39 protein-coding genes (1 of these 39 running past the window's edge) are annotated in these 47,677 nt (G+C 46.9%); 16 read left to right on the top strand and 23 right to left on the bottom strand.

What is annotated here, in order from left to right:
- The 8 genes from OXH00_09525 to OXH00_09490 all read right to left on the bottom strand — a co-directional run.
- Positions 1–961 (bottom strand): metal ABC transporter permease (locus OXH00_09525; GenBank protein MCY3741246.1); only part of this gene is annotated, 961 nt, incomplete at its 3' end.
- Positions 962–987: 26 nt separating this feature from the next.
- Positions 988–1,905, bottom strand: coding sequence for a metal ABC transporter permease (locus tag OXH00_09520; protein MCY3741245.1), 918 nt, complete (start codon positions 1,903–1,905; stop codon positions 988–990).
- Between the two features lie 108 nt (positions 1,906–2,013).
- On the bottom strand, positions 2,014–2,751 hold the full coding sequence (locus OXH00_09515) for a metal ABC transporter ATP-binding protein (GenBank protein ID MCY3741244.1): 738 nt from the start codon (positions 2,749–2,751) through the stop codon (positions 2,014–2,016).
- A gap of 2 nt (positions 2,752–2,753) precedes the next feature.
- Positions 2,754–3,722 carry a zinc ABC transporter substrate-binding protein gene (locus OXH00_09510; GenBank protein MCY3741243.1) on the bottom strand — a complete coding sequence of 323 codons (969 nt, stop codon included), beginning with the start codon at positions 3,720–3,722 and terminating at the stop codon, positions 2,754–2,756.
- A gap of 4 nt (positions 3,723–3,726) precedes the next feature.
- A complete protein-coding gene (locus OXH00_09505; GenBank protein ID MCY3741242.1) occupies positions 3,727–4,866 on the bottom strand; it encodes a VIT1/CCC1 transporter family protein in 1,140 nt (379 codons plus the stop codon).
- A 45-nt stretch (positions 4,867–4,911) separates the two neighbouring features.
- Positions 4,912–5,583 carry a metal-dependent transcriptional regulator gene (locus OXH00_09500; GenBank protein MCY3741241.1) on the bottom strand — a complete coding sequence of 224 codons (672 nt, stop codon included), beginning with the start codon at positions 5,581–5,583 and terminating at the stop codon, positions 4,912–4,914.
- A 434-nt stretch (positions 5,584–6,017) separates the two neighbouring features.
- Complete coding sequence (locus OXH00_09495; GenBank protein MCY3741240.1) at positions 6,018–7,070, bottom strand: Gfo/Idh/MocA family oxidoreductase; 1,053 nt, start codon at positions 7,068–7,070, stop codon at positions 6,018–6,020.
- 73 nt (positions 7,071–7,143) lie between these two features.
- A complete protein-coding gene (locus OXH00_09490; protein ID MCY3741239.1) occupies positions 7,144–8,775 on the bottom strand; it encodes a tetratricopeptide repeat-containing serine protease family protein in 1,632 nt (543 codons plus the stop codon).
- Between the two features lie 194 nt (positions 8,776–8,969).
- Here OXH00_09490 and OXH00_09485 point away from each other — a divergent pair, with 194 nt between their 5' ends.
- Entirely contained in the window at positions 8,970–10,868 is a 1,899-nt protein-coding gene (locus OXH00_09485; GenBank protein ID MCY3741238.1) for a TRAP transporter fused permease subunit, read from the top strand.
- A gap of 10 nt (positions 10,869–10,878) precedes the next feature.
- Here OXH00_09485 and OXH00_09480 read toward each other — a convergent pair whose 3' ends face one another.
- From OXH00_09480 to OXH00_09470, 3 genes are all read right to left on the bottom strand, one after another.
- Entirely contained in the window at positions 10,879–11,736 is an 858-nt protein-coding gene (locus OXH00_09480; GenBank protein ID MCY3741237.1) for a tetratricopeptide repeat protein, read from the bottom strand.
- 184 nt (positions 11,737–11,920) lie between these two features.
- On the bottom strand, positions 11,921–12,577 hold the full coding sequence (locus OXH00_09475) for a hypothetical protein (protein ID MCY3741236.1): 657 nt from the start codon (positions 12,575–12,577) through the stop codon (positions 11,921–11,923).
- Between the two features lie 378 nt (positions 12,578–12,955).
- Complete coding sequence (locus OXH00_09470; GenBank protein MCY3741235.1) at positions 12,956–13,624, bottom strand: hypothetical protein; 669 nt, start codon at positions 13,622–13,624, stop codon at positions 12,956–12,958.
- A 290-nt stretch (positions 13,625–13,914) separates the two neighbouring features.
- Between OXH00_09470 and OXH00_09465 the strand changes: the two genes are divergently transcribed.
- The 4 genes from OXH00_09465 (at position 13,915) to OXH00_09450 (ending at position 19,455) form a co-directional block, all read left to right on the top strand.
- Positions 13,915–14,520 (top strand): chorismate pyruvate-lyase family protein, encoded by a 606-nt coding sequence (locus tag OXH00_09465; GenBank protein MCY3741234.1) that lies wholly within the window; start codon positions 13,915–13,917, stop codon positions 14,518–14,520.
- 152 nt (positions 14,521–14,672) lie between these two features.
- Complete coding sequence (locus tag OXH00_09460; protein MCY3741233.1) at positions 14,673–15,857, top strand: DUF3500 domain-containing protein; 1,185 nt, start codon at positions 14,673–14,675, stop codon at positions 15,855–15,857.
- Positions 15,858–15,913: 56 nt separating this feature from the next.
- The gene (locus OXH00_09455; protein ID MCY3741232.1) at positions 15,914–18,253 is read left to right on the top strand and encodes a DUF5916 domain-containing protein; all 2,340 of its coding nucleotides are present in this window, start codon (positions 15,914–15,916) and stop codon (positions 18,251–18,253) included.
- Between the two features lie 293 nt (positions 18,254–18,546).
- Positions 18,547–19,455 carry a hypothetical protein gene (locus OXH00_09450; GenBank protein MCY3741231.1) on the top strand — a complete coding sequence of 303 codons (909 nt, stop codon included), beginning with the start codon at positions 18,547–18,549 and terminating at the stop codon, positions 19,453–19,455.
- Between the two features lie 58 nt (positions 19,456–19,513).
- On the opposite strand, the gene OXH00_09445 is transcribed toward OXH00_09450, so the two are convergent.
- The 3 genes from OXH00_09445 to OXH00_09435 all read right to left on the bottom strand — a co-directional run bounded on the left by OXH00_09445 (position 19,514) and on the right by OXH00_09435 (position 25,006).
- The gene (locus tag OXH00_09445) at positions 19,514–21,664 is read right to left on the bottom strand and encodes a hypothetical protein (GenBank protein ID MCY3741230.1); all 2,151 of its coding nucleotides are present in this window, start codon (positions 21,662–21,664) and stop codon (positions 19,514–19,516) included.
- Between the two features lie 490 nt (positions 21,665–22,154).
- Positions 22,155–22,922 (bottom strand): LamG domain-containing protein, encoded by a 768-nt coding sequence (locus OXH00_09440; GenBank protein MCY3741229.1) that lies wholly within the window; start codon positions 22,920–22,922, stop codon positions 22,155–22,157.
- A gap of 32 nt (positions 22,923–22,954) precedes the next feature.
- Complete coding sequence (locus OXH00_09435; GenBank protein MCY3741228.1) at positions 22,955–25,006, bottom strand: alpha-galactosidase; 2,052 nt, start codon at positions 25,004–25,006, stop codon at positions 22,955–22,957.
- Between the two features lie 175 nt (positions 25,007–25,181).
- Here OXH00_09435 and OXH00_09430 point away from each other — a divergent pair, with 175 nt between their 5' ends.
- Both OXH00_09430 and OXH00_09425 read left to right on the top strand, forming a co-directional pair.
- Entirely contained in the window at positions 25,182–25,964 is a 783-nt protein-coding gene (locus OXH00_09430) for a LamG domain-containing protein (protein ID MCY3741227.1), read from the top strand.
- A gap of 14 nt (positions 25,965–25,978) precedes the next feature.
- Entirely contained in the window at positions 25,979–27,346 is a 1,368-nt protein-coding gene (locus tag OXH00_09425) for a putative glycoside hydrolase (GenBank protein ID MCY3741226.1), read from the top strand.
- Positions 27,347–27,359: 13 nt separating this feature from the next.
- On the opposite strand, the gene OXH00_09420 is transcribed toward OXH00_09425, so the two are convergent.
- The 9 genes from OXH00_09420 to OXH00_09380 form a co-directional block, all read right to left on the bottom strand.
- Positions 27,360–28,214, bottom strand: a complete 855-nt coding sequence (locus OXH00_09420; protein ID MCY3741225.1) for a tetratricopeptide repeat protein — start codon at positions 28,212–28,214, stop codon at positions 27,360–27,362.
- Positions 28,215–28,233: 19 nt separating this feature from the next.
- Positions 28,234–28,668 carry a membrane protein insertion efficiency factor YidD gene (gene yidD / locus OXH00_09415; protein MCY3741224.1) on the bottom strand — a complete coding sequence of 145 codons (435 nt, stop codon included), beginning with the start codon at positions 28,666–28,668 and terminating at the stop codon, positions 28,234–28,236.
- Positions 28,662–29,381, bottom strand: a complete 720-nt coding sequence (locus OXH00_09410; protein ID MCY3741223.1) for a hypothetical protein — start codon at positions 29,379–29,381, stop codon at positions 28,662–28,664. Before OXH00_09410 ends, yidD begins: the two co-directional genes overlap by 7 nt.
- Positions 29,382–29,590: 209 nt before the next feature.
- Positions 29,591–30,064, bottom strand: coding sequence for a hypothetical protein (locus tag OXH00_09405; protein ID MCY3741222.1), 474 nt, complete (start codon positions 30,062–30,064; stop codon positions 29,591–29,593).
- 90 nt (positions 30,065–30,154) lie between these two features.
- On the bottom strand, positions 30,155–30,601 hold the full coding sequence (locus OXH00_09400; GenBank protein MCY3741221.1) for a hypothetical protein: 447 nt from the start codon (positions 30,599–30,601) through the stop codon (positions 30,155–30,157).
- Between the two features lie 52 nt (positions 30,602–30,653).
- Entirely contained in the window at positions 30,654–31,424 is a 771-nt protein-coding gene (locus tag OXH00_09395; protein ID MCY3741220.1) for a HEPN domain-containing protein, read from the bottom strand.
- Positions 31,425–31,528: 104 nt separating this feature from the next.
- Positions 31,529–32,131 (bottom strand): hypothetical protein, encoded by a 603-nt coding sequence (locus OXH00_09390; GenBank protein ID MCY3741219.1) that lies wholly within the window; start codon positions 32,129–32,131, stop codon positions 31,529–31,531.
- Positions 32,132–32,473: 342 nt separating this feature from the next.
- The gene (locus tag OXH00_09385) at positions 32,474–33,997 is read right to left on the bottom strand and encodes an energy-coupling factor transporter ATPase (protein MCY3741218.1); all 1,524 of its coding nucleotides are present in this window, start codon (positions 33,995–33,997) and stop codon (positions 32,474–32,476) included.
- 7 nt (positions 33,998–34,004) lie between these two features.
- Positions 34,005–36,008, bottom strand: coding sequence for a B12-binding domain-containing radical SAM protein (locus OXH00_09380; GenBank protein ID MCY3741217.1), 2,004 nt, complete (start codon positions 36,006–36,008; stop codon positions 34,005–34,007).
- A 232-nt stretch (positions 36,009–36,240) separates the two neighbouring features.
- Between OXH00_09380 and OXH00_09375 the strand changes: the two genes are divergently transcribed.
- The 9 genes from OXH00_09375 to OXH00_09335 all read left to right on the top strand — a co-directional run.
- Positions 36,241–38,169, top strand: a complete 1,929-nt coding sequence (locus OXH00_09375) for a BamA/TamA family outer membrane protein (GenBank protein ID MCY3741216.1) — start codon at positions 36,241–36,243, stop codon at positions 38,167–38,169.
- A gap of 184 nt (positions 38,170–38,353) precedes the next feature.
- A complete protein-coding gene (locus OXH00_09370; protein MCY3741215.1) occupies positions 38,354–40,147 on the top strand; it encodes a phosphoenolpyruvate carboxykinase (GTP) in 1,794 nt (597 codons plus the stop codon).
- Between the two features lie 153 nt (positions 40,148–40,300).
- Positions 40,301–41,827, top strand: a complete 1,527-nt coding sequence (locus OXH00_09365) for a hypothetical protein (protein ID MCY3741214.1) — start codon at positions 40,301–40,303, stop codon at positions 41,825–41,827.
- Positions 41,722–43,260, top strand: a complete 1,539-nt coding sequence (locus tag OXH00_09360) for a T9SS type A sorting domain-containing protein (protein ID MCY3741213.1) — start codon at positions 41,722–41,724, stop codon at positions 43,258–43,260. The genes OXH00_09365 and OXH00_09360 overlap by 106 nt, the downstream gene beginning before the upstream one ends.
- A gap of 251 nt (positions 43,261–43,511) precedes the next feature.
- A complete protein-coding gene (locus OXH00_09355; GenBank protein ID MCY3741212.1) occupies positions 43,512–44,696 on the top strand; it encodes an acyl-CoA desaturase in 1,185 nt (394 codons plus the stop codon).
- 116 nt (positions 44,697–44,812) lie between these two features.
- Positions 44,813–44,953: a hypothetical protein gene (locus OXH00_09350; protein ID MCY3741211.1), complete on the top strand. Its 141-nt coding sequence runs from the start codon at positions 44,813–44,815 to the stop codon at positions 44,951–44,953.
- Between the two features lie 23 nt (positions 44,954–44,976).
- A complete protein-coding gene (locus OXH00_09345) occupies positions 44,977–45,873 on the top strand; it encodes a phytanoyl-CoA dioxygenase family protein (protein ID MCY3741210.1) in 897 nt (298 codons plus the stop codon).
- A gap of 106 nt (positions 45,874–45,979) precedes the next feature.
- The gene (locus OXH00_09340; protein ID MCY3741209.1) at positions 45,980–47,110 is read left to right on the top strand and encodes an ABC transporter permease; all 1,131 of its coding nucleotides are present in this window, start codon (positions 45,980–45,982) and stop codon (positions 47,108–47,110) included.
- Positions 47,111–47,677 carry the 5' portion of an ABC transporter ATP-binding protein gene (locus OXH00_09335; GenBank protein ID MCY3741208.1) on the top strand. Its footprint extends 108 nt past the window's final position, so the window shows 567 of its 675 coding nt (coding positions 1–567); it begins with the start codon at positions 47,111–47,113; its stop codon lies off the right edge, out of view.

The raw sequence follows: 47,677 nt of genomic DNA, 5'->3' as shown, positions 1-47,677 counted from the left end.
CTGCAATCGCCGATTCCGTTTCTGCTTCAGGAAGTCCTTCGTGATTAAAGAGGTGGATAGCCAACATCGTCTGGGCAAACTCCCATTTCTGGCGCGCCTGCCGACGCGCAATAGCGATAATCCCACGATTCGGAATCAACACGAAAACCAACCCGAAAATGAGGAGCGTCGTCGTCGCAATCGCGCCTGCAATAGAGACATCAAACAGAGAGGCGAGCCAATAGCCACTGACAGCATTCACGCTACCGATAATCGCGCTGAGGATAAGCATACGCGAGAGTCTATCTGTCATGAGATAAGCGGTAGCAGGCGGTCCGGCGATGAGAGCAACGACTAAAATCGAACCGACCGCGTCAAACGCACCGACTGTGGTTATTGATACCAACGTCATCAATCCGTAGTGGATAAGGGCCGGGGCAAATCCCAGTGTAGCGGCTAAACTCGCGTCAAACGTCGCCAACTTCAATTCTTTGTAAAATAGGAGGATAAAGACAAGGTTCAATACAAGAATCGCGCCCATCACATATAGGGAAACAGGGCCGAGATCGTATCCGAAAGCCTTCAGTTCGTTGAGCGGTGCATACGCGAGTTCACCGAGCAGAACGGCATCCATATCCAAGTGAACATTCCCCGCAAACCGGGAGATCAAGATCACACCGACGCTGAAAAGAGCCGGGAATGTCAACCCGATCGCGGCATCCTCTTTTACCAGTTTTGTCCGTTGTAGCAGTTCAACGAGAAAGACGGTGAGGACCCCCATTCCCGCAGCAGCAAGAATCAGAAGTGGCGATGATAGGCTCTCCGTGAGAAAAAAGGCGAGTACGATACCCGGAAGGATTGCGTGGCTAATCGCGTCGCTCATCAAGGTCATCCGCCGTAGCACCAAAAATGCACCGGGCAAGGCGCACGCTACCGCCGTGACAATCGCAATGAGTTGGATATCAAAATGACCTTGGAACATGCGCTGTATACGCTCCCCTACTGCGGTTATTTCAATAACCTATCTGCTGCCGTTTTCAGACCGCGCTTGTTGCGTTGATGCCGTATCCGGCCCCATACAAGTCCACGATTCGGGGCAAAAGCGATTGAGAATCCCACCACAACCGTTGCACATAGCACAATCGTCGGACCTGTGGGGATGCGAGACGCTGTACTACTAATGATAGTCCCGCTTACACCCGCGAGTGCTCCAAAGCATCCAGCGAGAAACACCATCAGACGGAGTCGGTTTGTCCACTGTCTCGCGGCAACTGCCGGGGCCACAAGCATCGCGCTCATTAGCACCGCGCCAACCGCCTGTAATCCAAGAACAATCGCTATGACAAGAAGGCTCGTCAGCAAAATATCAAGTGTACGGGTTGGGAGTCCGATAGATGCAGCGAAACCTTCATCGAAAACAAGCAGTTTCAACTCTTTCCAAAAAACTAACATAATCATGAGTGCAACGCCACCGAGTATAGCGATTGTTAGGACATCGCGCTCCAGAATTGTCGCGGCTTGTCCAAAGAGGAACGTATCTAACCCCGCCTGATTCGCATTGCCGGTGCGCTGGATAAGCGTGTGTAGCACCAACCCAAAACCGAAAAACGTAGATAGCACGAGACCGAGCGCGCTATCGTATTTGATACGTGTGAGTCGCACAATACTCAAAATGAGGAGTGTGCCTAACCACCCTGCAATCGCTGCACCGAGTACCAGAATCAGCGGTGCCTTGCTACCTGTGAGTAAAAAAGCGATTGCGATGCCGGGCAACGCCGCATGCGAAATCGCATCGCCGAGGAGGCTTTGTCTACGCAAAACAGCATAAGTACCAAGCGCACCACTCACAGTACCGAGTAACGCTGCGCCGATGGCAACAACCATGAGGGTATAATCAAGGTGGGTTAGAACGCTTAAATTTTCCATTTTTTATGAGTCATCAGTTATCGGTTCAGAGGCGTATTGTGGTCTTTACAGATAAAAGCACTGCCACAAAATGTTAATCGAAGACTGAGAACTGACGACTGATGACTGCTATTTCATGAACGCGATGCGTCCACCGTAAGTCTCGCGTAAATTGTCTGATGTGAACGTTTCCTCAACGGGCCCACTGGCAATACGGCGAATATTCAATAGCATCACCCAGTCGAAATAATCGGTTACTGTCTGCAGGTCGTGATGGACTACAACGACTGTTTTACCATTCGCTCGGAGTTCCTGCAGGAGTGTCACAATTGCCCGCTCCGTGGTGGCATCTACACCTTGGAAGGGTTCATCCATCAAATAGACGGTAGCATCTTGAACGAGTGCGCGTGCAAGAAAAACGCGTTGCTGTTGTCCACCGGAGAGTTGGCTGATTTGGCGGGTGGTATATGCCTCCATACCGACCTTCTCAAGTGCTTGCATCGCCAGTTCGCGTTCGTTCTTTCCCGGTCGCCGGACCCATCCGAGTGCACCGTAACGTCCCATCATAACAACATCCAAAACGTTTGTCGGAAAATCCCAATCCACGCTGCCCCGTTGCGGGACATAACCGACGATCCGCCGTTGTGCCTCATAAGGTTTGTCGTAAATCAAGACATTGCCTGCCGCAGGACGTACCAACCCTAAAATTGCCTTAATCAACGTCGTTTTACCGGCACCGTTCGGACCGACGATTGACAAAAGCACCCCAGGGGGCACATCAAGGTCGATATCCCACAAGACAGGTTTATCCTGATAGGCGACCGTCAGATCGGTTACCTCAATGGCTTTCGGTTCGGACGCTTGCATGCCTAATTCTCCGCTGTAGAAGAGGTTTGGGTCCCCGATTCTCGGGTCAGCGCGCTCACAATTGTATCAATATTATGGCGAACCATACCGATATAGGTGCCTTCAGGTGTTCCGTCGTTACCCATCGCATCAGAAAAAAGTTCTCCACCAATTTCGACATCAAACCCTTTTGATTTCACAGCGGCCCTCACTGCTTCAAGACTCCTTGAAGAGACAGATGATTCCACAAAAATTGCCGGAATACGCCGTTCTGCGATAAAAGTAGCCAATTCTTGCACATCGGCGATGCCTGCCTCCGTCGCGGTGCTAATCCCTTGTAATCCGCGAACCTCAAACCCATAAGCCTTTCCGAAGTAGTTAAACGCGTCGTGTGCTGTCACAAGCACCCGCTGCTGAGGTGGTACACGTTCCGTTTCGGATTTTACGTACTTGTGCAGTTCCGCGAGTTTTGCGAGATAGCGTTCAGCATTGCTCCAGTACATGACTGTACCATCGGGATCAAATTCACTCAGAACATCGCGAACCTTTCCCACGACTTTCATCCAAAGTGTTACATCGAACCACAAATGCGGGTCATATTGTCCCTCAAATTCCGGTGGTGTTAATAGTAGACTTTGGTCAACAGCACCTGTTAGAGCAACGGTCTTGGTATCTCCTGACATCTTGGCGAGAATATCACTCATTTTCGATTCAAGATGCAGCCCGTTGTAAAAAATGAGGTTTGCTGAATCGAGTTTCTCAACATCACCGGCACTTGCCTTATAAAGATGCGGATCTACACCAGGTCCCATCAAGCCTACGACTTCAACCCGATCTCCACCAACGTTTTTGGTAATATCGGTAATCATCCCTATTGTCGTGACGATGCGAAACTTTGTCCCTACAGAAGCATCAGGCGGTGCTTTTGGATCACATCCAGTACTTGTGGCAAGTATAACTATTAAACATAATGCTATATATATTCTGTACATAATTTTAATTCCCAAAGAAAAAGTGTTCTAATAATTCGCCGACGAGGTAGCCAACGCCGGCAACACCGAGTCCTACAATAAACATATCGATGCCACTCCGAAACAGCCCGCGTCCTGTGAAGAAACTCCGTGCGGCACCGACGGCAAAGTGTGACATCATGGCAAGTGTGAACGAGATCCAAATAGCGAGCATACCCTCAGTAAATAGGAACGGCGCGACAGGAATGAAAGCACCGATAGCAGTCGCGAGCCCTGTAATCCATCCCTCTTTGATCGGTGTCGCATAGACCTCCCCGATTTTAAGTTCAGTTTGGATTTTCTCCGCCAGTGCTCTCTCTGGATCCTCCATTACCTCCTGGGCGAGTTCGCGCGCCTGTTCTTTTGGAAGACCGCGCGCTTCGTAGATGAGGGCGAGTTCATCTTCCTCAATGTCGGGCATGAGGCGAATTTCCTCTCTTTCAACCTCGATTTCGTGTTCATAGACCTCTTGTTCACTCTTCGCCGCAAGGTACCCGGAAGCACCCATAGAGAGCGAGTCCGCGACCGTTCCGACGATACCTGTCACAAGGATTGTCGAGATATCCGATGTCGCAGCAATAACGCCAGCAACTAACCCGAAATTCGCCGTTAAACCGTCGTTAAACCCATAAACAATATTGCCGACCATGCCTCCAGATTCGGTTTTGTGCCAAGGTTCACCAATCGTTCCGGTAAGTTCCTGCAAACTCTCTGTATGTTGCGCGGATTCCTTGGCTAAAATAAGCGCCGTTTCCCTGGCATCTGCGAGTGTGCTGTTTCTATGAAGCGTTAGATAGTCTTTGACTTCACTCGCTTCCTCCCCCAGCATCTGCGAGAGCGGAAACGCATTCCCAAATCGGCGAGCATACCACGCCATCAACCGTGCTTTCAATGTTGGCTGTTGCCTTTTGATTTTTACGTCGTATGCCGTCAGCATCTCCTGCCAACGGACTACATGTTGATTTTCTACCTCCGCAAGCTCGCTTAATATCTCTTTTCGCTTGTCATCTGATTCAAGGCTCGCGAAAACGCCATAAAGGAAACTGGCATCGATTTCATCTTGCAAATGGTGTTTCCACACCTTAATCGTTTTAGCATCAGGTCGAGTCCGGTCTTGTTGTTCCATTTTTCGATTCCTTTCAGCGATAATATACGCGCTTTCAAAGCGCGCCTATACATTATCTGGATCTTGCACCTGATCCACGAAAATATGTTTCGCAACTTCACGTCCAATAACCACCTGTTGTCCCGCAATATCAATAGTAAATGGACCTTCAAAGGGGGCAACCTCAATCACCCGAAACGCCGTACCCGGATAAAGGTTAAAGCTTCCGAGATGTCGGAGCAACGCCGAATCGTTGTCACTCACTTCAGCAACGACACAACTTTGTCCGTTCTGCAGGTCTGTCATCGGAATGGATGCTGTCTGTGTCACAACACCGTTTTTATCCGGTATCGGCGCACCATGCGGGTCGGCAGTCGGATAACCGAGAAACTCGTCCATCCGTGCCTCTACGTCTTCCGAAATGACGTGCTCCAATTTTTCGGCTTCCTCGTGAACGCCATCCCATGGAACGCCGAGGGCTTTGAATAGGTAAAGTTCCAATAAGCGATGATGCCTGATGATTTCAAGCGCAATTGCTTTTCCGGCAGCCGTTAGCGTCACACCTCTATAGCGTTCATAACGCACCAGTTTCATCGTCTTCAATTTTTTGATCATCCCGGTAGCGGAAGCGGGTTTCACTTCAAGGTATTCTGCTAAAATGCCAGTCGAAACCTTACCGCCTTTCTCTTGTAACTTGTAAATCGACTTGAGATAATCCTCTGCAGCATGTGTAAGCATGGGTCTTTCCAATCCGCACCTGACCTACGCAAAGCATATCGTCATCACGATGCGGTTATATGTAGGTGTCCTACCTACTTAGTTTTAGGCACTATGTGCCATAATTATTAGAAATGCCAAGAAATTAATTTAGGCATGCCTAAATTATATATTATGCAAAGAAAATTGTCAATAAAAAATTATTTTCACTCATGATCCCCGGTCTGGTAAGTATCAATTTAGAGATACTGAACAGGATTATGGAATCCGTTCAACCTGGGGGAAATCCGCAGAAACACCCTATAAAAGACCCCAAGCAAAAACACCTACGATGTTAACTATTTAGGGGTTTTTCGGTCATCGGCGGAATGGTCATGGGTTAGACTTTGTGGCGGTAACAAGAACAGGAACCGCCACAGGAACCTCTTTAACTGACAACTGATAACTGACAACTATTAAAACTCGTTGAATACTTTTACAGGTCGCCCTGATTCAATAGATTCCCACGCCGCTACACCGACAGCGATAGACTTTGCACCATCAATGACGTTCGGAGACGGTTCTAAATCCTCTTCAAGACACTGCTGAAAATGTCGCATGTATCGGATAACCGTTTGTCCGTGTCCGTAAACGCTTGTGTCTATCTCAGGAGGACAGGTCACTTCAAAGGGTTCTCTGGTGGCCATTTTATCGAGCATCAACTTGACGTGTCCCTCTTTGTTGTCCGTAAAGTCCCCAATTACCGTCCCTTTACTTCCGAAAATGGAGATCTGCTGCATCGGCATCGGCGGGTGGACGATATCGTAAAGCCCCATCGCTCTCGCAATCTGCCCGCTCTTAAACTTCAGGTTGAGAAAGAAATTATTCTTTATAGGGTATTCTGGTGTGAGTAAGCCTTTCGTCCCATAGGCGTGCACCTCATCTACATCACCGAGGAGACAGCGCAATAGGTCAACAGGATGCACAATACCGCCGAACATCAAATCTTGCGGTTCATGGAGCCGCCACGGCGTGAAATCATAGACTTCGCGCATGTCGTGGACATAATAGGCATCTGCTAACATAATCTCGCCTAAATCGCCATCGTCAAGGAACTGTTTCATTGTCAAAAACTGAAGGTCAAACCGCATTGATTGCCCCACAAGGAATTTAGTCTTGTGTTCGCGCACCAGATCCACCAGTTGCTGTGCATCTGCTAATTGGGTCACCATCGGTTTCGTGCAGATGACATGTTTCCCGGCTTCAATCGCAGCGACGCAGTGTTCGGCATGCAAGTGGTCGGGAGAATAGATCGCGACAACAGAAATATCGTCACGCTCCACTAATTCTCGATAATCCGTTGTCCAGAAATCCACGCCAATTTGGTTAGCGTAGTTCTCAAGCACATCTGCCCGCTTCGCACAGATACCGCGGAGTTCATATTTCAAGTCCGGTACATCTTTTAACAGGGTCGCAGTTGAACCCATATTCGTGGGATTCATCCCAATAACGCCTAATCCTATTGCCATTTCATGTCTCCTCTCTGAATCAGTTGACGTGCTGCCATTCTATCATAATTCACTTTTACTGGCAAATAGGAGATTATTTTCGTATATTCGCGTCAAGTTCTTTCGCCTTTTTGAAATCCGCCTTCGCTTCTCTTTTTTCCCCAAGCAACATCTTCGCGACAGCACGATTGTAGTAGGCTCTGGCAAAATCTGACTTATGGCTGACGGTTTTATCGAAATCATCAATCGCCTGAACGTAATCATCAAGAGCAGCCTTCGCAACACCGCGCGTGTGGTAGCCGTAAGGATTCTCCATATCAAATTTGATAGCCGAATCACAATCAGTTATTGCTGCTTCGTATAGGCTGCGAGCATCTTCCATATTCCCTTTATCAGATTCAAAATCCGCCAAGCAAATTCTCGTATATCCCCGAATGATATAGGCATAAGTATCATACCGGTCATAATCAGTCGCTTTATCAAAGTCTTCAATCGCCGCGTAATAGGACTGCTGTGCTTCTGTCGTATGTCCTTGGTTGGTTTCAGAAATGCCCAGGGCGACCTTCACCGCTCCACGCTCCGCGTATGACGGAAACTTTGGGTGGATACCAATGGCTTTATCAAAGTCTTCAATCGCTGCACGATAGTACTGTTGCGCTTCTGCTACGTGATCCCTGATAAATTCAGAATGACCAAAGAGTGTTTTCGCAGAGCCGCGCTTGGCATACGCGGAAGTATCCTCCGGGTTAATGCCGATGGCTTTATCGAGGTCTTCAATCGCTGCACGATAGTACCGTTGCGCTACGCCTGGGGCATCTTTGTCAAATTTAGCCTGCCCAAGGAGGGCTTTCGCGTACCCACGAATTTCATACTGCATGTGTATTCCTGGGGATGTTGGGTTTAAGGCAATAAATTTATCAACTGCCCCTATCGCACTGGCATAGTCAGCAGCATAGAATTTATCGGATGCCTCACCGAGGTAGGTAAAGGCACGTACGGGGTCCCTTTTCTGCCATTGTGCTAAAGGTTCTGCAGGTCCGAACTGTTTTAGGAGCCCTTTGAGGGCATTTGACTCAATGATATAACCGACAGGGCCGCTACCAGCCACATTAATTCCAATGACTTCTCCCATGGTATTCAGCACAGGCCCACCGCTGTTCCCTGGAAAGATGTCGGGTGTCACCCGAAGCCACACACTGCCAAGCCGCCCCGAAAGGACAGTGTTCTCCATGATATTGAATCTATCAGCAGGATAACCTATATAGCCTGTACAGAAAACAGTCTCACCGTGTCTAACTGCATCGCTGTTGCCGATAACAAATGGGACACCGGTGCCAGATATTTGTAGAATGACGAGATCGTTTTTGGTATCAAATGCTGTGACACCTTGAATTGTACAGTCCCCGTTATCGGTTCTCACGTGTAACGACGCAAGATCAGCAGTTGCAACAACATGAACGTTCGTGGCAATCTTGTCATCTGCCACGAAAAAGCCACTACTAATCATCGTTGAATCCCCTTTTCCGTAAACCACACGAACCGTAGAGGCTTTGACTTTTTCTGTATCTAAACCTTCGGCTGTAACGAGAGGTTTCCCCGGTCCTTCTGGAGTGCCGCGCGGCACAGCATATACTGGGTGCAATTCAATACGCTGCGGTGTTTGCGCGCATGAAAGAATTACGCCTAAAGTGAGAAAACTAAATAAAAATCTGCTGATATGTTTCACAATTGTTCCTTTCGATAGTTAGGATTTTAGTCGAAAATTCAGAGGTTGCCGATTGTTCCCTAATGTCATATTAGTTGCAAATCGGCTTAGTTTTCTTGACAAAATGCGAAAATACCATTTGATCTGAAAACCGCTTGCTTTCTGTGCCAATTTGATGTAACATTGTTAATAGAAATACCTATGGTGGGAGAACAATGACACAAACTGAAACCGAAGATGTCGCAAGTTTTGAAACCCTACAGAGGCCCGAATTAGAAAAGGGATATAAATGGATTTTTGAACTCGGGGCAGCCGGTCTCGTTTTTTTCTATATCTATAGCGCAGGCTTCGGCAGTGCCAGTGAGCAGTATCATCTCGGTCTTTACCTCCTTCTGACCTTCGCGCTCATCGGTATCCTCTACCGATTTCGGAAAAACTCCATAGTATCCCGACCCTCTATACTTGATTTTCTACTCATCGCAGGCAGCATTTTTACAATCGGTTATTGGATTGTGGAATATCCGAACCTCGCCAATCGGGCGGGTAATTATAACCAACTCGATATTTTTGTCGGGGCGGTTGCGATTATCATCAGTTTCGATGTGAGTCGTCGGACAGTCGGTTGGGCTTTACCAATCATTGCTATTGTCGGTATCTTATATGCACTTTTTGGGAGAGCTATGCCGGATGCCATCGCCCACAAAGGTTTTCCACTCCGCCGGATCATCGAATACTGCTTTTTCAGTCAAGCCGGTGTCTTCGGTATCATGGCAAACGTGATGGCGACGTATGTGATTCTTTTTATTTTTTTCGGGGCATTTCTGGAGAAATCTGGGGTCGGACAATTCTTTATTAATCTACCCATGGCTATAGCAGGGCGTTCGACAGGCGGTGCCGCGAAAGTTTCAGTGATGACATCGGGCTTTTTCGGTTCTGTAGCAGGCAGTGCCATCGCAAACACTGTCGCCACTGGCACATTCACCATACCGTTGATGAAACGGACAGGGTTCCGTCCACACGTCGCCGGAGCAGTTGAGGCTTCTGCCTCCGTAGGTGGACAATTCTTACCACCTGTGATGGGTGCCGGTGCCTTCCTAATGGCAGAACGGACGGGCTTGCCGTACAGCCAAATCGCACTTTTATCCATTGTACCAGCAATTCTCTATTTCTTATCCGTCTGGGTGATGGTGCATTGTGAAGCAAAAAAGCAGGGACTTGAACGGATACCAGCCGCAGAAACCCCGAAATTCATACCGCTCCTTAAAAGCGGGTGGTACTATCTACTCCCGTTAGTGACTCTCGTTGGCATCTTGATCGCTGGTTACACCGCCTATAAAGCAGCGTTTTTCTCTATTCTCGTCACGATTGCGGTGAGTTATTTCCGTCCAGAGACACGGCTAACGCCGAAACGTATCTGGGAAGCCATGGTAAGTGGGGCAAAAAACTCACTCGCTATTGGGGGGGCTGTTGGGACCATCGGCATCATTGTCGCTGTTATTGATTTGACGGGGTTAGGACGGATATTTCCGGATTTAGTCCTGTCGGTTGCTGGTGATAACAGGGCTATTGCTATCCTGCTTCTCGCTGCTGCCTCTTTAGTACTCGGAATGGGAATTCCAGTCACCGCCGCTTACCTGATTACCTCCGAACTCGCCGTGCCGATTCTGACAACACCTGAGATGGGTATCCCGATCATCGCTGCGCATCTGATTATCTTCTGGCTCAGCCAAGATTCCAATATCACACCGCCAGTCGCATTAGGGGCTTATGCGGGGGCTGCGATTGCGCGGGCTGATCCGTGGAAGACGGGCTGGGCATGCTTCAAGTTCGCGAAGCTCCTCTACATCATGCCGCTGTTGTTTGCGTACACGCACATCCTATTTACAGAAGGCACACCCGAGCAATATGTACTATCTGTGGTGACGGCTATCGTCGGGACTATTATTTTCTCAATCGTGACGATGGGGTACTTTGTGCGTAAGACACATTGGTATGAGTGGATACTGCTCGCGCTTGCTGCGTTTCTTGCATACATCTATAACATCTGGACGTTCATTGTTGCGATAGTTTTGGTCATCATCGTCTACATCATCCAGAAACGATCAGAAACATAACGGGCATTTTTCATGGGGTATTGACAATCTCTTGGAGGCGTTGGAGGAGTGCTTCGGCGGCTCGTTGAGACTGACGTAAGTTGAACTGTGCCACCGCTGCTTCCGCGCGGAATGTGTTCCCGCGGTAGTAGCGTAAGAAAACGGCACCTACCCACAAGACAGCGTCTGTATAGTGTCCATCTAACACTGCATCAACAGCGAGGAAGCCGAATGCACCGTTTAGAAAGAGCGCATTTAACCCATCGCGCCAATCGCCTGTGTAAGCGTGCCCCGCACCGGGAAGGATTTTAGACAATACTCTCGCAACTTTGACAGATTTCTGTGGTACATTCATAGCAGAGTCAAAGAGTACGCCAAGTTTTTCATCAGTGGTATAGTCTTGTAGAACGCTACGCGCCTCTTCCCATCGAAATTGATAAATATAGGCAACCGCCTGCAAGAAAAGGGTGCGTCTGTGAAGTTGGGCGGGTGGGTTTCGCAGCGTCACCTTAATCAATTCTAACTGCGCGAGATCGTAGTTCTTTGTGGCAATTAGCGTCACAGCGAGTTCTAATTGATATTCCGATTTTATCTCGCTATCTGCAGCGAGATACGTCGCGGTCCGTAGAGCGGTAACTGCTTCCGTCCATAAACCTTGCGTCCTATAGGTGAGTCCGATGTTGTAATAGACCTCACCGACACGCGGATCATCTGGATGGAAAAAGAGGAAACGTTTGTATTCGGTGATAGCAGCATCGTGGTTACCCTGCGCGGCGAGATGTCTACCGAGGGATAACGGGAGTTCTTCTGCGATTGTGGTGAAACTACTGAAAAGCAAAGAAACACCGATTAACAAGAACAGGATAGTGTTGTTTAAAACCTTGGTCACTCAGAACAGTCCTCCAAAAAGGTGAGGCTCACAAGTTGTACCAGCAGAAATGAAGTTTTTCAAAGAGGGTTTTCGGTAAATTCCAGAACAAATGCAGCACTCTTTGAATGCCAGACGAGTTCACCGACGGCGTTTTGACTCTCAAAATCCGCCGCACGGCTTTTGCCTTAGAGACCCGCGCCGGCTACTGTGAGGGTGTTTTCCAGAGGTAAAGCGTGCCATCGGAACTTTCACTCACAAACGTCTTGCCATCGGGAGAAAAGCGAAGCCTTGTGACCGTAACGGGGTGTTCCTTGTGTTCGGTAATGCGTTCTGCCTTCTCTACGTCCCAAGTCTCTGTGTCATAGAGATACACATTGCCGCCCGACCCGCCCGTGGCAAGCATGCGCCCATCGGGGGAATACGCAAGCCCCCAGATGCGCTGGTGTGCTGCACTGATTTTTGTTGTCTCCCGGGTGATCCGCACGCCGCCGATTTTGGTGATGAGTTTTGCGGTCTTTGCGTCGTAGAGATGAACCGAGCCATCAGAACTTCCACAGGCAATCGTCTTACCATCGGGAGAATACGCAAGACTTCTGGGGGGATTGAGGGTACGTTCGCGGAGCTGTGCGATTTCTTGACCGTTTTGGGTATCATAGACCGCAATACTGCCGTTCGTCCTTCCACAGACAAGCGTCTTACCATCGGGAGAATATACAAAACTCCAGACGGGTCGGAGTCGCTCGGACAGCTGCGCAATAAAGGGGTTCGCGGTATCGGCTGCCTCTTCGGTGAAATTTTGCGCTAAACAGATCATCAGGATTGAGAACATCAAGAGTGTAACGAATATTTTATACAACATGAGGATATCTCCTTCAGGAAAGTCAATAAATTACCCTCCTAATTTAACAGAACAAAAACAACCGTTAAGTTCTCTCCTCATGTCTGAGACTTCCAGTTTTTACCAATGACTCTAACCTGTTAAGCTTTTGATTTATCTCATCAAGTATGGCGTTGTTGAGATTTTGTTCGGGCTTTTCGGTTTCTCCGGTAATAGTCTTTCGTAGGTCACGGAGTTCATCTAAAATCATTTGTTCTATGCTGGAGAGTTGATTAATGTCAAGCACTTTTCACCTCATCAAAAACCTTAGTTAATATAAAATAAAATTCTTAGCAATTTCACTCATACATATTTAGAGTTATTGCTCATAATTAACCGTTGAAAAACACAAACGGTTTTTCATTCAATCCCTTTTTTGTCAGGCTCCAGTTGTGTGAGAAGCCATTTCGCACACCACGCATGACCGTCTACCAGATCGTCGTTTGCGGTATTATCGGGTTTTGTGCCAGCGGCTTTTTCTTCGAGAGGATCGTCGGTTGTGGGATCGCGGAAGGATTTATCCGGTCTTGCACCAGCGGCTTTTTCTTTTAGGGCGGCGCGTTCTGCGTCTGTGAGTTTAACAACCTCCGCCACGGGTGCCTGTGCGATGCCCTGTATCGCCCAAATATAGATACAATGGTATGGATACTGATTCTCCCACATAAACGGTTCTTCGGTGCTATAGTCGGGCCCCTCCCAACCGTAGGTGCTTCCCAGGGTCAGCAACTTCTTACGCAACACCGGGATCGCCGTCTCAAGGCGTAAATACACCGACATTTGAATCGCAAGCGTTGAGCCCCCTCGTATTTCCGTATTGATAGCATCCGAGAGCTGGTGTCGGTGCACCTGCAACCATGCGAGTTGTTTGAGACTGAAAACATCGTGTAGCGGTGTCAAAATAAAATCTGCTGTGACATCAGCCATCTGCTCAACGAGGTCTGACCGAAACGGTATCTGTGGCGGCGGCTCTTGCCGCGGTTGACACCCCATGAAACAAACGACACTGAAAAACAAAACAAGCCACTTCATTTTCTGATGCCCCCTATTCTTTGCCAAACATTGACAGCAGGATTGCCTCGGTGGCTGCGTTATATTATCTCCCGCTACTGCTTTTCGGCGTAAACATCATCAGAGATCATAACGTTTACCTTGTTAAGATGTAATGTTGTCTATAGTATATACCTTCGCGGTTGATTTGTCAAATGCATATCCACGAACCTTTTTTACCCTTACATGTCTAAAATGTATAACAAACCCAGATGTTGCATGTCGCCTCTGAGTGAATATGCATCCACGAGAAAAGAAAGAGAATTCTGACCATGAAAACAAACACACCTGACCAACCGGAAACCTTTGTTAACACACGCATGAAATCACTCTTCGTCGCACAAGACAAGAAACCTGCAACTTTAAGAAAAATCAATCTGGCACGCCTCACACCATTCCAACGAGGGTTACTGGTTATGGACGGGACGGTTACGCGATTTATTGAAGCGTATACGTTCGCACCGGTGAAGGTTGTGCTGCTACAGCAAAAGAAACAGATACTCTCCACTGAACATCCTTGGCTTCAACTACCTGCCGGTGAAGAAGTTATCTCACGACAGGTAATACTCCAAACCCCCGTACAAAAGAAATTAGCTCCGATAATTCATACCTATGCAGACTCGCTAATTGTATCGAAACGTCTGCCAAGATCCATTTTGGATGGCTTGGAATCCAATACACAAGGGTTAGGGACGCTTTTGCAGCACAGCGGTTTAGAAACTCGGCGTGAACTGCTCTGGTGTGGTATTGAGACTTTAATCGATTTACCACCTGCTATCGCACACCTTGAGGGTGACTCCTTTATCAGTCGTACCTACTTGGTGCTCACGAATCAAGAACCGCTCATACTGATTAATGAGAAATTCCCATTTGAATAGTTATGAATAGCAGCCATCAGTTAAAAAAGTAAATTCGGTAGGATTTACACATTCTATCTTAAAGTCCCTTGATAAGGGGATTTAGGGGGTTAAATATAACTTCTGCTCAATATGCGTAAGCCTTGAGTATAACAAAAACTTGGAAGGATCCCATGTTCCGTAAAATTTTACTCACTTTGATTGTGATGTCAGCGGCGGGTATCGTAGCACTTACAATCACTATCCTCGATGCACAAACCGTTGAAAAAGAAAAAACGACAGAAGGGATTGCCGAGATCTCTACAAAACCTTCTATTGTCGCTTTGGCAAATGCGATGAAAAATTTTCGGGCATCGTTAGACAGCGCACTCCTTGCGGATGCATCTTTCCCACTCGGGCATAAAGAATCTTATTCGTGGACGAATACACCACCCGGTAGGAACGATGATCGCGGTGGTATTCGCTTCGATGCGTTATCCATAGATCAGTTGACGCGCTTCTATGAAGTTTTGAGTGTATTCTTGAGTGACGATGGTTATACCAAAGTCTCTCTCATTACAAAAGAGACTGAAGCGCATATCAGCAACATCAGCCCCAGTTTCTGGGCATCAAACCCTTATTACATCGCTCTATTTGGAAATCCAGAGACTGACGGTTCATGGGGATTTCAGTTGGACGGTCATCACTTGGCACTCAATTTTTTGGTACACGGCGATGCCGTCTTGATTGTCCCTGCCTTCATCGGCACTCGACCCGCAACTGTCAACGGTACCCAAGTCCTCGGAAATGAAAGAGGAAACGCCTTCGCTTTACTCAACAGTCTCGACGAGAACCAGAGAACGAAAGCAATTCAAACCGGTCGTCGAGGACTTCAAGTCGGGCCTGGCAGATCAACCGATCCATTCCTGAATCACGATTATTCCGAATTTGTGGAAGACGGCTTGAAGGCATCAGAGATGAACGCGCCCCAAAAAGAGCACCTTCGGAATCTTATCAAGACTTACGTCTACAATCTTGAAACCGAGTTTGCAGACATCTGGATGGCGGATATCGATGCCGGACTTGACGATACCTATTTCGTCTGGATCGGCGGCACCGCCATCAATGATCCAATCTACTACCGTGTTTTCAACCCTGCCGTCTGGATTGAATTTAACCATGAGAGCGGTTTAGACCATATCCATACGATTACCCGCGCCCCTAATGGGAACGACTACGGCATTTTCGCCTTAAATCGTGGTCCCAAGACACTATTGGAGCACTACGCTTCCGCCGATCATCACAAAACGATGCTTCAGTTGTTCGATTATCACATTGGTAGTCTACAAGACGCGAATAATAAGGAGACACCATATTGATGGCGGCGTTTATAGTCCCGCCTCACAGAAGCTGGTAAAAAAGGAGGCACTTGTCTATGATGTCACACTTTACCATTGATTTTGAGTTTCAACAATATTGGCGAAAGGTGGGAATTTTAACGCTACTGTGGATGAGCATGCTGTCCATTCCTATCAGGGTGGATGCACAGACACAGACAGAACGAGAGTTACCACGTATGTCAGCGCAGCGTATTTCTGACCAAATTAAGATTGATGGTGTGCTTGATGAACCTATCTGGCAAAACGTGGAACCGATCCGTCAGTTATACCAAATCCAACCCGATCAAGGTGATCCAGCAACAGAACAATCCGAGATACGCATTCTTTATGATGACAAAAAGTTGTACTTCGGGTTTATCTTTTTCGATTCAGAGATGGACAAGATCGTCGCTAACGACATGCGGCGGGATTCTTCAGGTTTGCGTTCCAACGATTACGGGTTCCTGCTGTTAGATACCTACAATGACCGCCGCAACGCCGTTTTTTTTCGATTTACTCCGGTCGGTGGAATGGAAGACACAGCGGTCTCTAACAGTGGTGGTAGCCTCAATACAAGTTGGGATATTGTTTGGGAGTGCCGTTGTAGAATCAATAACGACAATTGGACAGTGGAAATCGCGATTCCGTTCAGCCAACTCCGCTTTGAAAAAAGTGAAGTCATGAGCTGGGGATTAAATTTCGGGCGTGAAATTGCACGAAAACGAGAAATTGCGGCATGGAATGAAGCACCCAAAACCTACGGCGGACTGGCAAAGTATCGCACTGCCTATTTCGGCACACTTGAAGGGTTAGAGGGAATTTCTCCATCAAGGCATCTGGAATTGCTATCGTATCTACTGCCCGGAGCAAGTTATACATCGGGAGTTGAGGGAAGTGAAGGTGGCTTGAACCTGGATATTAAGTACGGCGAAGCTCAGATCCATCGTGGCAGCGCGTTCGCGTTTCTTAAGGGGGGCTTGGATCTTAAATACGGGGTAACTCCGAACTTGACTGCTGATTTGACTATTAACACCGATTTCGCTCAAGTAGAAGCGGATCAGGAACAAGTAAACCTCACCCGTTTTAGTCTCTTCTTCCCTGAGCAGCGTCCGTTCTTTTTAGAAGGTGCCAGTATCTTTGATGTCGGGATTCCACGTCCAAGTTTCCGTAGACCACCACCTTTACTGCTCTTTTACAGCCGCCGTATTGGACTCGCAAAAGGACACGCAATCCCGATTCTCGGCGGCGGCAAAATGACTGGAAAAATCGGACCCTACGGTATAGGGATTCTGAATGTATTGACGAACAAGTTTAAGGATGATGAATTTCAGATAGGTCAACCCCCTGCCGATGAACCACGGACAAATTACTCGGTGATACGGGTGAAGCGGGACATCTTAGAGGGTTCAACTGTTGGCGGTATCTTTATCAATAAGCAGGACGTTGATGCATATAATCGCACAGCAGGACTTGACTTTTCCTATCGTCCGACGCGAGAAATTAATATCGATGGGTTGTGGTCACTCACCGCTGGAAATAGCAATGCTTCCTTTACAGATGATGATTGGCTGACCAACCTGTTTCACTCCTCTGCTTTCTTCTTTGGAGGCGATTGGCGCACGAATCTTTTTAGAGTCAACGGTTCATACACAGACATCGGCGAGGATTTCAATCCGGAAGTCGGTTATATTCAACGTAGAGATGTCCGTCGCTTTCGCGGTGGTGGGAGTTATACACCTTGGCCCGGCAAATTTGGCATTCGTGAGATTCAGATTGGACCGGAGATCGATCTCGTGCTGACCCAAGAGAATGAGTTGGAAACCCAAGAAATAACCTTTGACACGCAATTTGAGTTTGAAACGGGGGACGATATCGGGTTTGAAGTCAAGAATACAACCGAACATTTGGATGTAGGGTTTTACCTGCAAGGAGAGAGAATTCCAGCCGACGATTACAGTTTTACATCGTTTCAAATCTCAATACGAACGAGCAGCAGTCGGATGATTGGTGCACGAATGCAAGTGGAACTCGGTGAGTTTTATAGCGGTACAAGACGCGGATTTTCAATAGACGCAACTGCTAGACCGAATGCTAAGCTGAGTATAGAACCGTTTATCGAGTTTAATCGAATTACACTACCCGATGAAGAATTCGATGCCAACGCCTTCGGGGGTCGTATTAGTTATTCCTTTTCAACGACACTCTTCACGAAGTTGTTTACGCAATGGAGCACCGATAGGGATGTGTTCTCCGCCAACTTTTTGGTGAATTACATCTATCGTCCCGGCAGCGATTTCTATCTCGTCTTTGACCAAAATTATGATACCCGTGATGGCGGCATCAAACTTCTCGGTTGGACTGTCGTTGGGAAAATGACGTATTGGTGGCATCCGTAAACGCTTCTTCTTTCGTTTACTTTTTATCGAGCGTCCGTAAATTTTAGAAATATCTAAACATCTTGTAGGGCATCCGTTGTGGGTGTCCACAAACAGGGCATCCGCTGTGGGTGTCTACGAACCAATGAATTCCCTTCAGGAATTCGTAAATTTTAAGGATTTTAATGAAAAAAGAATTTATGATAAGATCAAACAAATCTTCATTTTTTAATTTTAGTTGGCTGCTAGCTATCCTATTTACTTTCATTTTAATACATAGGGGCAGTGCTGAAAACTGGATTAAAAAGGCGGATATGCCGATTCCGAGACTTTTCTTCTCGGTGACCGCCGTTGGTGGCGAGGTCTATACTATCGGCGGTATGCTCGCTGAACCCGTGGATTTTGTTGATGCTTACGACCCAAGTAGGGACGAGTGGATTCAGAAAGCGGCACTGCCATCGGCACGCGCGGGGGTTGTCAGCTGCGTAGTCGATGGGAAAATTTACGCTATTGGTGGATGGAGCGGGCAATCGCCTGCCCTCGGAACAGTTGAAGAATATGACCCTGGGACAGATACGTGGACCCAGAAGGCAGATATGCCGACACCCCGTTCTTTTTTTATCGCGACTCCTGTAGACGGTAAAATCTATGCCATTGGGGGTGTCGCACAAAATGTTGGACCGGTATTGCCGACCGTTGAAGAATATGATCCAGCAACGGATACATGGACTCAAAAGGCAGATATGCCAACACCGGTTTCAGGAATGGCCGCCGCGAGTCTTGATGAAAAAATATATCTCATGGGTGGAACACCTGCTGTGCAAGGACCTGTACTCGAAACGGTTCAAGAATATGACCCGAGTTCAAATACATGGTTGGAGAAAACAGATATGCCGACACCCCGAACGGCTTTGGCTGTGGGGGTTGTAGGTTCAAAAATTTACGCCATCGGCGGTACATCTGTTGTGCAAGGACCCGGGCTGGCAACTGTCGAAGTATATGAACCCGCCACTGATACATGGATGGAAAGTCCAGAAATGCCAACGGCGAGAGTTTTCTTAGGCGTTGGTACTGTGGACGATAAACTCTATGCCGTTGGTGGGGTTGCTGAAGGCTTGGGGCCCGCGATTCTGCCAACCGTTGAGGAATTCGCACCGAGTCTCAGCGTAGCAGCCTTGGATAAATTGATCACGTTCTGGGGAAAAATAAAACAAGCGGATTAGAACCTTATCAATAGGTGCGGTTTCCTAACCGCACCTACAAGGGGTACGGAAACTAAACTCACTGCGCCCAAGGTCTCGCTTGCTTGATTGAGAGTTTGCCCTCGCGCGTAATCTTGAACTCAATTTCCATAGCGAAATCTTTTGTCCGCCCAACCGGACCGTAGAGCTGGCTGAACTTGTGATGTATCGTGCCAAGATAGCCATTCAGTTCACGTAAGTAGGCATCCGTCAATATCCGTTTGGCATCCGTCGTCCGATTGGAAGTCGTTACCACCCGATAGCTATTACTATCCCACCAATCCAATAAAATCTCCTCTGGAACAGATTGCTCATCAGGGTTCGTCACGAGATCCTCACCGACCTGTGTGTTGAGGTAATAATTCCCGATCGTCTGATAGACAACATCGTCGGTGACGGCAACGCCATTCGCCAATTCGCTTGCGAAATTAGGATGGACAAGCACCGCCATAGCTGTAGCGAGGTGGTCAATACGATAGAACTCACGCGCCTCAAACGCCCGGAAATTCCAGAGACTGGCAAACACCTGTTTAATCGATTCAGAGAGGTGCCCCTCGTCTGAGTGATGTGTAAAAGAATCGTATAAACCTGCGCCGCTGAAACCGGGTAAGTCTTCGTTGTTCGTACTGGAACGGCACCGTAGGGATGTACCTTCAGGAAAGGTACTGTGTAGTTTGGAGAGCACGTCCATCATCCAGTGTGGCATTTCACCTTTCTTAATTTCGTCCCTAAACTTTTTCAGGTCATCTGCCCTTGTGTCATAATTGCTCTGAAACGCTTGGTTCTTGAGTAATGCCTCGATTTTCTCATAGAAACCGTTATGCTTCATGAATTCGTCATAAAAGTAAAAAGGGATGCCAAACCCGTTTGGTACCGTGCCTTCAGGAAATCCGAATATGCGGAGTGTTGCCATATTTGCTGTTTTGACACCGAAACCTACCGAGTCTGTGAACTTGATGTCGTCAAGGGGCAAAATCTTTGTGACAGAAAGATCGCGTTCAGGTTTCTGGGTTTTCGGTGGACGCAAATCGGCAAAATGACGTTCCACTTCCTTGAGCGTTGCCTCCCGAATTTCAAAACCGTCTGCGTTCACCTTATAGTAGACATACTTGCCGATGAGCGGCGCGATTTTCTCGCTTTTCCATGCCTCAGCGATGAAGGCGTTAGGAACTTTGTCTTGAATAGCCCGAAGATTGACGTGTGAAAGCGGCGTTTGCCGAACACCCGTGATAACTCCTGCGACTCTCGGCATTTCGTTCGGTAAGGTTTTGCAGATAACGATATCCCGAGGTGTAGGACGCTCATCCAACTCCAACACACGTAACCGACCAAACGATGCCGCCTGATTCAGCGGGAGGTAACCGATATTCTCGTACAGATCATCTTCAAAATAGACTGGGAACTCCGCTGCGGCGTAGAGTGCCTTTTCTCGGTTATAAATACCAATTGCACCCCATAGCGGACAATAACCGAGTCGATTTTTCAGGATCGGCATTTTCGCCACGAGCAGATCGTGAGCAAGCTTAATTTCTTCGAAAGGGAAGGCATCGTTCGGATTAAATTCAAAGGTATAAACACCGGGTTCACCATTTGGAGCGGCAGAGAGTGGACGATAACTCAGCACACCCCGCATCTGCCCCTGACCTCGTCCCAGACCAGCAGCATTCATGAAACTACCATGTGAGCGATGGGTTTCTGTGTTCATAAAATAAAGTTGTGGATTTTGCGTATGTGTATTCTCGATCTGAAATTTTACAAATTCAATTCCAATCAACTGGGTGTCGATACGGACTTCTGTGCCTTGATACGATAGTTTTTTGAAGGTCTCGCGGTCAGGAATTGTGGCTGCGCCATCCTTGAATTCGATCTGCTCTGGATCGAGACGTGGGCCTGAAGGTGCTCGGGAGCCGCGTCTGCCACCGCCACCGCCTCTTCGGCGAAATCTATCCCCTTCTCCACTTTGCATCTGACGGATCTCGCTCTCGCTGAATTTGTTTCCCCTTGCAGCTTCAAGTCTCATCGCTCTAAACATGAGTTGCTTTTCAGCGTCACTGAGTTCATCATTCTTGTCGAGGTCAAACCGTTTTTCATCTTGGGACAATTTATCTTGTGTCCAAGTATTTAGTACGACTATCGCTGAAAACATTAGCACGCAAACGAAAAGTGCTACGATAAAATATTGCCGTTTCATGGATTTCCTCACCAACGGTTAGAAGTTTTGATATATTTCGCTCTAATTTCGCTCTATTAGATTAGGCAGATAAGGGCTGAATTTGTTCAAAAAAAATAGAGCCCTTTCGCGACGCAAATTTTCTTCTATAGGGGATATCATAAAACTTCAAAATCTATTTAACGTGAGTTCGATATATAATACTATGTCTAAATGTTTATCTCACATTACCAGTTTTCATGGAATGTTCAGTGATGCGGAACAAACTAACAGTTTATTCTACATAAAGAGGGATTTATTAACAGAAATGGTATAAGAATCTGGTTTTTGTAGGTTGGGTTGAACGGGGAAGACGAGGCACATCCGTATGAAAAAACCGGTATTTTTGAGAAGCTGTCATGTAAGGCGTTTGTAGGGAAACCCAACACTTTCACCAACGGGGTGCGATGAGGCGTTGGGTTTCATTTGGATAGTTGATTTACTATATACCGAAGTTAATACCCTTAGTGAATTACCGTTCTATTTTTAAATTCGCCCAAGTCGTGGTCAATTTTGCTTGAGCAGAAACCGCTGCAAAGCCAAGGGCAATAGATAACCCACTGTCTGCAATCGCTTTCACATCATTTTCTGAGAGTGCAACATTGAAAAATGCGATCTCATCAATAAGCCCCGTGAAAGCCTCCTGCTTGTCATCTCTGGAGCCGATATACTTAGCTCCCGTTTTAAATGGACCCGCGGCAGCATTAGATGCTTCTAACTCACCATCGACATAGACATTCACTTTTTTACCGTCGTAAGTCCCTGCAATCTGATGCCATTTATCATCGTTCAACAAGGTTTTAGACCACGTATTATGTGGGATCGGTTGTGCACATTGTCCAGCGAAATTTAATTTGTGATCCCTTAAGGTCAAGATAACATCGCCGCAGGGCCCCACGATAATGTCAGACCATGCAGGGGCTGCAGGCGTTTTAATCAAAGCGATGATCGACACTTTATCCTCATAGTCAGAAAAATCGCCGACAGCAACATGACCGCCTCCGTCAAACTTTAGGGCTTTGCCGAACTCACCATCAACCCATTGGGCATCAACGATCTCGCCGTCATTGCCATTTTTGGAAGAATCTTTTGCTGTACCACCTTTACCTTCATCAAAAAACCATATTCCTAAAGCTGCGTCCGGATCAATTTTGGCGAAACTTAGACATGGAATCATGAAACTGATACAGATCAATGTTCCATATATCCACATTGCTTTTGCTGATTGGATGACTTTCATTTGTTACCCCCATTTGAAAAATTAGAGCGAAATTATGTTTCAGACTCAATAACGAGATAACTAACGCTTTTTGCTTCCATCTTAATTGGGATTTCAACGTTGTAATTACGGTCGATTTTGTATGCTTTGGGTTCTCCTTCTTCTTTACGAATCTTGGCGATTTCAGACAATCCAGTATAATAGAGCGGTAGTTTCAAAGTCATCTGCTGCCCCGTCCGTGTAGGATTATAGAGCATCGCGAGCCCACACGGGTTGATTTGCGCGTTCGCGTGTAGCACACAATCAATGGAGCGTCCATCTGGACGACGCACGTGAATCAGATCAGACTCCAATATTGGACGATATTTTTTGAAGAAGTCAACCCATTTCTTAACAACTGCTTTTGTTTGTTCTGTATCATATAATCTGGGACCACGATAGCACGCAATCACACCGCTGCCGAAGTTCTGTGATAGATGTGCTTCGTAGTCGTCAAGATGGTCGCACAATGGTTCAAATGTCGCGGCTTGTCCCCCACCGTGGTACTCCACCAAGGGGACGAACATCCATCCCATACTCGGTGTCTTTTCATAAGTACCATCGTAGATATTCTGCCGGGCAATGAGAATTTGACGCTCGCGTGGCAAACTGAAATTTGTTTCGCGATAGCCCATACCGCATTTGTTTGAACCATTGAGGTAATAATTATCTGGTGAATTGATATAGATACCACGTTTTCGGCATTCGTGATAAAAATGAACGCACGCTTCCCACTGGCGTAACTGCGAATCCTCCAAGCCATTATGGTGTTCGTGCGTCGTTGCAGCACAGACATCACCATGATAAGGACCATCTGTCTCTATGATATCCATTCTGGTAGCATCCATGAAATTGAGCACACGCTTGACATAGCCGTCTGCCCAGCTGCTCGCAAGACAGGCACTCTGTCCGAACTTACTTCCGGGTTTTCCAGTGTCTGGGTCAATACAGTTGAAGTCTTCACTCACATCCCGAGAAGCACACATCAGCGTATAACCACCGATTTGAATACCTTTGCTATGTGCATAATCTGCTAATTCCTTCATTATGGCGATGTATTCTGGGTCTTCACTCTCGACATTGAATCCACTCCCAAAGGTCATAATCACCATTTCAAACCCGACTTCGGCGCACTGATCAATCGCCAATCGGACTGCGTGCGGTTCGGCACTCCGAACGTGCATTAGGATTGGATTCTCCGTGACCTGTGGCGCGACCGTCCGATACATCTTGCGGCGTGCGAGTCCCTTTCGCTCGCGGTCATCACTATCATGTAGAATCTCGAAGGTGCGAAAACTTCTGAAAGTCTCTCCTGGTTGAAGAAGCACTCCCGGACCGAGTGGATAATGACTTGTCATCAACAGTGGCATCTGATAGCGATAATCGACTTGCGTCTTGTAATCCGCATCGGGACCCCACTCTGTCGTTTCCATGCCACTGAAGGCGTAATCGCTTTCAACATGTAGCCGATGTTTCTCTTGTTCATTGACCGCAAGGATTTCACAGCTTAAGGCATCCAATTGAATCGGTTTTTGACTTTCATTGTGAATCGTGACCCACTTGGACAGGACTGGAATGCCTTGGTATAGTTCATAATGCACACAAACCTTCAGGGAGTCAACGGATGGTGGTGGTGAGAACTCAATCGTCAATGTCACGCCCTTTGGAGGATATGCTGATGGTGTCGTAGTACGCCTCTTTACCCACGGATAGCGGGTTTCAGGTTCACCGACACGGTATTCGCGAAATTGAAATGCGTTCTCGTCACGCGTCAAGTCCCCAATCCAATCCGAATCGAGATAGGCGTAGTCGGGCTGTCCTTTCAGGCCGCCTACCTCAAATGGGTGTCCATCAATCGTGAGCACCATCTCTGATTTGATGCCCCGAAGCAGACTACTACCGGTCATTTGATTGGTATAATCAACCGTTGCGAAATTAGGTGAAGTGACGAATATACGCTGAATGAGACCATTATCAAGAATCAGTTGATTATCCCTTTCTTCTACTGAAGCAGGTTGGCAAAAGGGCTGAACCAACCAATCATTTTGTTGTGATGTGTACTGCATGTAAAGTCTCAATTTCGTTGGGTTTCAAAGTATAGTTTCAGTATAACATTTGAAAAAAATAACGCAAGAACAATTGTGTTAATTCAGCGTTGGGATTTTTTAAATTGCACATTCGGGGCTTCTGTGGTAAAATGTTAAACTAACAATAACACACGCGAAAGGAGAAGATTTTGTCATGTCCAGTATTATGAATGGTCCGCGTTGGCTAATGATGATTCTCCTGTTAATATCTGGGGGAAGTTTAGCCGGTTTTGCGCAAGATGAACACACCGTCCTCCTCTACACTTTTGAATCAGGTGCCGGGAAAACCGTCAAAGACCTCTCAGGCAACAAGAACGATGGGGAACTCATGGGACCGAAATGGGGTGAAGGCAAACCCGGTGGTGGACTTACTTTTGGAGGAAATGCCCCCAGAGATTTTGTGGAAATTCCTGATAGTAAGAGTTTAGATTTGGTTGAAGGACTTACGGTGGAAATGTGGCTCTATCTTGAAGCGTGGTCAACCGCTGGTGGCACCGGTGCTACTAAGGAAACGACCTACAAAGTGGGACCTCGGAGCGACAAGAAGGTGCTAATCCGGATGACCACCGATAAGCACGCTTGGGGTGCTGCAGTTGCTGCCGGTAAAACGGATATGCCACTGAAGAAATGGACGCATGTCGCTGGAACTTACGATGCCAAGTCCGGCGATGCCAAGATTTACATCGACGGTGTCTTAGACGGCGAAGGCAAAATCGGCGGTAATATCACGCCGAATGGCGATGTCTTGTGGCTCGGACGCGGTGCTGGTCCGTTCCTACAAGGACGGATGGACGAAGTGCGAATCTCCAATATCGCGCGTTCTGAGCAGGAAATCCAAGAACTAATGAACAAAGGCATTGAAGGTGTATTAGCAGTACAACCCCAAGATAAGTTAGCAACAACGTGGGGAAAACTGAAGGCAGACTTTGATAAATAGAAAGAGATGCCACAATGCTAAAAACAATTACAATTCAATCTCTGATGCTCCTCTTCGTTTTCGGCGTTATAAAGGCAAATGCAGCCGATGCGAGGAGGAGTTACCCATCCATTTTTCAAGCATGGAGCGGCATCGAAAATAGACCCGACACAGACGAACTTCATCGACTTGCGCAACACGATCTCGCTTTTGCCCACCCTTACGCCCTGTTAAGGGTCGCTTGGGATATATCAGAAGAACAGCCTTATTCAGGGTTAGCAACAGCACTAAGTCCCAGCCAATTAGATACCGCACGGCAAAGAAAACAACAGCTGCTATCCTTAAATCCGAATCTTTTGCTGCTTGTGGAAATCCGATGCAGAGACGCAAGATATGTGTCTCGTCAGAATGAAGCAGATGTAGAAAACTGGTGGGAGGTCGGCTATTTCCCGCCCGATTCTCCGTATTGGCTCAAAGATAGCAACGGCAAACCCGTTGTCGGTTGGGGAGAAGATACGAACGGTAATGGAGAAATTGATGAAAACGATAAAGTTCTCAGTTACCTCATAGACTTCACGAATCCAGAGATGCAGAATCTGATGGTCAATCAAGCTGTGGCATTGGACAAGTCTGGTCTTTTTGATGGGATCATGTTGGATTGGTGGAACGAAGATTATGCGACCAGTTCTGTTGGTGTTGATGACTGGTCAGCGACAATTCTCACACGGGAGGCTGAATTAGAGGCGAGATTAGTTATCTTGCGCAAGACACGGGAGCAAGTGGATGACGATTTCCTAATCCTTGTTAACGCGAATATGCGTCAGATTCCAAAATCCGCGCCGTACGTCAACGGTATCTTCATGGAGTGTTATAAGCCGGAACATAACAAAGGGTATAGCCTTGATCAGGTTTTACAGATAGAAAAGACATTGCTATGGGCTGAACAGCACTTGAGAGAGCCACGAATCAACTGCTTAGAAGGGTGGCGCGTCGTAACGGAGTATATGGGAGATTTAAATACACGCGTTGCGGAGCGGAACAGTTCAGAAAATCAACAGTGGATGCGCATGATTACCACGTTGAGCCTAACACACTCAGACGGTTATGTACTGTTTGGTGACGACAATGCTATACCCGTCCCCGATCATTTACACAATTGGTATGATTTTTGGGATGCTGACCTCGGTCAACCGCTCCAGGAGCAAGCAGTCCAATACCGAGATGTCCCTGGACTCTTTATCCGCGAGTTTGAAAATGGGTGGGCAATATACAACCGTAGCGGTTCTGAACAAACGGTCACTTTCGATGACCGTGTTGTCGGAGTCAATGGTGGTAAAACCCAGTCGCTTCATAAGATCCCAGACTTTGATGGCGAGATTTTCCTTAAAATTGGAGCAGACTAAGGGGCTGTCTCAACTAATACGGCAATTCTACCAACAATGTTGCCAAGAACTCGTCCGTCACGTGGTGATTGTAAACGCGGGCTGAAATTACAGATCCGTAGATGTTACCCACATAGAAGATACCGCAGAGTGTGCCGAGTGTCCAGCCTTTTGCCGATGAAAGCCCGTCTCTACGAAAGCCATCATAAGCCTGCCAACCTGTTAAACCAACTGTGAAAAGGGTGGTTAGTGCGTCTCCAAAGCGACCGGTATAGAGTCGTCCGGCTCCGGGTACAATTGTAGAGAGAGTTCCTGCTAAAAATGGGCTGCGGGTCGGTAAAGCTGCACCCTTCTCCGCGTAAATGTGATACACTTCTGCTTTTTCTCTGATCTGCATTACATCTGATTTCTGCAACGCCTTAAAAAACTTACCTGCTTCAGACCACCGTTTTTGCCTCAGATAAGAGAGTCCAATCAGCTGCTCCGCTTCGGCGTGTTGGCGTGCATCCGTTATGCGTGGTAGTGCTTCATGGAGAAATTGCGCGGACTGTTCATACCGATCCATCAGGAAATAGGTGGCACCGATCTGATAGTAGGCACGGCTGGCAAATTGACCTTCGGGGTCGGTTCGCAAAAGTGCCTCAAAACCTTGAATCGCTTGCTCGGTTTTACCACCGAAGCGATAACAGACTGCAATTTTATAATGGATTTGCGCGCTTTCTTGGGGCTGATAGAAAAGGTAGCGCTGGTACTCACCTGCAGCACGAAGGTAATCGCCTTGGGCATACAGAGAATCGGCGAATTTAAGGATATTTTCGGGACTGTAATATGCAAACGGTTCCTCGGAGTCCGCAAAGGATAACAACGCTGTATTGAGGAGTATTATCACTAACAATCCCCATATCTGTTTACTTGGCATAATCTGAAATTGGATCTATGTACTTTCCTGTTCTTGGGTCTTTATGGTAGTGTCTTGATTGTGAACCGTTGCATCGGATAAGTCTATCAGCAGCGAGTAGCACACCGCGCAGGACACCGTATTCCTGTATACAAGCCATACCGAAGCGTGAACAACTCGGAGAGAAGCCGCAAGTTGGACTGTCTTGACTTGAGATGAATTTTTGATACAACCGTATCAACCCCGTAGCGACAAGTTTTAACTCCGAGGTTTCCAGCGGATTAAAACGGACAACTTCCTGCGGTTCCGGCGTTGTGATAGGGTTGATTTCACGGATAAACGCCAGGTCAGCTGCTTCACCGGCAAACGTAGGTGAAGCAATAATAACGAACGAACAAAACACACAAAAAGTGACAAATATACGACGAACAAAATAATTTACCATTTAATCTCTTTAACCTCGACAGATTCAGGAATAGTAAAATTTAAAATTGGATTTGGTGTTTCTACATTTACCTGTGGGCTGCTATAAACAATTTTTTCATGTTGAAGGACTTCAGATTTTGCATCGTACGTACTGGAGGTAACCTCCATCGGGATATAGTTAATACCGATTTTGCTGTGGTTCTGATAGCGCGATCTACCGATAATATATCCTTCCGGATTTTTGACTTCTGCTGAGATGAGCCGATCATTACGCATGCCGAGGATAACGACACCGAGTGAATCTTTCGCCTTTTCAGGGGGTTTCCAATGAGTGTAGAGGACTTTCTCAACGACATCATGTTTATCTAAAGTATATCCGATTGCGGTTAACCCGTATTCCGCTTGTGTGGTTTGGATGATGGATTCCACAAACGGAAGCGGAATCCGTCCTTCGGAGATAAAACGGAACGCCTGTTTCTCTACCGGATAATAGATTTCCAAGGCTTTCCCTTTCACAACCATTATCTGTTTGACCGGTTTGGTAACCTCAACAACAACCCGCGCAGCCTTTACGTCGTAATGGAGTGTGCCAGCGATGTGCTCGGTTTTGTCCTTTTCGGTTAATTCGCGCGTAAAGTCTAAAGAGAGCGTTTTTAACGGTGCTGCATCAAGGACTTGCGTAAAAAAAAGTATGAGTAAAAGTATAACAAGAAATTGGAGGTTTTTGAACATTTATTTTTTATGTTTTTTTCCCAGCGACATAGGGGGACAATTATACTGGTCCCTATGCCAATTTCAGAAAAAATATAGTTCGCGAGGTTATCGTCTTAAATCAAGAAACAACAATACTCATGCTGAATGTCTTCGGTTAGGGTGCCACGTTTCAGTTTTCGTTTTTCTCATAGTTCCAGATATAGGCTACACAACGTTAACCTTGCGGCTTAAAAGTCAAAATCTGAACCCCCTTCCAAAATTATAATTCCACCTGTTACAAGTCCAGTGCTAATATATCCCACTATTCCCCATAAAGCCTGAATTTTTCTTGTTTCTGATTTATAGGCAGCTGTGTAAGAGGTAATATATTCTGGTGATTTTCCGAGGAGACGCGAAGGCGATGGTGGAGGCGAATAAACAAAAGTACCAGCAAGGGCAACTCCGTGGAGAAGGCAGGCGGCTCCGCACATTTCAGATGTAGGTTCATCGATAATTCTAAAAGCAAGTAGTGTGCTGCCTGAGATAAGACTACCCGCTCCGAACCACATGATTTTGTTAACATCGCTTTCGGCATCTTGTTCAGCCATGGCTCTGGCTTCAAGGATCACCGAATTCTGTTGGGAAAAACTAACAAAAGGCATACAGAAGGTCAGGACTACCATCGGAAAAACCGATACATGAAATGTTGAATTTATTTTCAATGTATTTCTCCTTGATGGATTACAAGTTTGAATTATAACCTGCCTGCTATGTGAGAGGTCAATTTTTTCTTTTTACGTTGATTTTCAAGTTCACTCTTGTGCAGCCACCACTCCGAGTCTAACCCCAACAGCCAAACTCCCAGCTACAACACAACCACTGAGGCAGCCTGCTGATGTCCATTGTGCCTGAATAGTCCCTCTTTTTGATTCATAGGCCGATGTGTAAGTAGCTATATATTCAGGCGATTTTCCAATCAACCGAGAAGGTGGCGGGGACGGTCGATAGGAATATGATCCAATTATGCCAGTTGGCGGAAAAAAATAACCATACGGACTCGGTAAAAAAAAGAGGGCAGAAAGCACACAACCGGCACTGAAGCATAATAACTTGTTGACATCTTTATTCGCATCTGCTTCAGCAGCGGTCACAGCTTCGGTTTGCACAAAAATCTGTTGCGCGATGGTAACAAAAGGTGCGCTGAAAGTCAGTCCTGTCATCACAAGCACTAAAGCATGAAACGTTGAACATATTTTCACCTTATTTTTCCTTACTGAATGGTTCTGACAACATGAAGCGGTCATTTTTAGGTCAATCAACAGGCATCGCGAGTTTTAGCTGCGTCCGAACGGCTTGGCGCACCTCATCACAGATATGCATTGCATGCTGTGTATTATCAGATGTGGCTGAATCTCCCGGATAGAGGGGATCCACCGCGTATGCAGTTATTATCTTAAAATCAGGTTGCCAATCGGACCAAGTAGGTAGCGTAGGTGTAATCAACACCAGCAATTCTTCAAGGTTATGTGTCCGTTGAACAGGAATGTTTGCCTCTTGCAACCACGCCTTAAGATATTTTTCTATACACTGTTGTGCGTGGAAGCAGATAGAATCATGCACGGGATCCGGGGCTTGCTGCAGCCACTTCGCTGCTCTATAATCACCTTCAGCCTTCTCTATCCACTCCAGTGTCAATGGGTTCATGCAGTCCTTCTCCTTTTTGACACGGCTCGGCGCGTCTAACGCGCTTTCTATATTGTAGTGTCCGCGGGAACCATGGAGCAGCTCGCCTTTTTCAGTGATCTCACGAAGAAACCAATCGTTATATGAGACACGATACGTGATCTCTTCCGGAGAACGCACCAACAGGTCCAGACCGAATCGATATGAAATGCGTTGCCGGATCTCTATAGCCTTGCGAGTAAACTCTGATTTCGGAATATCCATCACAACCAGCAGATCGACATCCGAATCCTCTGTCGGCGTGCCATAAGCATGGGAACCAAAGAGAATAACTTGTAGTGGCGCAAATTCGCGCACGATGTCATCACATGTAGCCTGAATTTCCTGTCGGGTAACCATATACGAGCCTTCCTTTTACTTGAAGTATAACATATTTCGCTGTCGCTATCAAGTTTAGTTCTCGAATGACTGTAGGAGCTCTCGCTTAACTCTTGACATCATCTTCAATGAAAATTCAATCCGATGCTAAAGCTCCCATCAAACTCTTCAAAAGAGACGCCGAAAGACCCTCTCACGCTTATCGCTGGTGACAATTCAATTTCCAATCCTACTCGTCCTCCATAGCCAGACCGGACCCGATTGAGTATTATTTCTGGTGCTTCTGTACGACTTACACGTGCCCAAGACCGTGAACAGGATACCCCACAGAAGGGGTTTAGGACCCAACCGAAGTTAGTTTCCAGACGTTTTGAAATACCGCCGCCACCGGAGAGTCCATTCGTTCGGACACTGAGAAATGTAGCATCTGCAGGAGCATCAAGCGGTCGAGAAATTCCGCTGGAAAATCCCCGATAAAAAGCACCCGTTAAAAAATAATCTAAGCCTGTCTGTCCTAAAGGGCGCGTATGTACAGGCCGAATACCTATCATGAAAGAAGGGGGAACATCAAATTCTGAACCGTAGCGGTTTCTACCAAGAGAGCCTATATTCGATATAAGCGCAATCCTTGTGTGGTTACTCATACTGTAACTGAAACTCCCTCCTATCCCAATAGCATCTTGACTGCTACTAAAGTCAAGTCCGGTAAAACTAAGTCCAGCAGCCATTCCTCCCTGCCGTAATTTGTATAGACCCGTTTGAGAATACGCGGTAACAGGGAGTAATAGGCATAAGAAGACGATGCAAGTCTATTTCATATTTAACTTCACTTTCATTTTCCTTTTTGAAATTGAATTATCACTGTGTTCTCGCAGCCTTGTGTAAAATATAACACGGCTGTGAGAACACCAATTGGTTAACTCTCAGTTCAAGGAAAGTAATTTATTACAACGTTTCTCCAAAAGATTCTGTTTACATTACATGACAATGAACTAAATCCATCAAATTTGAATAATAGGAGAATAAGGTCAACACAGATTGAAACTTATTAGCGAGTAGGAAGGAAATAATTATAGCGATGCTTGCTGTAGAAGGTCTTGATCCGCAAAGGCTGTAGCAGGTTCGCCATCGTAAATCACTGTCCCATCGCGTAATAGGAGAATACGGTTGGCATATTTTAAGGTGAGGTCGGTGTCGTGCGTAGCAAAAACGAGAGTCTTGTTTTTTTGTTGAATCTCATCGCAGAGTTCAGCCATCAATCGATGGAGGTGCTGCGCGTCTTGGCCAGTCGTAGGTTCATCAAGTAGAAAAAGATCAGGATGTAGTGAGAAGGTAGCTGCAACAGCCGTTCGCTGGCGTTGCCCCCGAGACAGGGCGTATGGTGCCTCTGAACCGAGATCTTGTAAGTCAAAGCGCGTGAGTGTCCTGTCAACCCGTTCTTCAAGGGTTTTTCTAAGAAATTTAAGATTCTTGGGACCGAACGCCACCTCATCAAGAACGGTCTCCGCCTGTAACAATAGATCTGGGTCCTGAAAAACGATGCCTACTTTACCTGCTAACTGATGGAGTTTCACGCGACCGTATGATTTTCCATCAATAACTACCTCACCAGATGACGGACGTAGCAAACCCGCAATGAGATGTATCAGTGTTGTTTTGCCTGACCCGTTTGCTCCCATGATAGTGAGTACTTCGCCACGCGGTACCTCGCAAGAGATATCACAAACAGCATCTTTATCGGTGTTTGGGTAACGAAAATGGAGATGTTGGATGTTGAGAAATGGATCTTGTCGCGTTGCATTAGAAGGATGCTTAAGAGACGAAGTAGTGGGCTTTACCACAATGTTTTCTGCCTGGGGCACTTGTACCCCTAAACGTTGATAGGGGGTTGCATCTTGAAATGCATCTATCTTCGGCAAATCCAGACAGAGTCGTCCATCTTCCATCAGCCAGACATGATTGCACAACGGCGCAACTTCTCTGGTCCGATGAGTCGCTAAAACAACTGTTATACCTATTTCGCTATTTAGATGCTTGACAATACCGAGGATGTCACGTGCCCCTTGCGGGTCAAGATGGCTCGTGGGTTCGTCAAGGAGTAAAATTTCTGGGCGCATTGCCCAAACAGCGGCAAGGGCAACCCGTTGTTTTTCACCGCCAGAAAGTGATGAAATCTGTCGAGATTCAAATCCGGGCAACCCTACCTGTTCCAAGGCGAAAGTGATCCGTTCCTGAATCTCTTCGGGCGGGAAACCGAGATTCTCAAGCCCGAAGGCAATTTCATCTTCAACCTGTGTGCAAAAGAGTTGATCGTCCGGGTTTTGGAAAAGAAGTGAGACCTGTTGGCATGTGGTAGCGAGCGGTTGGGTGGCAATGTCTTGACCGTCGAGGTACACTGTCCCTGTGAGCGTTCCTGCCGAGGCATGCGGAATTAAGCCGTTCAATGTGCGCAGCAGAGTAGATTTACCGCACCCCGTTGGACCCGTCAATAAAACAAATGCCCCACGACGCACGCGAGTCGTAATGCCGTGAAGTGTTGGAATCTCTCGACTCGGATAAGTAAAGCAGAGATTTTCTATTTCAATACATGCCATCGTCCCGCTAACTCAGACCATCAATTTGGACAGGGACAGAACCGAAGAGTTGCTCTAAATGCCGCGTGACGGATTCATGGAAAGCATCAAAAGTTTCTTGGGCATTCTGCTTGAAATCGTCGGTGTGGTGCTTGAAAACCTTGTGGAGTTGTGCCTGCTGGGCATGGACACGAGCAAAGAGGCTATGGACGTATGCTTGGAGTTCACCGAGCCGCTCAGTCTGTGCTTTTGCGAAAGTGCCAACTGCGTCTTTGAAAGCAGCGAATTCCGCCTCTAAGTACGTCTTGAACATCGACTGCTGAAAACCGGTGAGTGCACCATGTGCAGCGTATTGAAAATCCTTATGGATTGCATTGTACTTTGTCTTAATGCGTGCAAAAAGTTGTCGCGAATAGTTCTGGATCTCACTCGTCCGGCCACCTTGAGCATCCACAAACTGTGGGACCTTCTCTTTAAACGTATCCATCTCCTGATCCAAGAAGTTCCTGAAATCCTCAACAGCAAGGGTATAACGCGTTGTTTTCTCAAGGTGGTATCCCATAACAGCCAACCGGACAGCTTCAGGAAACATCTGACGATAGCTTTTGATGACTTTCGCCAAATAGCGTGCGTATTCCAACCCTTGTCTGGAGAAAATCTGCCGCTGAATGGAGCGGGCAAATGCTATTATTTCCTCTATGCGAATTGACCGCACGTTATTGTGGGTCTTAGGCATGTACTCAAGCAAAGTCAAACACCGAGCAAAATAGTTTTTCAGCGACGGATCGTAGAGCGTTGAAACAACCCGTCGATATTCCGTCAGAAGCTCATTGCGCGGCATTTCCGGTACAAAATTAAGGGTCATGTCGGTCTGATTTCCGCTGGACTCCCCAAGCAATCGATCTTCCTGTTTCAATCGGTGCCAGAGGTCGGTCTCTTTCAAAGCAGTGAGCAGCCCTGCCATTGCCATCGGGATGCCGGCTTCCTGAATAAAATTGATGTGTGAATCAAATTCCGTATCACCGTCAAGCCCGATGATAAATCCGCCAGTGACTTCTATCCCCCTGCTCTGTATTTTTCTAATAGCACGCATGAGGTAACTACCTGCTTCTTCCTCTTTGCTTGTGTTTTGTCCTTTGGAGGTGCCGAGCAGTGCCTCATCATTAGGGCTTTCAATACCGAGGAATACCATGTTAAACCCTGCCTCAGTCATTGCGTCAAGCATTTCAGGGATTTCAACGAGGTTTACGCTGGCTTCAGTGAAAAGCGAGAAAGGGAATTGCCGTTTTTCCTGCCATTCCTTGACAGCCGGGAGTAAGCGCATCGCGTCGCGTTTGTTACCGATGAAATTGTCATCAACGACAAACATCGCACCGTCCCAACCGAGTTTATAGAGCATCTCAAACTCGGCGAGCATCTGTTCATTGCTTTTGGTACGCGGCACGCGTCCGAACAGTTTCGTAATGTCGCAAAATTCGCAATTAAAGGGACACCCACGCGAAAACTGAAGTGCCATTGAACCGTAAGAGTTAATATCAATAAGGTCGTAACGAGGCGGTGGGGTTTTCGTAATATCCGGTTTTCGCTTTTCTCGGTAGACCTCCTTCGCGGCACCACTCTCAAAATCGGTTAGGAAATCTTCAAAAATCTCTTCAACCTCGCCAAATAGAAAATGGTTAATCGTAGCATCGGTTTCTGCTTTGATATTATCGTAGTAGGAGGTAGGGTGCGGACCGCCAGCGATAATCGGGACACCCGCTCGATTACACCGTTCAGCCACTTCATAGAGCGACGCTTTTTGAACAATCATCGTTGAAGTGAAAACAACATCCGCCCATTGGAGATGCGCATCCGTGAGCGGTTCTATATTTATATCAACGACTTTCATGGCGTAATTGTCGGGGAACATTCCAGCGATCGTCAAGAGTCCAAGCGGCGGCATTGATGATTTTTTGCCAAGGAATTCTAAGGCGTACTTAAAACCCCAATAAGAGGGCGGAAACTTCGGATAAACAAATAGTGCATTTGGCATAATATCTCCCTAACTCCTTAAAATGCGTGAGTGCGTGAATTTCAAACCGGACTGCCAAAATTTTTTTAGTAAATTATGAATGTTAAAACTTCAACTAATATTATACCATATTTATACATTTTTATCAAATTTTTTCTTCTTCATAGGTGTGTTTGCGGCTAACGCAGAAAACATGGTAAAATGTTAAAATGAGATGATAACAAGTTTTAGATGTTGTAAATGGGAATAATAGATGGCCAGATACCGACTTTCACATATCCTCTTTTTTACGGGTTTACTCCTCAGTTTCACGGTTATTCCTGAAACGATATATAGTGCTGACTCGAAGGAGCACGTCTCGCCTCCAGAACAGTCAACTCTTGACAAGGAAACAGCGGATAAAACGCAGCCATACTACCGTATCCATCAACTCCGTTTTAACGGAAATCATCACTTAAATAAGGATAGACTGATAAAACTATTCGGATGGGAAAAAGAAAAAGGATATACTCGTGCCGAAATAATAGAAGGGTTTGAACGTATCGTCACTGCATATCGGGAAGCGAGTTTCGTGTTTGCTGAGATGTCGCTCAATATCGAACGGGTGTCAGAGAATACAGAGACCAGCAACGCAGCAGATATGGCTATTACCGTAATGATTGTTGAAGGGAAGCGGGTGCGTATAGGTGAGTTTACACTCGCGGGTAATGAACGCTTTTCAGAAACCGAAATCCGGGATCAACTCGGTCTACGACGTGGTAAACTTTTTACACCGGTCGCGTTGGAGCAAGCGGTAGAGCGCATCCAGACACTTTACAGCGAATACGGGTATCCAACGGTCGAAATCGCACCGAAGAACTTCCAATTTTCGGCAGAAACGGGCACTGTCGATTTTCAGTTAAATATCCAAGAAGGGGCACAGGTACAGATTGGTGAAGTCAAGATAAGTGGACTGCAGAAGACAAAAACGCCGGTAGTCCTTCGGGAAATCCTTGTGAAACCGAACCAACGCTTCGATCAGCGCGACATTGACGCAAGCTATCGCCGCTTACGAAATTTAGGCTATTTCTATCAGATCAATCCGAATGTATTAGAAGCTGGCGTAACAGCAGACAGGATTAACTTCCACGCACAGGTAACCGAAGCTAAAACAGGACGATTAAGCGGCGTTATCGGATATGCCCCACCCGATTCCGAGGTAGACACAGCACCACAACTCACAGGTGTGCTTGAAGCCCGTGAAACCAATTTGTTAGGAACAGGCAGGCAGGTCAACTTCTATTGGAAATCTGGACTACTCAAGATCTTCCGGATCGGTTATGCCGAACCGTGGATATTCGGCAAACCGGTAACCATCGGTGTAGAGTATGGACAATTCAAACAGCAGAATCCAAATAGGGCGCAATTGTCAGGTAATTCATACGACGAAACCGAAACTGTCTCCGAAGAACAGTCGGGCAACGTAAGTGCTACGACTAACTTTGGTCGCGTCTTTGAAGGGAGCATGACATTGGGCTACAAGCGGATTAACGTGCCAAACATAGGGTTACCTTCAACGCCAACGCCTTCACTTGATCCCCAAACCCGAGTCTTTTCCAATCTAAATGCTATTACGTCAAGACAACTAACGCCGTATAGTGGAACAAAGTACAGTGTCGCGTTTCGATTGACACGGGACACCCGCGACTATTTCCTGAACCCGACGCGCGGACGGCGTGATAGCATCGCTATTGAGGTATCACGGAGCGACTTTCAGTTGCGAAAAGCGTGGCTCTCCTTACAGCAATACTTTCCTACTTGGCGAAAACAAACAGTCGCTGTTGAACTTCACGGTGCTGCTGCCTGGGGGGTTAATATCCCGCCAACTGAACTGTTTTATCTCGGCGGGGCAACCACTTTACGCGGGTATGATGAAGATTGGTTTTCAGGACCGCGTAGGGTATATCTCAACCTCGAATACCGTTTTCTTGTTGGACCCGACTCGCAGATTTTTGGCTTTACCGATTTAGGCGCGGTAACTTTGATTGAAACCCCATCTGTTTTTGATAGACTCCGAGTCGGATACGGTATCGGCGCGCGGTTAGAATCTAAGGGCGGCATCTTACGAATCAACTACGGGCTTGCTGCTGGCGATTCCCCATTGCGTGGCAAAATCCATGTCAATTTAGGTGCCTCGTTTTAACACCACGTGTTTGTTCATACTGACGGGCATTCAGACAGAAAACGGATAATGTATCTCAAGCCTAACTTTTGAGAAAATATTTACATATTCCGTTTAATTTGCCAAGTGTGAAAATTTGTTATAAAATATATACGAGAAATAATATGAATTTTCGAGGCACAGTATTCAGCAACAGGAGATTTAAATGACCAAAAACAAGAAGTTACAGAATTGGGTCGAGGAAGCAGCAGCGCTTTGCCAACCTGATTCTATCTATTGGTGTGACGGTTCCCAAGAAGAAAATGACCGTTTGTGTGAAGAATTAGTCCAGAACGGAACTTTCTTCCGATTAGACCCGGAGAAGCGTCCTGGCAGTTACGTCGCACGCTCCGATCCCGCCGATGTCGCGCGCGTTGAAGACAGAACGTTCATCTGTTCAAAAACACCCCTTGAAGCAGGACCGACGAACAATTGGCACGACCCCGACGACATGAAGAAGACCCTCAAAGGGCTCTTCAAAGGTTGTATGAAAGGTAGAACGATGTACGTTGTTCCCTTCAGCATGGGGCCCCTCGGTTCACCTATCTCACATATCGGTGTTGAAATCAGCGACTCACCCTACGTTGTTGTTAATATGCGGATTATGACCCGCATGGGTAGTGAGGTGTTGGACATCTTGGGTGAAGATGGCGATTTCGTGCCGTGTCTACACTCGGTTGGTATGCCGCTTGAATCCGGACAGGAAGATGTTTCCTGGCCCTGTAATCCGGATAATAAATACATCGTACACTTCCCTGAAGAACGTTCTATCTGGTCTTATGGTAGCGGTTATGGTGGTAACGCATTGCTCGGTAAAAAATGTTATGCACTCCGTATCGCATCTATTATGGCGAAAAATGACGGATGGATGGCAGAACATATGCTCATTTTGGGCTTGACAAGCCCTGAAGGCGAGAAGACATATATCGCCGCAGCGTTTCCAAGTGCATGTGGCAAGACGAACCTCGCCATGCTCACACCAACGCTACCCGGTTGGAAAGCAGAGACCATCGGTGATGACATCGCATGGATGAAATTTGGTGACGACGGGCGACTCTACGCGATTAACCCGGAAGCAGGTTTCTTCGGTGTCGCACCGGGCACGTCAATGGACACCAACCCGAACGCGATGCACACACTTGCATCCAATTCTATTTTCACAAACGCTGCCCTCACAGAAGATGGCGATGTCTGGTGGGAAGAGAAGAGCGAAGAACTGCCTGAAACACTCACGAGTTGGCTCGGTGAAGAGTGGCATCCCGGTGATGAAAAAACGGCTGCACACCCAAATTCACGTTATACAACGCCAGCCTCGCAATGCCCGATCATTGACCCGAACTGGGAAAATCCAAACGGGGTTCCAATCTCGGCGATTCTCTTCGGTGGCAGACGTGCTACGACAGTCCCACTCGTGTTTGAAGCCTTTGATTGGCAACATGGTACCTTCATCGGCTCCATCGCTTCTTCTGAACGCACTGCAGCCGCTGCTGGCACAGTCGGCGAACTCAGACGTGACCCGATGGCGATGCTCCCCTTCTGTGGCTACAACATGGGCGACTACTTCGCACACTGGTTGGAGATGGGTAAAAGCACCGATGCCAGTAAACTCCCGAAAATCTTTTATGTCAATTGGTTCCGCAAAGATGCCGATGGCGGATGGCTCTGGCCCGGTTTTGGTGAAAATAGCCGCGTGCTCAAGTGGATCGTAGACCGTGTCTCTGGCAAGGGAGATGCCGTTGAAACACCGATTGGTTATACCCCAGTCCCCGGTGCAGTTGACATCAGCGGATTGGATGTAACCGACGAGCAGATGGCTGAACTCCTGCATGTTGATATCGAAGAGTGGCTCAACGAGATTGCATTGATTCGTGAGCATTACGAACGTTTCGGTGAGAAACTGCCTGGGGCGTTATCCGATGAATTGGCGGCATTAGAAGCCCGCTTGCGTGAGAAGCAATAAAGCCGACGAACTTGCATTATACGGCGAGATCACCATGCCTCGCCGTATAACTAACCTGAAACAAACTGTTCCTTAACCAAATCCCCAAATTTCACCTATCCTTCCTAATCGAAAGCAATTTACTCTAAACCCAGTAATGAGGTGTAGCACATAATGAAAACGATGATTTTCCGCATCATTTTGGTTATTCTTTTCTACAGTATTGTTTCTCAAGGTATTGCTTTCAACTACCATTGGGAGATAGACGAAACCCCAGAAGGTAGTGAAAGCGCGACTGTCGTTGAGCCTATAGAAGTCACTTTGCTCGACGAACAGATACAGGTTCCATCTCATAGTGCATCTTTGGCGTTGCTGCGGAAGTATTCTGTCCATCTTGGACCCGAATGGGATCCAGGGTATGCCTACAGATTACTCCAAACTTTTGAATCTATACCTCAAGAAACGAATAACCCATATGAAGATACCCCTGGTGTGGCATCCTCTGTTTGGCGGTTAAGTGATCGTCATATCCAAGGCGACATTTCGGTGGAATACCGAGACGCACAGCGAATTGTTACAGTTGCTGAAGCGGCATTTGTGCATGCGGAACCGTTATTAGCGGAAATTGAAGGTGTGCGGGGTCGGTATTTTTCTAAACGGCTCCACCATGCTGTGGTTCGGTTTGTAACCGACAATGGGGTAGACAGATACGCACTTGAACGGATACTGCGGGAACGCTATGCAGTCAGCATAAATGTTCCAGATTATAGCGAACTCACACGGCACACAACCAGTGAACACTCAGGTCGTTTTTCGGAATTCAAAAACGAAGAGTTAATAGCACTTGTCTCTATGTTTGAGGAATTTCCGCAAGGTATGCTGAAAATACCAGGACTCAAATATATTGTTCGACGTTTGGATGGCACTGACCATCCAACCCATCCCAGCGCGGACGCAGTTGCCTGGACAGGTGCTGGCTACATTGAATTCATGGAATCTGCTTTTAAAGAAAAAGGGTTAGATTCAATCCATCGTTTGATCCTCCATGAAAAGGCACATTTTTTATGGGAATATCTCTTCGACGAGCAACTTAAACAAGATTGGATAGAACTCGGTGGTTGGTACGAAAATCCCGACGACAAAGACGGTTGGTCAACAACCAAACAGACTGAGTTTGTCTCTGCCTATGCCCACGGTGTAAACCCAAATGAAGACATGGCAGAGAGCATCAGTTACTACATTGTAAACCCAAACAAGCTGCGTTCACGGTCACCTGCCAAGTATAAATTCATCCAAAACCGAGTGATGCACGGTACCCAATACATCTCAAAAATACGCCAAGATTTAACCTTTGAAGTCTACAATCTCTATCCAGACTATGTGTATCCGGGACGAATTATACGCATTGATATACAAATTGAAGGTGAACCTGAAGAAGATAAAATCATAACAGTGGAAATTGAAATTCATGGAGAGAGTGACCGAGATGCCGCTTCTAGAGGGTTTACTCGAGTTTGGAGTCCACAAGGCACCCGATTTGACATGTGGCTTTCTCCTATTAGTTCTGATGGTAACATATCCCAGCGGGGCATATCTTGCGAGGTCGTCAGCGGATTTCAAAATATGCAGCAAATGGCTATTGGAGACCTGACACAATTCGGGTATATGATGCCCAAGGTAATGAACGACATAATGGACTAACAGACTTTGGATGGAAACTCTATGTTAACAATCCTCTGGCAGATACTGAAGCTCCACAATATATTCCGAATTCAATGCAACTCTCTTTATCAGATGCAACTACGAAAGAAGGGCGCGCCTATCAAATTCTGACAGCCCGTTGGAAGTTTATTGAAAAAAATGGGGTAAGTGGTGTTTATGCTGAGTTATATGACGCGAATGTTGAAACTTACTCGCGCCGCTTAACAGATTGGGGAGAATACAAGCAAGAAGCTGGAGACGTGTGGGAAGCGACTACTAAACTTGAGGTACCTGACTACTTCCCAAACAGCATCTACAAGATTACCCGCATTGTGATGAAAGATTTGGCTCAAAATAGGCGGAGGGTATACTTCACTGAGGGGGGAGATGATGAGTTGCCTGCTTCCATTGAGATTCAGACAACCAACCCGGATACTCAACCACCTGTATTGGATTTAAACGAAATTAATGTTGAGGCAGAGCCAACACAACCAGAAGACCCAAACGGTGAAACTCGAGTTGACATTACTTTTCGGGTTAAAGATAACATCAGCGGGCATAGAATTACATATATGAGCTTACGAAACCCCCAAGGTGTTATGCTTGACTTTGATTATTATGATCCTGATTTTTACAAAATCTACTTCTCACGAGATCCAACTGTCTATGAAACTTACCATAAGACGATTATTTTGCCAGCTGGAAGCCCACCTGGTATATGGGGACTTGCTGGAATGACAATAATAGACAAGGCACATAATGTCTTACGGGTAGATTTCACTGAAACCGTTCGTTTTGAGGTGAATGATGCCCCTATCTATGCCAAATCGGATGTCAATCAAGATGGGACAGTTAACATACAGGATTTAGTGATGGTTGCGAATGCAATCGGACATCCGGGTGCCGCGGACGGCGAACTCAACGCCGACATCAACGCCGATGGTGTTGTTGACATTTTAGATTTGGTCCAAGTCGCTAATGATATTGGAGAAGGGTCGGCAGCTGCACCTACGCTTCACAGTCCAACTGCTGAACAGATCCAAAGTTGGCTGGCACAGATAAGACAAATTGACGATGGCAGTCCAGCCTTTCGTCGCGCTATCGGTGTGTTAGAAGCACTTTTACGTGCGGTTCGTCCAGAAACAACAGTCTTGTTGCCGAACTACCCAAATCCCTTCAACCCGGAAACATGGATACCCTATCAATTGGCGAATGCCAGCGATGTGCAGATTACCATTTACGATGCGAAAGGCACTGTAGTTCGCACGTTAGCACTTGGACATCAGACAGCAGGCTATTACACCAATAGAAACCGTGCCGCGTATTGGGATGGGCACAACGGTTTAGGGGAAAATGTCGCAAATGGTGTCTATTTTTATCAACTGCAAACTGACGATGCCTCACTTACACGTAAAATGGTTATTCTGAAATAGGAATCGGAATTAGGCTTCCTAATTTGTGAAATCTTGTTGTCCCAAACCCGAAGCACCTTTTGGGTTTGGGGCATTTTGTTAACCCTGGGAAGAAAATAGAGTGCTTGACTCTCTCGGTAAAATGTAGTATACTTAATACTATTCTAATACCCTATCAACCACTGTGGCGCGCGTCTTGATGTTCCTTGACGCGCCCTTGGAATAACATGATTAGATGAACCTAACCGTTATGCATAGCAAGGAGGATATAATTGTCAACAGAATCATGGCCTAAAAGTCCAGCCGATGAGGCGGACATTATCCACCCTCGTGTTCTACCGTTTATAACTGTTCACCTCGCATGTCTCGCAATTCTCTGGGTAGATGTTCAACCTATCGACTGGATTATCTGTGGCGCATTGTACGTTATCCGTATGTTCGGAATTACGGCGGGGTTCCATCGTTACTTTTCGCACCGATCATTCAAGACCAGCCGTGTATTTCAATTCATTTTAGCGTTCCTCGGTCAGAGTTCCGCACAACGAGGTGTACTCTGGTGGGCAGCAACACATCGTTACCACCATAAGCACTCTGACACAGAACAAGATGTACACTCGCCAGTTCAACACGGATTCTGGTATTCTCATGTGCTTTGGATTTTCTCCAAACGAGGACGGTCAGTAGATTACAGTTTAATTAAGGATTTCCAGAAATACCCGGAACTCGTTTGGTTAGAGAAATGGGAAAGACTGCCGCCATTCTTATTAGGGTTCCTTGTATGGCTAATTGCAGGCTGGTCGGGACTTGTTGTAGGTTTCTTCGTGAGTACGGTATTCCTTTTTCACGGCACATTTACAATTAATTCGCTTTCACACGTGATCGGAAAACAGCCGTACGCCACCGGTGATAGTTCTCGCAACAACCTGTTTCTGGCGATCATTACGTTAGGGGAAGGGTGGCATAACAATCACCATCACTTTCCAAGTGCTACGCCGCAAGGCTTTCGTTGGTGGCAAATTGATGTCACATATTATATTTTGAAAGTTTTGTCGCTTGTTAGAATCGTCTGGGACCTTCGCTTACCGCCAGCGCATGTGGTTGAAGGGAAACGTAAGTTGCCGTTGGTTGCCGTCGAAAAAGCCGCCCAGCAACTCGCTGCGAGTTTTTCGATTGAACATATCGGCGAAACGGTTTTGAAAGCGTGGAGACATACACCGAAATTAGAAGAACTCCGCAACCGCGCTCGCATCGGTCAAACAGAGGTTGAAAATTTTCTCAAAGAGATGAAAGTCCTTGAACTTCCATCAATTGCAAACCTAAAAGACCAAGCACAAAAAATGTTTACTCATATCCCATCGCTTAACCCGATTGTTGAACGTGCCAACCATATTATCGTACAAGCGGTTTCGGTATGGCTACTTCAGAGTGATATGTGTGATGCATCGATGGGTGTGTAACTGCTTAACCATCAATGTAAGTTTGACATAAGCATCTACCGGAAATCTGCAAAATAACCGCAACTTTTTAGAATATACCGCTATTAGCAAGAAACCGGTTTCAACAGATCCCTCTAATGGCACGTACGATTGCTCAATTGCACCATTTCGTGCTATTGGATACGGCGTTTGCCCTATTTTGGGCAGTTATCTCTGGATATTTCACGAAGGATAAGGCAGCGTGGTATTATCCAGACTGGCACGTAATTTGCTACTAACGTCAAACGAAAGGAGCCGTCCAGTGGAAACCGAAAAAAAATATCGTGTTGCCCCGCCTGGGTTTACATCGGAACAGTGGAAAACCTTTAACGAAGACGGCATCATCTTCATTGAGGATGCAATCTCCAATGAAGATATCCAGACCTATATTGACGCGATAGACCGTGTCGCCGCTAATAATCCGAAATATACCCCAGGCGGTTATCTCGGCATGCAGAACATTGTCGAACGAGATCCTGTGTTCGCCGGGCTTATTGATCATGAACGCCATGTCGGCTATGCTTACGACCTGTTCGGAGAGCTCCTCAAACTCCACATAAGCCAGTTTTTCCTGCGTCCACCAGGAGGGAAACAGTATAATCAGTGGCACCCAGACGGGGCGCGGGCACTCCCTTATGGTGTCTTTTCACCCAAATTACCGTTGCAAATCAAAATCGGGTACTGGTTGACTGATCTGCCGAGAGAAAAGATGGGTAACCTCGTTGTCCTACCCGGGAGTCACCGGCAGCAATACATGGACGGCTACGACACCCACGAGAGTATTCCTGGGGAAATGGTTGTCTGCCCGCGTAAAGGCACAATGACGGTGATGCATTCGAGCATTTGGCATCGCGTTGAACCCAATGAGAGCGATGTGGTGCGTTATAATATCTTCGCTGCCTATTGTCCGTCATGGCTTACGCCTGCTGATCGCTTTCATTCCTCACCGGAGTGGTTAGAGACGCTCAACCGCGAACAGCGTATTATCATGCGGAGTTATAGCAACGCGTATCACAACGCCAAACCGCCCGCGTCTGATTTTCCGCTCTTCCTTGAACGCGAGACAGGGGTTGAGGCGGATGAGGATGCGTATCTGGAACACGTTAAATTGCATCGCCGCAAACGGCAGACAATGCCCGAAAGGCTTGCCGCGTTGTAAAAACGGCATTTTTTGTCCTTAATTCGCAGCAAGTAATGTACAGGCGTATCAAAAACCGTTTTTTGACAACGAAAAAAACGAGCAAAAACCCAATAGTTAAAAGATTATGAAGACGTTATTCCTTAAAGACATGCGTTATCGTCAAGCAAGAGTCGTGCTAACGGCACTCGGCATCACCGTGCTGATTTCGCTAATCTTGCTGTTGGGCGGTATCATGAACGGTATGCGTATCCAAGCGCGACAGTATGTCGAATCCACCGGTGCGGATGTCTGGATCTCCGCCGAAGGCTCTGGCGGTGCATTTATTGGGTTCTCTATGGTCGTTGAGGAATACATGGCATTCCTGAATTCGGCACAAGGTTTAACCCCCGATTCCGCATCTCCCTTGGTTTTTGCGCAAGCACGTCCAACGGTCCGTGGAAAATCCACTAAGGCTATTGTCGTTGGCTATAAATTAGGGCAACTTGGCGGACCCAAGAGTGTTGTTGACGGAAAAATGTTTACCCCAAGCAATTTTGAGGACTACAGACCCGAAGACCCGGTCCCGTATGAGGTGGTTGTTGACGAAAAGATGGGATTGGAAATCGGAGAGCAGATTACCCTTGGCAACGAAAAGGTACGGGTCGTCGGGAAAGCGAAAAGCCTGATGTTTGTTTTAGATACGCCGTTGCTCTTTATGGATGTCCGCATTGCCCAGAAGATTTTACTCGGCAACACGCCACATGTCAATATGATGATTGCCAAAACCAGTGAAAATGAGCAACCTGTGCAGGCTGCTGCCGGTTTAGACGCTTTAGAAACTATCGAGGCGCGCACCTTAAAACAGACCCTCGGGGACATTATTGCCTACTATGTTGACGAGCCGATGAAGGCGGTGCAATTCCTACGAGTGATGTTGTGGTTAGCGGCGGGTATTCTCGTTGGGATGATTACTTATGTGACAATGCTTGAAAAGACGCAGGAAATTGGGGTCTTAAAGGCTATCGGTGCCGCAAACAGTTATGTGATGGGACTATTGCTGAAACAGGTCGTTCTAATCTCTGTTGTTGGTGTAATACTTGGACTCGTTCTATCTTACATATTTGCGGCGGCAGCACCGATCTTTGTCGCAATTCATTTCGTTGAATCAATTATCGTCGCGTGTATCAGTTTCGTTGTCTGTTGTGGTAGCGGTTATTTGGCGGCGCGCAAAGCAATTACAGTAGATCCGATGATAGCGTTCCGAGGAGAAATATAGATGGCAGCCATAGTAGAAGGTACCGGCTTAACCAAACGCTTTGGCACAGGCGACGCAACTGTTCTCGCTGTTGACGCAGTCGATGTCCGAATTGAAGAGAGCGAATTGGTAATGATTATGGGGAACAGCGGTTGTGGCAAAACAACGCTCATCAGTCTCCTCGGTTGCATCTTAACGCCAGACGATGGGGAACTCCGAATTGATGGCGAACCGATTGATCCGGTGTCCGAAGACCTGAGCGTCATCCGCCGCGAGAAGATCGGATTTGTCTTCCAACTGTTTCATCTATTACCCTACCTCACCGCCCTTGAAAACGTAATGGTTGCTATGGACATCGCCAGCACAAAAACGGATGAAGCCGAAAGCCGTGCGACGGAACTCCTCACACAAGTCGGTTTAGTCGATAGACTTCACCATCGTCCTGCCCAACTATCCGGTGGCGAAAAACAGCGCGTCTCATTTGCCCGTGCGCTCGCCAACCGCCCAAAAATCATCTTTGCCGATGAACCTACTGCCAACTTAGACAGTCGCCAAAGCGACAATTTGATGAATTTGATTCAAGAACTA

Source organism: Candidatus Poribacteria bacterium, assembly GCA_026706025.1.
Lineage (GTDB): Bacteria > Poribacteria > WGA-4E > WGA-4E > WGA-3G > WGA-3G.
The sequence above is the reverse complement of the archived record's forward strand: the minus strand, read 5'-3'. Positions and strand labels throughout refer to the sequence as shown.

Excerpts from the sequence above, each read along its gene's own strand:
- OXH00_09520 (MCY3741245.1), bottom strand. The coding sequence starts at position 1,905 with ATGGAAAATTTAAGCGTTCTAACCCACCTTGATTATACCCTCATGGTT.
- OXH00_09515 (MCY3741244.1), bottom strand. The coding sequence starts at position 2,751 with ATGCAAGCGTCCGAACCGAAAGCCATTGAGGTAACCGATCTGACGGTC.
- OXH00_09510 (MCY3741243.1), bottom strand. The coding sequence starts at position 3,722 with ATGTACAGAATATATATAGCATTATGTTTAATAGTTATACTTGCCACA.
- OXH00_09505 (MCY3741242.1), bottom strand. The coding sequence starts at position 4,866 with ATGGAACAACAAGACCGGACTCGACCTGATGCTAAAACGATTAAGGTG.
- OXH00_09500 (MCY3741241.1), bottom strand. The coding sequence starts at position 5,583 with ATGCTTACACATGCTGCAGAGGATTATCTCAAGTCGATTTACAAGTTA.
- OXH00_09495 (MCY3741240.1), bottom strand. The coding sequence starts at position 7,070 with ATGGCAATAGGATTAGGCGTTATTGGGATGAATCCCACGAATATGGGT.
- OXH00_09485 (MCY3741238.1), top strand. The coding sequence starts at position 8,970 with ATGACACAAACTGAAACCGAAGATGTCGCAAGTTTTGAAACCCTACAG.
- OXH00_09475 (MCY3741236.1), bottom strand. The coding sequence starts at position 12,577 with ATGTTGTATAAAATATTCGTTACACTCTTGATGTTCTCAATCCTGATG.
- OXH00_09470 (MCY3741235.1), bottom strand. The coding sequence starts at position 13,624 with ATGAAGTGGCTTGTTTTGTTTTTCAGTGTCGTTTGTTTCATGGGGTGT.
- OXH00_09465 (MCY3741234.1), top strand. The coding sequence starts at position 13,915 with ATGAAAACAAACACACCTGACCAACCGGAAACCTTTGTTAACACACGC.
- OXH00_09460 (MCY3741233.1), top strand. The coding sequence starts at position 14,673 with ATGTTCCGTAAAATTTTACTCACTTTGATTGTGATGTCAGCGGCGGGT.
- OXH00_09455 (MCY3741232.1), top strand. The coding sequence starts at position 15,914 with ATGATGTCACACTTTACCATTGATTTTGAGTTTCAACAATATTGGCGA.
- OXH00_09450 (MCY3741231.1), top strand. The coding sequence starts at position 18,547 with ATGCCGATTCCGAGACTTTTCTTCTCGGTGACCGCCGTTGGTGGCGAG.
- OXH00_09445 (MCY3741230.1), bottom strand. The coding sequence starts at position 21,664 with ATGAAACGGCAATATTTTATCGTAGCACTTTTCGTTTGCGTGCTAATG.
- OXH00_09440 (MCY3741229.1), bottom strand. The coding sequence starts at position 22,922 with ATGAAAGTCATCCAATCAGCAAAAGCAATGTGGATATATGGAACATTG.
- OXH00_09435 (MCY3741228.1), bottom strand. The coding sequence starts at position 25,006 with ATGCAGTACACATCACAACAAAATGATTGGTTGGTTCAGCCCTTTTGC.
- OXH00_09430 (MCY3741227.1), top strand. The coding sequence starts at position 25,182 with ATGTCCAGTATTATGAATGGTCCGCGTTGGCTAATGATGATTCTCCTG.
- OXH00_09425 (MCY3741226.1), top strand. The coding sequence starts at position 25,979 with ATGCTAAAAACAATTACAATTCAATCTCTGATGCTCCTCTTCGTTTTC.
- yidD (MCY3741224.1), bottom strand. The coding sequence starts at position 28,668 with ATGGTAAATTATTTTGTTCGTCGTATATTTGTCACTTTTTGTGTGTTT.
- OXH00_09410 (MCY3741223.1), bottom strand. The coding sequence starts at position 29,381 with ATGTTCAAAAACCTCCAATTTCTTGTTATACTTTTACTCATACTTTTT.
- OXH00_09395 (MCY3741220.1), bottom strand. The coding sequence starts at position 31,424 with ATGGTTACCCGACAGGAAATTCAGGCTACATGTGATGACATCGTGCGC.
- OXH00_09390 (MCY3741219.1), bottom strand. The coding sequence starts at position 32,131 with ATGGCTGCTGGACTTAGTTTTACCGGACTTGACTTTAGTAGCAGTCAA.
- OXH00_09385 (MCY3741218.1), bottom strand. The coding sequence starts at position 33,997 with ATGGCATGTATTGAAATAGAAAATCTCTGCTTTACTTATCCGAGTCGA.
- OXH00_09380 (MCY3741217.1), bottom strand. The coding sequence starts at position 36,008 with ATGCCAAATGCACTATTTGTTTATCCGAAGTTTCCGCCCTCTTATTGG.
- OXH00_09375 (MCY3741216.1), top strand. The coding sequence starts at position 36,241 with ATGGCCAGATACCGACTTTCACATATCCTCTTTTTTACGGGTTTACTC.
- OXH00_09370 (MCY3741215.1), top strand. The coding sequence starts at position 38,354 with ATGACCAAAAACAAGAAGTTACAGAATTGGGTCGAGGAAGCAGCAGCG.
- OXH00_09365 (MCY3741214.1), top strand. The coding sequence starts at position 40,301 with ATGAAAACGATGATTTTCCGCATCATTTTGGTTATTCTTTTCTACAGT.
- OXH00_09350 (MCY3741211.1), top strand. The coding sequence starts at position 44,813 with ATGGCACGTACGATTGCTCAATTGCACCATTTCGTGCTATTGGATACG.
- OXH00_09340 (MCY3741209.1), top strand. The coding sequence starts at position 45,980 with ATGAAGACGTTATTCCTTAAAGACATGCGTTATCGTCAAGCAAGAGTC.